The following is a 56,231-nucleotide window of genomic DNA, read 5'->3' on the forward strand; positions in this document are numbered from 1 at the left end:
ATCCGGATATAGCTGATCTGGACCACGTCGGACAGAACCAGCGCGCCGTCGAGCCAGCCCGGCGAGGTCAGCGGCCTTGCCTGTGTGCCGAAAATGTTCTTGGCCAGCTGCTGCAGCGCGATCGAAATGCCGAAGGTCGCCAGCAGCGTCTCCAGCGGGCGGTGGTAGAGGTGGCGGATGACCAGACGCTCCATCGTGACGCCGGCGCCGAAGGTAATGGCGAAGGCCAGCGGCAGCGCCACGACGATCGACAGCGTGTAGTCGGGCACGAATTGCTGCACGACGTAACCGGTGTAGGCCCCCATCATGATGAACTCGCCATGGGCCATGTTGATGACCCCCATGACACCGAAGGTGATCGCAAGGCCGATAGCCGCGAGGAAGTAGATCGACGCGAGCGACAGGGCGTCCAACGCCAGATCGGCGAAGCGCTCGGCGGCTACCCGCGTCTCGACGCTTGAAAGGGCGGCGTGGGCGGCATCGGTGATGGCCGGGTCGTCCTCGACATAGATCTCTGCGAATATATGGGACGCAACGGCGTCGGCACGCCCCTGATCGGTCAGGCGCGGCGGAACGGTGCCGGCAGTGGCAAGGGTGGCGTAGGCCCGGTCGCGGGCCGCGGTGGTGCCCAACTGCGCCAGCGGCACATCGCCCACACCCCCGTCGATGATATTGGCGGCCAGTGCGTCGCGGATCGCGGTGGAGGGGATCGCGGGCGGCGCGATGTTGGCGGCGACAAGACGGCTGTAGGCGTCATCCGCAGAAAGGTCGTCGCCGACGGTCAGGATGCGTGCGACGTTGCCATCTGGGGCGGCGGTACCGACGTAGGGCGTCGTGGCGAGGATCTGGTTGAGCACGGCGCGCGCCTCGATCGATGTGTCGTCCGACAGGCTCTCGATGGCAGCGATTCGATCCGCGGGCGCCGGGGCGAAGCTGGCCGACAGGAAATTTGCGAGCTGGATCTTTCGGGCCTTCAAGGCCGCATCGGGTTCGCCGTCGATCGAAGCGAGGAGCGGTTCCAGCTGTTCGGCATCGGGACGGCGGGCCAGCGAATCGATGGCGGACAGCCGGCGGGCGATGTCGGGATCGGACAGTTGGAACTGTACAAGAGCGGTGCCGATGACGCGGCGCACCCCACCATTGGGACGCAGTTCAGTGTAGCCGGACTTCGGCACTTCGGTCACGGTGCCGGTGTCAATGTCCGTCAGGGTCAGGTCGGCACCCTGCGCACGGCCATAGAAGAAGACGCTATCCGCTTCTCGCTGCCAGATGCCCTTGTCGGTCCAGGCTTCAAGGAAGGGCGTCACCTGTGGCAGACCGGAGTCGACCAAGGCATCAAGGGTCGTTCCGATGGTGCCGCGCGACGGTTTGGTGATGTCATCGGCATGGGCCTGAAGAACGGGTTGCAAGTCTTGGGCCTGCGCACCGGTGACGAGCCCGAGCGCGAGGCAGAATGCGGCCAGGATGCGCAGCATGACGGTCTTTCTGTCGGTAACATTCGGGATGGCGGGCGCGAAAATCTTCGCGCCCGCCTGCGTCAGATCAGTAGTTCGACGTCATCTGTACGCAGGTCTTGGTCTCGGTGTTATACATCCCGCACTTCAGGTCCTTCCAATCGGATTCAAGCACCGCGCTTTCCGGCAGGAAGTCGGTCCAGGCGTCGCCCGGCACCGGCTCTGTCTGGCTGATGATGTCGAACTGGCCATCGGCGCGGATCTCTCCGATCAGTACAGGCTTGGTCAGGTGGTGGTTCGGCAGCATCTCGGCTGTGGTGCCGGTCAGGTTCGGAAAGGTCTGCCCGATCATCGCGTCCGACACGGCATCGACATCGGTCGTGCCGGCCGCCTCGACCGCCTGCACCCACATGTTGAAGCCGATGTAATGGGCTTCCATCGGGTCGTTGGTCACGCGCTTGTCGTCACCGATGTAGGCGTGCCATTTCTCGATGAAATCGGCGTTTTCCGGCGTGTCGGCGGACATGAAGTAATTCCAGGCCGCAAGGTGCCCGACAAGGTTCGAAGTATCGAGACCCGACAGCTCCTCCTCGCCCACAGAAAAAGCGACGACGGGGATGTCGTCGGCGCTGACATTGGCGGCGGCGAGTTCCTTGTAGAAGCCGATGTTCGCATCGCCGTTGATCGTGCTGATGACGCCGACCTGCTTGCCGTCCTCGCCCAGTTTCACCACGTCACCGACGATGGTCGCCCAGTCGCTTTGTCCGAAGGGCGTGTAGTTGACGAAGATATCCTCCTCGGAAATGCCGTGATCCATCAGGTAGGCCTGCAGGATGTTGTTCGTCGTGCGCGGATAGACGTAGTCGGTGCCCAGCAGCGCAAATTTCTCGACGCCCAGTTCTTCGAGGAAGTAGTCGACCGCGGGAATCGCCTGCTGGTTCGGAGCGGCGCCGGTGTAGAAGACATTCTTGGACGATTCCTCGCCCTCGTACTGCACCGGATAGAACAGCAGGCCGTTCAGTTCCTCCAGTACCGGCAACACCGACTTGCGTGACACGCTCGTCCAGTTACCGAAGATCACGTCAACATTTTCCACCGTCAGCAATTCGCGCGCCTTTTCAGCGAACAGCGGCCAGTCGGAGGCAGGATCGACGACGATAGGCTCGATCTGGCAGCCGAGCAGGCCACCTTTGGCGTTCTGCTCTTCGATCAGCATCAGCATGACGTCCTTCAAGGTCGTCTCTGAAATGGCCATAGAGCCGGACAGCGAGTGGAGGATGCCGACCTTGATCGGATCGGCGCAGTCCTGCGCGCTGGCCATGGATGTGGCCGCAGTGATGGCAGCGGAGGCGAGCAGGCCCCGTGTGATGAATGTCTTCAAGATATCGTCCCCTGTTGTCTGCCGGCCGCCGCGGATCCGGGCGCGGGTCTGCGCCCGCCGAAACCCGGAACCTTTGAATAGACGCGCGTCAGCAGTTGATGTTTGACCCCTGTGCGTGGCCCGATCCTTAAGAGCTGACCCACGCATGACGTTGTAACCTCTCGGTACCTCCAAAGCGTTACGTAAGGTCAGAAGTCACACCTGTCACAATCAGCCCTGCAACACCGGTTCGGCAGCAGGTGTCGATTTTCAGGGCAATAGTCGCCTCTTCTGGCGCTTATTAAGGCAAACCGGAAAGAGAGAGGTTGCGCCTCGCTAGGCTGCGGGGGCGACCCGCGGTCAAGCAGCGCTGAAGAGATCGAGATCGCGCAGGGTCACACGGGGGTGCAGCAGGGGGCCGAAATCCGCCAAGGACGATTTGTGCGGGAAAAGCGCCAGCAGAAGCGCGGCCATGTCGGGAGGCAACCGGACCAGATGCGGCAGGCCGGGGTGCAAGGTCTCTATTTCGACACCGTTCGCGCTGATCCGCGCATGAGCGGCGAAGCCCAGCTGATAGGCGTGGACCGGCGCCACGGGTTGCAGGGCAATGACGCTGGTATGATCGACGAAATCACGTGCCGGGACGAAGGCGGTATCGTCACCGGTCAATCGACGCGTCCCGGGGGCGGCATGGGCCAGCCGAGCCGTCGGACCCAACACCAGATCGGTTGCCGGCCGGGCGAGACCGAAGGCTTCGGTCATGATCCGAACCATCGTCCCGATCTCGGCACGGGTTTGCGTACTCCGGGGGACGATCTGCATCGTGCCATGCCAAAGCAGGGTCTGCATGCCGTGACTTGACGTCAGAACCCGGTCACCGGGCCAAAGATCCTCGACCGCGCGCGGGCCGGTGTCAGTCTGCAGGATGGCACCCCGGCCGAACGCACCGAAGCAGTCTTCGAATGCCGGAATCGCAGGTGCGAGACGTGTGAAACTGTCCGCATGGCCGGAGGGTGTCAGGTGGGCAACCTCGTAACTTCGCATGAGAGGCATCATGCGCCGAGGTTGCCCATCCGGACAAGCGAACCGGCCCGAGGACTCCGGCTTCGTATCACGATCCGCCGCGAGGCCAGCGGCGGAAGTGGGGGTCTGATAGGTCATGTGCGTCACCTTGCGGTTATTCACATCATCTGCCGGCCCCACCGACAACATCTGAGGAGAACGTTGCTGTTGACTTGAATGTGGCAAGATAGGGGTAGGACTGTCAAAGTCTTTTGCACCGCCCCACACACGCGGCACCAATGACTGAAGCGCGGCCGGATTGTGCATGGACAGCCGACGATTCCGCCACATTCTCTGATGTTCAACGCGAATCGCCGCCCAGCGCCCCGGAGACTGCCATGACAACCGCCCCCGCCTTCACTATCGGGATTGAAGAAGAATACCTTTTGGTCGTTCCCGAAAGCGGAGCGCTGCGTACCGCGCCAGAAAAACTGCTGGAAGATCTGAAAGAGGCCCTCGGCGATCAGGTCAGCACCGAGTTTCTGGGCTGTCAGGTCGAGGTCGGAACAGGGGTCTGCGCCACCGTGGCGGATGCGCGGGCCGATCTGTCGCGACTTCGTGGCGCTGTCGCAAGGATCGCGCGTGGACACGGGCTGGCGCCGATCGCCGCATCCTGCCACCCGTGGGGGAATTGGTCCGATCAGGAGCGAACCGAAAAGCCGCGTTACGACAAGCTCGATACCGATCTGGGCGCCGTCGCGCGACGGATGCTGATCGGTGGCATGCACGTCCATGTCGGCATCGAGGATCGGGACACCCGGATCGCTGTCATGAACAGCCTTACGCCGTGGCTGCCAGTGCTGCTGGCGCTTTCAGCCTCCAGCCCGTTCTGGCAGGGCGAGGATACCGGCCTCGCATCCTGGCGGGTCAGCGTCTTCGACAGCATGCCGCGTACTGGGTTGCCGCCACGTCTGGCGGACTGGGCGGCCTTCGAAGCCACCACGGGGACACTCGTCGAACTTGGGATCATCGAGGACGCCTCGAAGATCTGGTGGGACCTGCGACCCTCTGCCGCCTTCCCGACGCTGGAGGCGCGGATTTGCGACGTTTCGCCCCGGATCGACGAGGCACTGATGCTCGCTGCCCTTGTCCAAGCCTTGGCGCGAATGATCTGGCGCGGCATGTCACGGGACGAACCGGTTCCCGACCCCTTGGTCCTGTCGGAAAACCGGTGGCGCGCTCAACGCTATGGCACCGCAGAAGGACTGATCGCCGGCGATCCGGCACGGATCGTTCCGATGAAGTTGGTTGTGGATGACATGCTGAACCGCCTCGCGCCGGATCTTGACCATTTTCAAAGCGCTTCGGACGCCGAAAAGGCGCGCGGCGTCGTGACCGGCGGGACCAGCGCTGCGCGGCAGCGTGGCATTCGGGACATGGCGTTGGAACAGGGGGCGTCGGATCGCGAAGCTCTTGTTCAGGTTGTCACGTCACTGATCGACGCGTTCGACAGCTGAGGCGGAGCACGCACAAAAAGCCCGCGCGGCCAGAGGGATGAACCGCGCGGGACAGGTGGACCGGAAAGGGAGGAAGCCGGTCTTTGAGGAAAAGAAACAGTTGCGTCGTTCAGCCGGCGAGGCTGATGCCGGCGGGCATGGCGGGAAGCGTGACTTTAACATGCCGCTCCTCGCGCTCCAGCCTGCGGGAAATCATGGCTTGCCGGCGCAATCCACGCTCCCACGGCATGGCGGGGGCGGCCTTCTCGGCCTCGGCGATCATTTTGCTCATCCAGCGTGTCTGCGTTTCCATTGAAGCGATCCTCTGTTGCGGTGTCCTTGGGCCTGCCCGCGGCGGCCGATACCGACAGACTCCCTTCTCTTGTTGGCTGGAATAGGGCCGCGTCGGAGAAATTTCGCATGATTTTTCACGGCAGTGTCGATGGATTGCGGCACTGTTGATGCCACACGAGAAACCACGTGTTTTAGATGATTTCAGCCGGTTTTGGCATCAATACGCAAGCGAGGCCGTTGATTGTTGCCAGAATCGTGGCAGGATCGCGGCGTGTCCGCTTCGCAATCATGCCAGAATTACAGTGCGATGGCCGCGATCAGCCTGCCGTAATCAGGATCCTTCGCATGCACGGAACGCCGGTAGGAAAAGAATCGCGCAGGATCGCTATAGGTGCAGTGACGCGTCCAGGCGGCGTGCCCCACCCCGGCGCGTGCCAGGCGGTGCAGGCCGTAGGCCGGAAGATCGAAATGCAGACGGTCGCCCTTGCCCTGGGCAAAGAACCGCGCCGAACTCGCATCGGTGTCAAGAAATCTGTCGCGGAACTCGGGTCCCACCTCGTAGGCGCGCTGGCTGATCGTGGGCCCGATAACAGCAGCGATGCGCGGCGCCTTTGCCCCGAGGGACACCATCGCTGCCACCGTATTTTCGATCACGCCACCCAGCGCCCCCTGCCAGCCTGCATGACAGGCGCCGATGACGGCGGCATCGTGATCGGCAAACAGGATCGGCTGACAGTCTGCAGTCAGGACCGACAACGCCAAGCCGGGTGTGGCGGTCACGAGGCCATCGGCCGCTGGTTTGGGGGCCAGCGGCTCCTTCGCGACGACCACGTCCGCAGAATGGACCTGCAGGACACCGGTCAGGTGGTCGGGTGCCACGGCCATTGCCGCCGCGACCCGGGCGCGGTTGATCGCCACGATGTCGGACTGGTCGCTGCTGCCGAAGCCGCAGTTCAGCCCCGCAAAAACGCCAGACGATGCCCCACCGATCCGGCTGAAGAACCCGTGCCTCAACGGCTGAAGGACCGGGGCCGTAATGATATCCAGTGTCATGCGTTCAGTCCCGGTGGGGGTGCGGCGCCGTGAGGATATATCCCCATTACCTTGAAGTGGTCGCCCATCAGGGCGGGGTCGGTCAAGCGCCGATGTGCTGCGACGTGCGCCTCCAGCGCCTCGCCCTGCAGGCCCGTGGCAAGCGTCTGCGCCCGCGGCGTAATTCCCAGGCGCTCCAGAAACACGCCCTGCGGCGTCAGGCGCGTGTGTCGCGCCGGCGCGACCGCGGCAGCCAATGCCGCGAAATCCACATGGGCCGTCAGATCGGCCTGTCCGGGCGCCGCCAGCGGATCTGTCACGGCATGTCCCTGCACCGCCTGAAACGTATCACCCAGCGAGGTCCAGTCGCCGTAGTCGATGACCAGTCCCGCCCCGCCGTGGGTCGCAATACGCGCCCCGATGGTTCCGGCGATCGCGGGCAGCGCGGGACAGGTCTCGACGATATCGCCGTCCCGCGTCTCGGACAAATGGTGCGCCAGGGCTGCGAGGGGCACCGGTGTCGTCAGCCCCAGCGTCAGGGCACCGTCTTTCAGGCCAACGACCCTTTCGCGCCACGCATCACCCGCACGCTGGAATTGACGGATCGGCAAGGCGTCAAAGAACTCGTTGGCAACCAGGAAAAGCGGCAATGCGGGCAATTGATCGACCCGGTCGAGCCAGACGGCCCCCGGCACCCGCGTTGCCTGCGCTGCACGCAGCGTCGCAGAGGCCTCGACCAGATGCACCCGTGCCGCCGCATGGAACCCCGGCACGGCCTTCGTCGCACGCAGGATATCGGCCATCAACGTCCCGCGCCCCGGCCCGGCCTCGGCCAGCACAAAGGACGCGGGCGCCCCCTGATCGAGCCAAGCCTGCGCAAGGCAAAGGCCGATCAGTTCGCCGAACATCTGGCTGATCTCTGGCGCCGTGATGAAATCGCCCGCCGCACCGAAGGGATCGCGTGTCGCGTAATAGCCGTGATCGGGGTCCAGCAGGCAGACCGACATGTAATCGGCCAGCGTCATCGGCCCGTCGTGGGAGATGCGCGCGCGCAGTGTGTCGGCCAGCGTCACCGGCGACGCGACAGCACGATCAGGCTGACCCCGAACAGGAACATCGGCAGCGACAGGCACTGGCCCATCGTCAGTCCCCACTGGCCGAAGTCCAGTGCCCAGCCCAACGGGTTACCGGTGCCACGGAACTGTGCATCGGGCTGACGCACGAATTCCAGCATGAACCTTGCCAAAGCATAGCCTGCACAGAACACGCCCGTCGTGAACCACGGAAACTTCAGTGCGCCACGCCGATAGACGAGGAACAGCAGAACCGCCCCGAGGATCAGCCCCTCCAATGCAGATTCGTACAGCTGGCTCGGATGGCGGGCGCAGATGCCCACGACGTCAGGACAGTCCTGAGCCGCCTCGGACGGAAAGACGACACCCCAAGGCAGGTCCGTGGGCCGCCCCCATAGTTCGTCATTGATGAAGTTCGCGATCCGCACCAGCAGGATCGCTGGCGTCGCCGCAAGGCAGGTCACATCGGCCATCGATCCGAAGGACACGCCGTTGCGCCGCGCGAACAGGTAGACAGCCAGCACCACGCCCAGGAAGCCGCCGTGAAATGACATGCCCCCTGTCCAGATCGCCGGAATCTCCAGCGGATGTGACAAGTAATAGCCGGGCTGGTAGAACAGGCAGTATCCCAACCTGCCGCCCGCGATGACACCGATGACGATGTAGGTCAGGTAGTCTTCCAGCCGCGCCGGCGCGATCGGCGGATCACCGCGCCACAGGTCGGGCCGCCGCAGCGCCCGCGCGATCATCGAGTAACCGATCGCGATCCCCACGATATAGGCGACAGCGTACCAGCGCAGCGCGAAACTCGCGCCGAAGAGCGTGACGGTGAAGATCTCGGGAGAGATGTCAGGAAAGGTCAAGGCAGCCAGCATGGCGCCATTCCTGTGTCGCGTCCGGGGTGAAGTCAACCACCCGCTTGCGGGACCGGCAGACCCCACCCATATAGACATCACAACGGGGCCCGCCCCCGCAACCGGATGGAGCTTACCCCATGCAACCCAAGACCAAGATCTTTGACGACCTCAGCGCCTTGATGACGAATGCCATGGGTGTGGCCCAAGGCGCCCGCGACGAGGCCGGGAACGCGATGAAATCCATGATGGACCGGTGGCTTGCCGACCGCGACTTCGTCACCCGTGAAGAATTCGACGCCGTCCGCACCATGGCGCAGAAGGCGCGCGAGGAAAACGCGGCCCTGTCCGCCCGCATAGCGGCGCTAGAAGGCAAGCAGGGCTGAAACCTCGCCCAACGTCACGACAGAGGCCCCGCGCGCAGCCGCCCCGGGGCCTTTTTTTTGCAGGGATGCGCTATCCGCAATCACGTGGCAAAATAACCTGCCGCCAGAGGCTTCGTCCTTCATCGAAGGATGGACGTCAGTTCCGGCCGAAGATCACTCCTGTCAGACTCAGTCCGCGATCGAAGTGGCCGGTTTGCAGAAAGGCCAGCACCTGCGCCATGACCAGCGGATTGTTCATCATGAAGGTATGTGTGACCGGCAGCACGATATGGTCCTGCATCCCCGCAAGCTTCGTGCTCGCCACACTGACCTTGCCGTCATCGCCGCCGTCGATCACCGCGGAATAAAGCGGGTTCAGGCTCCGAGAGCCTGCGATGATGCCGAGTTGGTAGTCCTCGGCCCCCGGCAGGGCATTGGGAAAACTGTCGGGATCGGTCCCGAGTTGCAGGCCCGCCGGCCCGTTGATCCAGCGAAACGGCTCCCACCCTCCGAACATGTCCACGAGGTCTGATCCCTCGTTCGGCGGCGCCAGCATCACGACCCGCCCCATCCGGTCCGGCCGTTGCTGCGCCAGCCATGCACGGGCAAGGATGCCGCCCATGGAGTGTGTGACGAAATTCACGCGCCGGTCGCCGCAGGCCGCCACGTCCTGACCGACATTCTCGGCCACCAGCTTCTGGATCGGCTCCTTGGTTGACGGGTAGCCCCGGTTGATCACCTTGTAGCCCGCATTTTCGAGGTAAAGCTGCATCGGCGTCAGGCTGATCTCGCTCCGTGCCAGCCCATGAAGCAGCACGATGCAGTCATCGGGCTTGGCCACGGCGGGCTCTCCTCTGGTGCAGGCAGCCATCAGGGACAGCAAGATCGGAGCGAGGCGTTTCATCGACTGACAGATAGCACCGATCCATGCGCCGCCCAGCCGCGGCGGGCACAGGCTTGCACAATTCGGCGGCACCGGGCAGCATCACGTCATGCCGCGCCCTCCCCGCCTCGCCGTCCGCGCCGTGGTCCTTCACGAGGACCTTTTGCTGCTGGTCAATGCCTATGCCGGGCGCACGGACCTGTGGTGCGCGCCCGGCGGTGGCGTCGCCCCGCACAGCAGCCTGCCGAACAACCTGAAGCGCGAACTTTTCGAGGAAACCGGTTTGCAGATCACCGTCGGTGTAGTCTGCCTCGTGAACGAGTTTCACGATCAAAAACGGGATTTCCATCAGGTCGACATCTACTTTCGCTGCACCGTCACGGATCCTGTTATCGCCCCCGGCTGGACGGACCCGGAGGGCATCGTGACCCATCACCGATGGGCCAGCCGCGCCGATCTGTCACGGCTTCAGGTCAAACCGGACTCCCTTGCCGCGGTCGCCTGGGGCGAGGGTGATGCGATCACCTACGATCCGCTGGAACCCATTCTGCGTTGACGCAGGCTCGACAGGCCGATCCCGGCCAGAACCATCACTGCCGCCAGCGAGATGCGGGGCGTCAGCGGCTCTGACAGCAGCAGGATGCCGCCCACGACGGCGAGGACCGGCACGCTCAGCTGTGCCACGGCCGCGGCGGTTACCGTCAGCCCCGGCAGCACGCGATACCATAGTGCGTAGCCCAGGCCAGAGGTCACGGCCCCCGCCAGCACCGCGGTCGCGACACCCGCCCCTGACAGCACGCCCGGATCGCCCTGCGTAAGGATGCCGGCGACCATCAGCGGCAGACACAGCAGGAAATTCGCGGTCGTGGCCGCGGTCGCGTCCCGCTCTGCCTGCCCTAGCAGCGTATAGGCGCCCCAACCGATCCCCGCGCAGACCATTGCAACGGCGCCAGCCGGGTCAACGCGGACCGGCCCCGCGGGCCACAGCAAGATCACGAGGCCGACAAGTGCCAGTCCCATGCCAACCCACCGACGGACAGGCACCGCCTGCCGCCGCCACACTGCCGTGGTAAACATCGCGCCCTGTACCGTTGCGAACAGGATCAGCGCCCCCAGCCCGGCGGGCAGGCTCAGGTAGGCTAAAGAAAATCCGATCATGTAGATCGCAAGGGTCCCTGCCCCTGCCCAGCGCCGTCTGCCTTGCAGCGCCACGCCCCTTCCCCGTCGCAGGATCAGCAGCGCCGCGGCCCCCGCCGCCACCCGGATCGCGCCAAAGGTCAGCGGGTCGATTCCGTAACGCGAGATGCCAAGGCGCGTCAGGATCGAGTTCCCTGCAAACGCACACATCACCACACTCACCAGCAGGAACAGCCGCATCATCGGATGACGACCCAACTGCATTGCCGCCTTCGCGCGGCGGCGGGACATTCGGCGATGCGGATCCTACCGGTGAATTGCATGCCTCCTTGATGGCGCGTCACACTGGATTTGCCCAGAGGACATTTACGCGAAATCGCGCTGCCTGCTCTTAAGACTATCTTAGCCCACTCGGTCCTAGTCTTCATAAAACATCGCTTCGGAAGGACCCCCAAATGCTGCATGACCGGGCCGCGCCGCTGCAGGCTCCCCTCGTCACGACACCGGTCGAGGATACTCGCGAACAGACCTTATTCTTCAACGCCATCATCGGACACCTGTCCGGCCTGCTGGAGGAGGTGATTGGCCTGAAGGAAGCCGAAGGTTTCATCAGCACCGTCGGCGGCGCTCTTGGAGAGGAGATGTCGCAGCGGTATCCCGCCGTTCCGGATGCCGCGACGCCCGATCACATCGCAAGGATTCTCGTGGATCTGAAGGCCCGCATCAAAGGCGACTTCAGCGTGATCTCGGCAGACGAGGAGGAGATCGTCCTCGTCGCGCGGCAATGCCCGTTCGGGGAACAAGCCGTCGGCAGGCCGTCGCTCTGCATGATGACGACCAATGTCTTCGGCCGCATCGTTGCGGACCGCAACGGATACGCTCATGTCAAAATCGACAGGTCCATTGCCCGCGGCGACCCGGGCTGCCGCGTGGTCGTTGCCTTGAAACTGCAGGATATGGCGCCCAGCGACGGGCTCGAATTCTTTACCGAGTAGCACGATGGATCTGGATCTTCTGCAGCCCATGCTTGCCTTCAGTTCCGAAGCTTGCATCGTGCTGGATCGCGACCTGACGGTGGTGGCCGGCAACGGTCTGGCCCGGGCTGATTTCAACCTGTCGGCGGGCGGGTCCCTCGGCGCCGGCTTTCAGCTGACGGCGCCGACGTTGCAGATGATCAATCGCTGCTTTGCCAGTACCGCACCGATCCGAATATCCTTCGCCCATGCCTCCGGCCGGAATGTGAATGTGATCGGCTGGCGCCTTGGCGCCCCCTACACCACGGAAAATCTGATCGCACTGAAGCTGGAGGCGTCTTTGCGCATCCGGTCCGAGTTCATCAAGATGACGGCGGCGCACCGGTCCGGCGTGCAGCGGGCCAAGCGGCTTCACATGCAGAAAAAACTGCTGGAAGACCGCAACAGGCATTTGGCCACTGTCGCGGAAATAGACGCCATGACGGGCCTTCTGAATGCGCAGGGCATACGTGCCCAGATTCGAGCGTCCATCGCCGCAGGCACACCGTTCGCGCTGCTTTACATCGACATGAATGGCCTGAAGGCGGTCAACGATACTTGGGGACACGCGGTCGGTGACGCTGCAATCTGTGCATTGGCGGATGCGATCCGCGTCAACGTGCGACAAGATGATGCCGCGGCCCGGCTGGGGGGCGATGAATTTGCAGTGCTGGTCCGAAACGTGAAAGCGCGGGCCGTCCTGTGCGACATATCGCACGGCATCCTGACGACTGTTGCGCAGCACCGCATCGCTGGCCCCAACGATGCAATCACGCTTGACGCCGCGATTGGCGGTGCGCGATGGCCGCAGGATGGCACCACTGCGATTCAGATCGAGAAGGCTGCCGATGCCGCAATGTACGTGGCAAAGACGATGAAGAAAGGGCCTGTCATCGCGGGCGACCCGCGCATTCATGCCGGGCGAGTACCGCAATCCAGACGCCTGCCATCCTGGCGGCGACCGGCTCCGGGTACGGGTCTCAATCGCTGATCAGAGCAGATTTTGCCGCGATAACCCTGCACGAAAAAGGGCCCGCAGTCATCACTGCGGGCCCTGTTCATGTTGTTGCCCGGCGCGGAGCGCCGGTGAACCGCTGATTGGCGTGATGTTCCGAATGCAGCTGGCAGACCCGGCTGCATCCGGTTCGATCCGGACGGGGCGCAAAGGCCCCGACGCGGGATCTTACATCATGCCGCCCATGCCGCCCATGCCGCCCATGTCGCCCATGCCGCCGCCGCCGTTGCCGCCGTCCTTGGACGGACGATCAGCAACCATGGCCTCGGTGGTGATCAGCAGACCAGCAACCGAAGCAGCGTCCTGCAGCGCGGTGCGCACGACCTTGGCCGGGTCGATGACGCCGAACTTGAACATGTCGCCATATTCTTCAGTCTGCGCATTGAAGCCGTAGTTCTTGTCATTGCTTTCGCGGATCTTGCCCGCAACGACAGAACCGTCCACACCGGAGTTCTCGGCGATCTGACGCAGCGGAGCCTCGAGTGCCTTGCGGATGATCGCGATGCCGACGTCTTGGTCAGAGTTCGCACCCTTCATGCCGTCCAGCGACTTCGCAGCCTGCACGAGAGCCACACCGCCACCGACGACGACACCTTCCTGCACGGCCGCACGGGTCGCGTTCAGGGCGTCATCGACACGGTCCTTACGCTCCTTCACTTCCACTTCGGACATGCCGCCGACGCGGATGACGGCGACGCCGCCCGCCAGCTTGGCCACACGCTCCTGCAGCTTCTCGCGGTCGTAGTCGGAGGTCGTCTCTTCGATCTGGCCGCGGATCTGGTTGACCCGTGCCTCGATCTCGGCCTTCTCGCCGGCACCGTCGATGATCGTCGTGGTGTCCTTCGTGATCGTGACGCGCTTGGCAGAACCCAGCATGTCGATGGTCACGTTTTCCAGCTTCATGCCCAGATCTTCGGAGATCACCTGACCACCGGTCAGGATCGCGATGTCCTGCAGCATGGCCTTGCGACGGTCGCCGAAGCCCGGCGCCTTGACGGCGGCGATCTTCAGGCCGCCACGCAGCTTGTTGACGACCAGCGTGGCCAGAGCCTCGCCTTCAACGTCCTCGGAGATGATCAGCAGCGGCTTCTGGCTCTGGATTACCGACTCCAGCAGCGGCACCATCGGCTGCAGCGAGGAGAGCTTCTTCTCGTGCAGCAGGATGATGACGTCGTCGAGCTCGGCGGTCATCTTCTCGGTGTTGGTGGTGAAGTAGGGGCTCAGGTAGCCGCGATCGAACTGCATGCCTTCGACGACATCGGTCTCGGTCTCGAGGCCTTTGTTCTCTTCGACGGTGATGACACCCTCGTTGCCGACCTTCTGCATCGCATCGGCAATCTGACGGCCGATTTCGGCTTCGCCGTTGGCCGAGATGGTGCCGACCTGCGCGACTTCGTCGCTGTCGGTCACGTCGCGGGCGGCGGCCTTGATGGCCTCGACCACTTTCAGCGTGGCCATGTCGATGCCGCGCTTCAGGTCCATCGGGTTCATGCCGGCGGCGACGGACTTCATGCCTTCGCGGACGATGGCCTGTGCCAGAACGGTCGCGGTCGTGGTGCCGTCACCGGCTTCGTCGTTGGTGCGGGAAGCGACTTCCTTCACCATTTGCGCGCCCATGTTCTCGAACTTGTCTTCCAGTTCGATTTCCTTGGCGACAGAGACACCGTCCTTGGTGATGCGCGGTGCGCCGAAGGACTTGTCGAGGACGACGTTACGACCCTTGGGGCCCAGCGTTACCTTCACGGCGTCGGCGAGGATGTTCACGCCCTTGAGCATGCGATTGCGGGCGTCGGTGCTGAATTTGACGTCTTTGGCTGCCATTTTCATGTGCTCCTTGAAATTTCAGTGGTTTGAGAAAGCCGTGGGCTGGTCGGCCCCCAGCGGCGTTACATGACGCCGAGGATGTCGCTTTCCTTCATGATCAGCAGGTCTTCACCGTCGAGCTTGACTTCGGTGCCGGACCACTTGCCGAACAGGATCTTGTCGCCGGCCTTCACGGCCATTTCGATCAGCTCGCCGTTGTCCTTGCGGGCGCCGGTGCCGACCGCAACGATTTCGCCTTCAGCGGGCTTTTCCTTGGCGGAGTCAGGAATGATCAGACCGCCCTTGGTCTTGTCTTCGCCTTCGATGCGACGGACCAGCACGCGGTCGTGCAGAGGTTTGAATGCCATCTTGTGAACCTTCCTACGTTTCGTTGTCATGCCGTTAGCACTCACCTTTGTCGAGTGCCAGCGGCGCTTACCTAAGGATCCGGCGACGCCCTGTCAATAAGATTGCGGGGTCTTCGGACGGCACCTTGGCGCGCCGGCGACCAATAGCCTATGGTGTTGGCGACCCTTCTAACATGGATGCGAGAATGCGCCTGATCCTTGCTGCCATCATGATGGTTCTGGCGTTGCCGGCGCAGGCACTTTGCACCGGCCCGGACATCCGGGCGCGCCTTTCGGACGCAGACCGGGCTGCCGTAGCCAGCGCCGTGGCGACCATGCCCTTCGCACAGGGGTTGTTCTACCGCGCCACGCGGGACGATACCGCTGTCACCGTGATCGGGACAATGCACATCTACGACCCGCGTCTCGACGCACTGGCCGACCGCGCGGCCCCCCATGTCGCCGCCAGCGACCTGTTGCTGGTCGAAGCCGGGCCGGAGGAGGAAGCGGCCCTGACCCATGCCATGGCCACCGACCGGTCGCTGATTTTCCTGCCCGATGGCCCTACCCTGCCAGAAAGGCTGGACGACACCACGTGGCAGGCTCTTGTGTCGGCGCTGAATGCACGCGGCGTCCCGGCGGTGATCGCATCGCAGATGCAGCCCTGGTATGTGGGCATGATGCTGGCGATCCCGCCCTGCGCAATGAGTGAGCTTTCAGCCGGAAAGAAGGGACTCGACGGCATGATCGTGGCGCAGGCACAGGCGGCAGATCTGCCCGTTCAGGCGCTGGAGCCTTGGCAGACCCTGTTCGATATACTGCGGGCTGATCCTTTGGATCAGCAGATCGACCAGTTACGCTTGGCTCTGTCGCCATCGGACCTGCAGGCCGAAATGTTTGCAAGCATGATGGACAGCTACTTTGCGGAACGGATCGGAGAACTGTGGGAGGTCTCTCGGGTGGCGGCTCACTTGCTGCCCGATGTGGACCGAGCCGCGGCGGACGCCCTTTTCACCGCGTCGGAACGGCAATTGCTGTTCGATCGCAATGCAGACTGGATCACCGTCATCGACGCGGCCGCGGAAGACCACGACCGGCTGACCGTCGCCGTTGGGGCCGCGCACCTGCAGGGCATCCATGGCCTTCTGAAGCTGCTGGCGCAGGACGGATGGATCGTCACCCGCCTGCCCTAAACCTCGCTCTCGCTCCAGTCCGCCAACCCCTGACGCCCCTTCGGCGTCAGGTCATAGATCCCACGGCTAACCCGCCGGAACCAGCCGTAGTGGTCCGCCGCCATGATCCGCGTGGCCTCTGGCACCTCGGCCCAGTCCTTGATCCGCGCGCCGGTCGACGGACCATGAACGGCCAGAAACCGCGCACAGGCAATGGCATCCTGCCTGTAGCCCGTCACCAGTCCATGCCGTGTCGCACCGCCTGCATTCGGATCGCCGCGAAGTCGTGTAAAGGCCTTCTGCAGCGCCTTTATCTTCTTCTGTGACTTGCGCGGGGTAAAAGGGGTCGGGTCGGCCAGAACCTCGACGAAGCCGTCGCGCAGTCTCACGGTCATCACCCCCAGCCGCAACCGCCGTGCCAGACCGATATTCGCCAGCAGCGCCTTCCGCTGCCCGCCCGCTGGCACCGCAAGATAGACCTGATCCGTAGCGGCCTGCCGCGCAATGCCCTGATGGAACAGCGCCAGCGAGAACCCGAGCTTCAGCTCGACCACCAGCGTCTCCTCCCCCTTGACCGCCACGATGTCCGCCGCCCCGACCTCGCCCTTGACGTCGAATCCCCGCGCCATCAGATGGGCTTTGATCGGCGGATAAAGATCCGCTTCGCGTTGACGCGTCATGTTTCCCCTGACTTGCGTGACAGCACCCTGCATCGTCCGTATAAGGCGGCCGAACCATTCCCGAGCATAGGCGAAATGACAATGACCACACTGATCTTCGGCCACAAGTCCCCCGACACCGATTCCACCGGCTCTCCCCTGATCTGGGAATGGTTCCTGAAGGATGCCGGCCTCGACGCAAAGGCAGTGCTGCTGGGCCAACCGAACACAGAGGCCGCCTTCGTCGCGAAGCGCTGGGGCTTCGAGCAGCCCGAGATCGTACGCGACGTGGAGGATGGCCAGTCCTGCGTCATCGTCGATACCAATAACCCTGCCGAATTGCCCGAGAACATCAATGGCGCCGATGTGCAGGCGATCATCGATCACCACCTGCTTGTCGGCGGGATCAAGACCAAGGGCCCGATCGATGTCACGATCCGGCCCCTGGCCTGTACCGCCACGATCATGCACCAGCTGATGGGCGACAAGGCCGCGAAGATGCCCGAAGGCATCAAGGGTCTGATGGTGTCCTGCATCCTGTCGGATACGCTCGCCTTCCGTTCGCCCACCACCACGCCGGTCGACAAGAAGCTGGCCGAAGACCTCGCCGCCGACCTCAAGATCGACATCAATGCCTACGCCGACGAAATGTTCGCTGCCAAGTCCGACGTCAGCGCTTTTTCCGACGCCGAACTCCTGCGCATGGATTCCAAGGAATACGAGATCGAGGGCACCAAGTTCCGCGTGTCCGTGCTGGAAACGACCTCACCCGCCGCGATCCTGGACCGCAAGGATGCGCTGGTCGCCGCCATGCCAGCCGTCGCGTCAGAGGACGGGGTCGACCAGGTGCTGCTCTTCGTCGTGGACATCATCCGCGAGGAAGCAACGATGCTGCTGCCCAACGACTTGACGAAGCAGGTGGCGAAAGCTTCCTTCGATGCGGACGTCACCGGTGACACGGTCGTCCTGCCCGGCGTGATGAGCCGCAAGAAGCAGATCATCCCGAACCTGAAGAAATAAGCATCCTCGCTTTTTTCAAAATACTCCCGCCGGAGGCTCCGACGCAGGCCTCCGGCGCCATACATCCCGCAAAGGCACCGCCATGACCCAGATCGTCCACAGTTTCCTCGACATCGCCGGCGACTACGATGCGGCCTTCGTCGACCTCTGGGGGTGCATGCACAACGGCCTCACCGCCTTTCCGGACGCGGTCAAGGCGATGCAGGATTACCGCCGCGCCGGCGGGCGCGTCGTGCTGGTTACCAACTCTCCACGGCCCTGGACATCCGTCCAGCCGCAGATCCAGCGTATGGGAGTGCCCGACGATTGCTGGGACGCCATCGCGACCTCCGGCGATTCGGCCCGGGCCGCCATGTTCGAGGGCGCCGTCGGCTCGGATGTCTGGTTCATCGGAGAGGATCACGACCAGAGCTTCTTCAAGCCGATGAACCTGCTATCGGATCCGGTCGACATCCGTCAGGTGCCTCTGGATCAGGCGCAGGGCATCGTCTGCTGCGGCCCCGCCGATCCCCAAGCCGACCCATCCGTCTATCGCCCGCAATTCCTCGCCGCCAAGCAGCGCGGCTTGAAGCTGCTGTGCGCCAACCCGGACATCGTTGTCGACCGTGGCGAAAGCCGTGAATGGTGTGCCGGTGCCCTTGCGCAGCTATACACGGACATGGGCGGCGAAAGCCTCTATTTCGGCAAACCGCATCCGCCGATCTACGATCTTGCCCGCCGCCGACTGGCGGCACTAGACGGTGGCGCCGATGCCAGCCGCATCATCTGCATCGGCGATGGCATCCATACGGACATCCTCGGCGCCCAGCAGGAAGATCTGGATTCGCTCTTCATCACCGGCGGCCTTGCGGCCAGCGAAACCGAAACCGTTGATGCTGATCCCGCCGGCCCCGCGCTTGCAGCCTATCTCGAGACGCACCGCGTCAGCCCTACTTTCGCTATCGGATTTCTTCGCTAGTTTCCGCATTACTTGACTTTACGCGCCAGCAACGCAATTAAGTTACAATTTAAACGCTAGATGCGATGGTTTGTAACGTGAAGGAAAGCGACATGCTGGACAACGCCCCCCGCGGCACCATCGTCATAGAAGATCTTGCCGTCGGCATGATGAGGTCCCTGCGAAAGGTCGTAACCGACGCCGACATCGAGATGTTCGCCGAAGTCAGTACCGACCGGAACCCTGTGCATCTGGATGACGATTACGCCCGCGACACGATCTTCGAAGGTCGGATTGCCCATGGCATGCTGACTGCGGGCCTGATCTCCGCGGTCATCGGCGAGCAGCTGCCGGGCCACGGGACCGTCTATCTAGGCCAGACGCTTCGGTTTCTGGCGCCCGTGCGCCCCGGCGACATGGTCACCGCAGAGGTCGAAGTCACCGCCATCGACTACGCCAAACGCAAGGTCACCATGGAAACGCGCTGCCTTGTCGACGGCAAGAAGGTCCTGACCGGAGAGGCCGTCGTTCTTGCGCCATCTGCCAAGTTCGACTGACGCCGCAAAGGCGCGACCGCCGCTTGCACCTGCAGCATCGCCGCGCTACGCAATCCCATGCGTATCATCCGTGACACCCTTTATCTTGACCCGGCGGACCGTGGCGCCGCCGCTGCCATCGGAAATTTCGACGGGGTGCACCTTGGTCATCGCGCTGTCATCGACGCCGCGCGGGCCGCCGCACTGCAACTGGACGCCCCGCTCGGCCTGATGACGTTCGAGCCTCATCCTCGCCAGTTCTTCGCCCCCGACGCTCCGCCCTTCCGCCTGATGAATGCCGAGGCGCGTGCTAACGAACTGGCCAAGCAAGGGGTGGAAAAGCTGTACGAGGTGCCCTTCAACGCCGCCCTCGTCGCCCTGACCCCAGAGGAGTTTGCACAGAAGATCATTCATGACCGCCTCGGTCTTGCCCATGTCGTCGTGGGTGCGGATTTCTGCTTTGGCAAGGATCGCGCCGGTGATGCCAGCGACCTGCAGCGCTTCGGGGCAACGATGGGCTTTGGCGTGACGGTTGCCCCGATGCTGAAGCTGGAGGCAGGGCGCGTCAGTTCGACCGCGATCCGTACCGCCCTGACCGAAGGGCGTCCGCGCGACGCCGCGGCCATGCTGGGCCACTGGCACCGCATTGTCGGTGAAGTGATCCGCGGCGACCAGCGTGGACGCGACCTGGGCTACCCGACCGCCAACATGTCCATTGCCGGTCTGCATCCGCCGAAATTCGGCGTCTATGCCGTGCGGGTGGACATCGGGGACGGGCCGCACAAGGGCCGCTATCACGGCGCGGCCAGCATCGGCGTGCGCCCGATGTTCAACGGTGACGTGCCCAACTGCGAGACCTTCCTCTTCGACTTCAAGGGCGACCTCTACGGTCAGCACATTAGCGTCGCACTCGTCGATTATCTGCGGCCCGAGATGACGTTCGACGGCCTGCCCGCGCTGATTGCCCAGATGGACGCCGACTGCACCCGCGCGCGAGAGATCCTGAACGATGTCTGACGCCCCGAAGCCGGGCGGCATCGACCGCAATGGACTGCGTCCGCGGTTCTGGAAGACCGTCCCGATGGCCAAGCTGACCCGGCCGGAATGGGAAGCACTGTGTGACGGCTGCGGCAAGTGCTGCCTGAACAAGCTTGAGGACGAGGACACCGGCGAGGTCGCCCTGACCCGCGTCGCCTGCCGCCTGCTGGACAATGAGACCTGCCTTTGCGCCAAGTATCCCATACGCCACAAGTTCGTACCGGAATGTATCGTGCTGACGCCGAAGACGATACAGGACAACATGTACTGGCTGCCACAGACCTGCGCCTATCGCCTTGTCGCCGAAGGGCGTGACCTTTATCCGTGGCACCCGCTGCTAACCGGCGACCCGGACAGCCCGCACGCCGCCGGCGTCACCATGCGCGGCCAGACCCTGTCAGAGGTCGAGGTCAACGACGACGACTGGGAAAACAACATCATCGAGGAGCCGACCTGAATGTTCTTTGCCTCCGACAACGCCGGTCCGGCGCATCCCCGCGTGATGGACGCGCTGGTCGCTGCAAATCAGGGCTATGCCAGCGGCTATGGTGCCGACGCTCCTATGATCGAAGTGCGGCAGATGATCCGCGACATCTTCGAGGCGCCAGAGGCGGCCGTGCATCTGGTCGCCACCGGAACCGCCGCGAACGCGCTCACCCTCGCGACGCTATCCAATCCGTGGGAAGCGATCTTTTGTACACCCATGGCGCATATCCACGAGGACGAGTGTAACGCACCGGAATTCTACACCGGCGGCGCGAAGTTGGCGCTGGTCGAGGCGATCGACGCCAAAATGACCGCCCCCACCCTGCTGGCGGCGATCGAGCGAGAGGAAACGCGCGGTGTGCACGGTCCACAGCGCGGCCCGGTGTCGATCACGCAGGCGACGGAAAAGGGTACAGTCTATACCACGGCAGAGCTGATGGCGCTGACTGACGTGGCTCGATCCTTTGGCCTGAAGACGCATCTGGACGGGGCGCGGTTCACCAACGCCCTCGTGTCGCTTGGCTGCACCCCGGCAGAGATGACGTGGAAGGCCGGCATCGACGCCGTCAGCTTCGGCGGCACCAAGAACGGCCTGATCGGGGTCGAGGCCTGCGTCTTTTTCGATCCCGCTGTGTCCAAGCAGTTCGAGCTACGGCGCAAGCGCGGTGCACACCTATTTTCCAAGCACCGCTACCTTTCGGCCCAGATGCATGCTTATCTGACGGACGATCTGTGGCTGAACATGGCCCGGCAGGCCAATGCCGCCTGCGCCCGGCTGGTCCAGGGGCTGGAACAGGTGGAAGAGGTCGAGATCCAGTTCCCACCCCAGTCCAACCTTCTGTTCTTTAGCGCGCCCCGGTCGATGCACCAGCGGGCGCTGCAGGCCGGTGCGGTCTACTACGTCACCGGCGGTGATCCGGACTCGGGCCCGGCCGACGAGCGCCTGACCGGACGTCTTGTCTGCGATTGGTCCTGCGATCACGGCGCCATTGACCGCTTCATCGCGCATCTGAGGCAATAAGCGCCGCAACGGCAGCGGTGTCGGTCATCGGCACCATATGCCCCGCGCCGGCGATCACATGGTCCTGCGCCTGCGGGACAGACGCACAGATCGCAGCATGTATCGCCGGAATGATTGGCGGCGAGGTCTCGCCGCGTATCAGACTTACGGGCACCGACACTTTTGACAGCCGCGCCTTGACGGCGTGGATATCGTCCTGGATCGCCGGCACACCGGCCATGATCAACGGCATCCGACGCGCGAATGCGGCACGGGTGTGCGCCGGTAAAGCCGCCCATGCGCCGCCGCCCCAGTCACCGTGAAACAGCCGCGCTGCCCGGTCCAGATCGCCTGCATCGTAGGCGGCGTAGATCGACGTAAACCGCGCGATATGATCGGCACGGGCGTCAGCATCAGTTGCCAGAGCGAAATACACCGGTTCGATCAGCGTCAGCCGCGCGACCCGGTCCGGGTGGTCCAGCGCCATGCGCAGCGCCACGGTCGCGCCGAATGAATGGCCGATGACATGCAGGGGCCGGTCACACAGGTCGATCGCCGCCGCCATGTTCTCGGTCTGGTAATCGCCCCGCTTGTCCCAGTCCTCCGACCTCCCGTGCCCTATCAGGTCCATCAGGACCGAATCGCCGGCCAAGGTCTGCGCCAGTGGCAGCAGCGCCTCTGACCGAGCAAGCGTACAATGCAGCAGCAGGTTCTGCACGTCGCCACCGGTGCGGATCACATTGACGTCGTGCCCGCCGCGCGCCTCGACCGGCATCAGACCCGACCGGCCAGATGCGCCTCTAGGTCGTCCAGACGGTCCTCGCCCCAGAACCGCTGGTCCGTGTCGGTGATGAAGAAGGGTGCACCGAAGACGCCAAGGCGCACGGCTTCCTCCGTATTACGATGATATTCCTCCGCGCCCGCCAGCAGTCCGCTGTCGGCCAGCTTCGGATCGAAATCGGCGGCTTGCAGGCAATCGCGAATCACGTCGTCGTCGGCGATGTCGCGATCCTGGGCCCAGCAGGCTGCGGTCAGATTCGCGACCAGCGCCGCCATGCGCCCGCCCCCCGCGGCCTGCGCCGCGATGATGGCATACGAACTGGGTGCGGGATTGGTCGGGAAATGCGCGGGCTTCACATTCAGAGGCAATCCCAACAGGACTGATCGGCGGTGCAGGTCCTGCAGGCGGTAGTCCTGCCTGCTCGGATGTCTTTCCGGCACCGGCTGGCCGCCGGTGCGGGAAAAGACGCTCATCAGGTCGACGGGGCGATAGGTGATCGTAGCATCGTGCGCATTCGCGATCTCGGCGGGCCGCACGCCGCACAGATAGGTGTAGGGGCTGATCGTGGCGAAGAAGTAATCGATGTGAGCCATTTCAGTCAGCCTTTCAGGTGTTGATGTTTTCGGGACCGTAGCGGTGTGCTAGGCGGTGTCAACGCGCGGGCTTCTCCGCGACAGCTCCACAAGGACCTCCCATGGCGAACATGCATGAACCCAAGCTGATTTCCGGCAACGCGAACAGGCCTTTGGCCGAGGCGGTCGCCGCCCGCATGTCGATGCACCGGGGCATGGATGTCGGCTTGGTCGATGCGCGGGTGGAACGGTTCAACGATGGCGAAATCTTTGTCGAGGTCTTCGAAAACGTGCGCGGCGAGGACATGTACATCATCCAGCCGACCAGCAATCCGACAAACGACAACCTGATGGAACTCCTTATCATCGCCGACGCCCTGCGCCGGTCGTCCGCGGATCGCATCACGGCCGTGATGCCTTACTTCGGCTATGCCCGTCAGGATCGCCGGTCAAAGGCCCGCACGCCCATCACCGCCAAGCTGGTGGCCAACATCCTTGTCGAGGCTGGGATAGAGCGCATTCTGACGCTCGACCTGCACGCCACACAGATCCAGGGGTTCTTCGACATTCCGGTCGACAACCTATATGCCAGCCCGCTTTGGGCGCTCGATGTCATGCACAACTTCAAGGGCAACATGGAAGAAGTCATGGTCGTGTCCCCCGACGTCGGCGGCGTAGCCCGCGCGCGGGACTTGGCCCAGCGGATCGGCGCGCCCTTGTCCATCGTGGACAAGCGCCGCGGCAAACCGGGCGAGGTGGCCGAAATGACCGTCATCGGCGACGTAAAGGACCGTGTCTGCCTGATCGTCGACGACCTCGTCGACACTGCTGGCACCCTGTGCAAGGCGGCAGAGGTCCTGATGGAGAACGGCGCCAAGGAAGTGCATTCCTACATCACGCATGGCGTCCTGTCCGGCCCCGCGGTGGAGCGTGTGGCCAAATCCGTAATGAAGAACCTCGTGATCACCGACACGATCCAGCCCAAGGCCGAGACCCTGACCTGCCCCAACATCCGTATCGTGAAAACGGCGCCGATTTTCGCGCAGGCAATCCTGAACACATGGAATGGCACATCGGTGTCGTCGCTGTTCAACCACAAGACGCTGCAGCCGATCTACGAAGGCGTCTACAGCCGCTAGACGTCCCAACCGTCGTCGTTCGCAACGGCGCCCAGCGCGATCCAAGCGACGCGTACCCGTGCGACACGGGTGTCGCCCCACGTGCGGAAGACGATATCGAACCCGTCACGGTCGATCCGTTCGGCCGTCACGTCGGCCCGCGAATTGGTGCCCCGGGCGATGTCCCACATCGACATGGAGGTTTGCACGACGGGGACGACTGCAAATCCTTCTGCAAATCGAACGCGACGACGGGCCTCCCGCGGGCCCTCGCCGGTCCACATCTCTCCGTCGTCCTCGAAATCGGAGAACAGGACAAGATCGCCTTGATCGATGCCAAGACTGTGCTGACTGAATTTGCGCATCTTGGCGGCCTTGCATCGAGCGAAATGATCGGACCAACTTGATCGAATTCCGGCGCGTGAGAAGAAAAAAGGCCCCGCACGGCGGGGCCTTCTGGCAACTGTTACGCAAAAACAGCGATCAGCCGAAGTTCGACTGCTTTGGATCAAGGCCGATATGGCCGCCGACCGCGACCATGTCGGCAATCAGCTTGGCTGCGTCATCGACAGGGCCCGGTTCGTTGTCGAAGGTCTCGCGTGCCTTTTTCAGCTCTGCGTGGGCGTCCTTCATCATCGTGTCGTAGACCTCCTGGGACATCTCTCCACGCGGCAAGGCGCTTTCCGCCAGCACCGACACCGACGTCGCGGTGATTTCGGCAAAGCCGCCGATCACAACGAATTCGTCGGTGCCCTTGCTGTGGACGACTCGCAGCACGCCGGGGCGCAGGGTGGTGATGGTGGGCGCATGTCCCGCCATCGCCGTCATGTCGCCGTCGGCACCGGGGATTTGCACCTCGGAGGCCTCGACCGAGGCCAGACGGCGCTCGGGCGAGACGAGATCGAATTGCAGATGATCTGCCATGATCGCTCCTTACGCCGCGTCTGCGGCCATTTTCTCGGCTTTGGCCACGACTTGATCGATCCCGCCGACCATGTAGAACGCACCTTCCGGCAGATGATCGTATTCACCGGCCACGACCGCCTTGAACGACGCGATGGTGTCGTCCAACGGCACCTGCACACCGGGCGAACCGGTGAAGACCTGTGCCACGTCGAAGGGCTGCGACAGGAAGCGCTCGATCTTGCGGGCGCGCGCCACGGTGATCTTGTCGTCCTCGGACAGCTCGTCCATCCCGAGGATCGCGATGATGTCCTGCAGTGACTTGTAACGTTGCAGGATCTGCTGCACGTCGTTGGCGACACGGTAGTGCTCCTCACCCACGATGCCCGGATCGAGCAGGCGCGAGGTGGAGTCCAGCGGGTCCACGGCCGGGTAGATGCCCTTCTCCGAGATCGCACGGTTAAGAACCGTCGTCGCGTCGAGGTGGGCGAAGGACGTGGCGGGCGCCGGGTCCGTCAGGTCGTCGGCGGGCACGTAGATGGCCTGCACGGACGTGATCGAACCGTTCTTGGTCGAGGTGATGCGTTCCTGCATCGCACCCATGTCGGTCGCCAGCGTCGGCTGGTAGCCCACGGCGGAGGGAATGCGGCCCAGAAGCGCCGACACCTCGGACCCCGCCTGCGTGAAGCGGAAGATGTTGTCCACGAAGAACAGCACGTCGGTGCCGGACTGGTCGCGGAACTGCTCGGCCATGGTCAGGCCGGACAGGGCGACGCGCATGCGGGCCCCCGGCGGCTCGTTCATCTGACCGTAAACGAGGGCCACTTTGGACTTCGTCAGGTCCTCGGCGTTGATGACGCCGGATTCGATGAATTCATAGTAAAGGTCGTTGCCCTCACGCGTCCGCTCGCCCACGCCGGCGAAGACGGAGTAGCCGGAGTGCACCTTGGCGATGTTGTTGATCAGTTCCTGAATCAGAACCGTCTTGCCCACGCCGGCACCGCCGAACAGGCCGATCTTGCCGCCCTTGGCATAGGGGGCCAGCAGGTCGATGACCTTGATGCCGGTGACCAGCACTTCGGACGCGGTGGACTGCGCCTCGAACGACGGGGCCGTATTGTGGATCGAACGGCGCTCGGTTTCGCCGATCGGTCCTTTTTCATCGACGGGGTCGCCGACCACGTTCATGATCCGGCCGAGCGTCGCGTCGCCGACGGGCACGGTGATCGTGTCGTCCATGTCGGTGACTTCCTGACCGCGAACCAGACCTTCGGTCGCGTCCATCGCGATGCAGCGAACGGTGTTTTCACCAAGGTGCTGGGCGACTTCCATCGTCAGCGTCTTGCCGTTGTTATCGGTGGTCAGGGCGTTCAGGATTTCGGGCAGGTGATCCCCGAACTGGACGTCCACGACGGCACCAATCACCTGCGTGATCTTGCCTTTTGCGTTTGCCATAAGTGTTTCTCCAGTCTTCTTAGAGCGCTTCCGCGCCCGAAATGATTTCGATCAGCTCGTTGGTGATCTTGGCCTGACGCGAACGGTTGTACTCGATGGTCAGGTCTTCGATCATGTCGCCGGCGTTGCGCGTCGCGTTGTCCATGGCGGACATCCGGGCACCCTGTTCCGACGCCGCATTTTCCAGCAGGGCTGCAAAGATCTGCGTGGCGACGCCGCGCGGCAGCAGGTCGGCAAGGATCGCCTCTTCACTGGGCTCGTAGTCGTAGAGCGTGTTGGCGGCGTCGTTGACGTTGGCATCCGCCATAGCCTCGAACTTCGCCGGGATGATCTGCTGCGCGGTCGGATGCTGGGCCACGACGTTTTCGAACCGGGCGAAGAAGATCGTCGCCACATCGAATTCGCCGCCATCGAAGCGGTTCAGCACGTCGCGTGCGACACGCTGCGCATCCGCATAGGACATCCGCTTGACGTCGGACAGGTCGATGTGACCGACGAAATGCTCGCCCAGCTCGCGCCGAAGGCTGTCGCGGCCCTTCTTGCCGACAGTCAGGATCTTGACCATCTTGCCTTCGGACTTCAGCTTCTGCGCCCGCTGGCGCGCCAGCTTGGCGATGTTGGCGTTGAAACCACCGCACAGGCCCCGCTCTGCCGTCATGACGATCAGCAGATGCGTTTGGTCCGATCCGGTGCCGGCCAGCAGCGTCGGCGCAGAGGGAGAGCCCTCCGCTGCCTGGCTCAGACCTGCCATGACCGCGTTGAACCGCTCCGTGTAGGGGCGCGCGGCCTCGGCGGCATCCTGTGCCCGCCGCAGTTTTGCGGCGGCCACCATCTGCATGGCCTTGGTGATCTTGCGGGTCGACTTGACCGACGCGATCCGGTTTTTCAGGTCCTTGAGACTAGGCAAAACCTAAACTCCTCTCTCGGGCAAAGGTTATGCGAAATCCTTGGCGAAGGCGTCGATGGCGGCCTTCAGCTTGGCTTCCGCATCGCCCTTGATCTTGGGGTCCTCGGTCGTGATCATGTCCAGCACGTCACGGCCCTGCGTCCGCATATGCTTCAGCAGGCCCGCCTCGAAACGACCGACTTGCTTGGTGTCGATCTTGTCGAGGTAGCCATGCGTGCCGGCGTAGATGACGGCCACGATCTCTGCGTTGGTCAGCGGCGAATACTGCGGCTGCTTCATCAGTTCCGTCAGACGGGCACCACGATTCAGCAGACGCTGCGTTGCGGCGTCGAGGTCGGACCCGAACTGCGCAAAGGCCGCCATCTCGCGGTACTGGGCGAGTTCCAATTTAACCGGACCGGCAACGGACTTCATCGCGTTGGTCTGCGCAGCGGAACCGACGCGGGACACGGACAGACCGGTGTTTACGGCAGGGCGGATGCCCTGAAAGAACAGTTCCGTTTCCAGGAAGATCTGGCCGTCGGTGATCGAGATCACGTTCGTCGGAATGAACGCGGACACGTCGCCACCCTGCGTTTCGATGATCGGCAGCGCGGTCAGCGAGCCAGAGCCGTTGTCCTCGTTCAGCTTGGCCGAACGCTCCAGCAAGCGGGAGTGGAGGTAGAACACGTCGCCCGGGTAGGCTTCACGGCCCGGCGGACGGCGCAGCAGCAGGGACATCTGGCGGTAGGAAACGGCCTGCTTGGACAGGTCATCGTAGATGATCAGGGCGTGTTTGCCGTTGTCGCGGAAGTATTCGGCCATTGCGGTGGCGGAATAGGGTGCGAGGTACTGCATCGGTGCGGGGTCCGATGCGGTCGCGGCGACGACGGTCGTGTATTCGATCGCGCCCGTCTCTTCCAGCTTCTTCACCAGCTGGGCCACGGTGGACCGCTTCTGGCCAATCGCGACGTAGATGCAATACAGCTTCTGGCTGTCGTCGGTCGCCGCGTCGTTGTAGGACTTCTGGTTCAGGATCGTGTCGAGCGCCACGGCGGTCTTGCCGGTCTGACGGTCCCCGATGATCAGCTCGCGCTGGCCTCGGCCGATCGGGATCATGGAGTCGATGGCCTTCAGGCCCGTCGGCATCGGCTCGTGCACGGATTTGCGCGGAATGATGCCCGGTGCTTTCACGTCGGCCACGCGACGCTCTGACGCGTCGATGGCGCCCTTGCCATCCAGCGGGTTGCCAAGGCCGTCCACGACGCGACCCAACAGGCCCAGACCGGCGGGCACGTCCACGATGGACTTGGTGCGCTTGACGGTGTCGCCTTCCTTGATGTCGCGGTCGGACCCGAAGATCACGACACCGACGTTGTCGGATTCGAGGTTCAGGGCCATCCCGCGGATGCCGCCGGGGAATTCGACCATCTCGCCCGCCTGCACGGCGTCGAGGCCGTATACACGGGCGATACCGTCACCGACGGACAGCACGCGGCCGACTTCGGCGACTTCGGCATCCTGACCGAAGTTCTTGATCTGGTCCTTCAGGATCGCAGAGATTTCAGACGCTTGGATCGCCATTATCCGACCTCTTTCATGTTGTTCTGGAGTGCATTGAGTTTGGACGCGATCGACGTGTCGATCATGCGGGAGCCGACCTTGACGATCAGACCACCCAGAATGGAGGCGTCCACGGTTTCCTTGATGCCGACGGTCTTGCCGAATTTTTCCGACAGGGTGTTGGCCAGTGCGTTACGCTGGTCGTCCGACAGGGCAGTCGCGGTCGTGACCTCGGCAGTCATCTCGCCGCGGTCCGTAGCCAGCATGTCGCGCAACGTTCCGACGATACCCGGCAGCACGAACAGCCGCCGCTTGTCCGCCAACAGGCCCAGCAGATTCGTCATCGTCTCCGACAGACCCATCTTGGTCGCGATCGCCTTCATGGCATCCGCCTGCTCGTCGCGGCCATAAAGCGGCGACGTGATCAGATCACGAAAATCCGAACTCTCTGACAATGCGGTGTCAAGCGCGTCGACATCCTGTTCCATCGCCTTGAGATTGTTGCCTTCCTTGGCGATGTCGAACACGGCCGACGCATAGCGCCCGGCGATACCCTGTGTGATCGAAGCTGGTTCGGACACGTCCACCCTTCCGATATAAGGCCCCCGTGACCCCAAGAGGGTCCGGAGGCGTTCACGTCTCCCCGATTGTTACCGAGGCATTAAAATCCGTGTCGATCTAGCAGAGGAGTTCCCGCCCCGCAACAAGCTATGGTGATTTTAGTTGACGGGCCGACACCGACTTTTCCACGGTTTCGGTACTGCGGCAACGCGCCGCAGCGGTCAGACCGGGACTGCGTCCGGCATGGGAGCGAGCACCGATGCGCGTGACCGGGCGCGCAGTCCGGGACCCGACGCGGCAGGCGATTGCTTGCAGGCTTCGACGATCAGCACGCCGCCGCCGGCCAGCATCGGGATATTGTGACCCGCCCGTTCCAGTACTCCCGCCATCCGTCGCCAGACCGGGTTGTGCGAAGGCGGCTGGTAGAGTGTCGCCCGGACCGTGCCGATATCGAAATCATGCGCCCGCAGTTGGCTTTCCAGTTGACTCGGTGAATACGGACGGCCGAAGCCGAAGGGTGTCCTGTCCGATCGCGACCAAAGCCCCGCGCGGTTCGGGACGATGAAGATCGCCCGCCCCCCCGGCCCCAGTACGCGGTGACACTCGTTCAGCACGCCTGTCGGATGATCCGTCGTCTCCAGCCCGTGCATGACGACCAGCTTGTCGACGAACCCGGTCGGCAGGGGCCAGAGCGTATCCTCGCACAGGACCGACACGTTCGGCTGTCCCGCGGGCCAGGGCATGACGCCCTGCGGTCCGGGCATCAGGCCAATGACGCGGCGGGCCCCCCCAAGGTAGGGGCGCAGCAATGGGACGGCGAAACCAAAGCCCGCGACCGTCTGGCCCTTTGCCTCCGGCCACATTCGCACCAGTTCATCCCGTATCACCTTCTGCGCCGCCCGTCCCAGCGCGCTGCGATAATAGAAGTTGCGCAGATGAAGAACGTCCAGATGCATTGCGGTGAACGAGGTCCCAAGGCCGGTACGCGTTACCCTAGCAAAGAAAAGCGAAGTTGCCATGCCCGTTGAACTGATCACCATTCCCTGCCTGTCCGACAATTATGCTTACCTGATCCATAACGACGCCAGTGGTCAGACGGCCCTCGTGGACGTCCCGGAAGCGGCACCAATTCAAGCCGAATTGGACCGGCGCGGCTGGACCCTGACGGACATCCTGCTGACGCACCACCATGACGATCACGTTCAGGGGCTGGATGCGCTGCGCAATGATGCCAGAGTCATCGGTGCCCGGGCCGACGCCCACCGGCTGCCCCGCCTTGATACCGAAGTGGCGGAGGGCGACACGATCACCGTCTGCGACCGTGCCGTCACAGTCATGGACGTCTCGGGGCATACCATCGGCCACATCGCTTTCTACATGCCCGATGAAAGCCTTCTGTTCACCGCCGACAGTCTGATGGCGATGGGCTGCGGTCGGCTCTTCGAGGGGACCCCGGCGCAGATGTGGGACAGTCTGCAGCGCCTGCGCGCCCTGCCCGGCGACACCACCGTCTGCTCCGGCCATGAATACACGATGACGAACGCCCGTTTCGCACTCTCTCTTGAACCGGGGAACAAAGCGATTATTTCTCGTCATGAGGCAACGAAGACGGCGCGTGAAAACGGCCGCGCCACCGTCCCGTCGCTCTTGTCGCTGGAATGCGAGACCAACCCGTTCCTGCGTGCGGACGATCCGGTTCTGGCAAAGGCCATCGCCATGGCCGATGCGCAACCTGCCGAAATTTTCACCGAAATCCGGGCCCGCAGGGACCGGTTCTGACAGCATTGCCCGGGCGCATGTCCAAAAGGCCCGCCTGACCGCCGCGTTCACGACACGTCAGTCTTTTTGTGAACAGGCTTGGCAAGAAAAAACTTGAAGGTCGGGCCGAAAAGCCAAACCTTGGAAGATAAGGCCACGGTCCGATCAGGCTGACCTGCCCACCGGACCCCCGAACAGCAAGGAGCACCCGAAGTGCCATCTTTTTCCACGACGCTCGAGCAGTCCATTCACGGTGCCCTGGCCCTCGCCAACGCCCGTCGCCACGAACTCGCCACGCTGGAACACCTGCTGCTGGCCCTGATCGACGAACCCGATGCGGCGCGTGTGATGCGGGCCTGCTCGGTCGATCTGGACGAGTTGCGCAAGGATCTCGAGGAATTTATTTCCGATGACCTTTCGACGCTGGAAACCGACGTCGACGGGTCAGAGGCCGTGCCGACCGCTGCCTTCCAGCGCGTCATCCAGCGCGCGGCGATCCACGTCCAGTCGTCGGGCCGGACCGAAGTGACCGGCGCGAATGTGCTGGTCGCGATCTTTGCGGAACGTGAAAGCAACGCGGCCTATTTCCTGCAGGAGCAGGACATGACCCGTTACGACGCAGTCAATTTCATCGCGCATGGCGTGGCGAAGGATCCGGCGTTCGGCGAAAGCCGCCCGGTCACAGGCTCGCCGCAACCGGACGAGGACGAAAGCGTGACCGACGGGGACAAGAAGGAATCCGCACTGGCAAAATACTGCGTGGACCTGAACGAGAAGGCGGGCAAGGGCGACCTCGATCCGCTGATCGGTCGTGCCCACGAGGTCGAGCGCTGCATTCAGGTGCTCTGTCGCCGCCGCAAGAACAACCCGCTGCTGGTGGGCGATCCGGGTGTCGGCAAGACGGCCATCGCCGAAGGCCTCGCCTACAAGATCGTCAGCAAGGAGGTGCCGGAGGTTCTGGCCCACGCCACGATCTACAGCCTCGACATGGGCGCGCTGCTGGCCGGCACCCGCTACCGCGGCGACTTCGAAGAGCGACTGAAGGCCGTCATGACCGAGATGGAGAACCACAAGGACGCGGTCCTCTTCATCGACGAGATCCACACGATCATCGGCGCCGGTGCGACGTCCGGCGGTGCGATGGATGCGTCCAACCTGTTGAAGCCTGCACTTCAAGGCGGCAAGCTGCGGTGCATGGGGTCGACGACCTACAAGGAGTTCCGCCAGCACTTCGAAAAGGACCGCGCGCTAAGCCGCCGGTTCCAGAAGATCGACGTGAACGAGCCTTCGGTCGATGACGCGGTCAAGATCCTCAAGGGCCTCAAGCCCTATTTCGAGGAGCATCACGGCGTAAAATACACCGCCGAAGCGATCCGCACGGCGGTCGAACTGTCCGCCCGCTACATCAACGACCGCAAGTTGCCCGATAAGGCCATCGACGTCATCGACGAGGCCGGTGCCAGCCAGCAATTGATCGCGGAATCCAAGCGCCGCAAGACCATCGGCGTGAAGGAGATCGAAAGCGTCGTCGCCAAGATCGCCCGCATTCCGCCGAAGAACGTCAGCAAGGACGATGCAGAGGTGCTCAAGGACCTCGAGGGCTCGCTCAAGCGCGTCGTCTTCGGTCAGGACAAGGCGATCGAAGCGCTGTCGTCGGCCATCAAGCTGGCCCGTGCCGGTCTGCGCGAGCCGGAAAAGCCGATCGGCAACTACCTGTTTGCGGGTCCGACCGGCGTCGGCAAGACCGAGGTGGCCAAGCAGCTGGCGGATACGCTGGGGGTGGAACTGATCCGCTTCGACATGTCCGAGTACATGGAAAAGCACGCTGTTTCCCGTCTGATCGGCGCGCCTCCGGGCTACGTCGGCTTCGACCAGGGCGGCATGCTGACCGACGGCGTCGACCAGAACCCGCACTGCGTGCTGCTGCTGGACGAGATGGAGAAGGCGCACCCGGATGTCTACAACATCCTGCTGCAGGTCATGGACCATGGGAAACTGACCGACCACAATGGCCGGACAACGGACTTCCGCAACGTGATCCTGATCATGACCAGCAACGCCGGTGCGGCCGAGATGGGCAAGAATGCGATGGGCTTCGGCCGTGAAACGCGCGAGGGCGAGGATACCGCCGCCATCGAGCGGATCTTCACGCCAGAGTTCCGCAACCGTCTGGACGCGATCATCAGCTTCGGCGCCCTGCCGAAAGAGGTGATCATGAAGGTTGTCGAGAAGTTCGTCCTGCAACTCGAAGCGCAGCTGATCGATCGGAACGTCCATATTGAGCTGTCGCCGGCGGCCGCAGACTGGCTGGCCGACAAGGGTTACGATGCCAAGATGGGCGCGCGCCCACTCGGTCGCGTGATCCAGGAGCACATCAAGAAGCCGCTGGCCGAGGAACTTCTGTTCGGCAAGCTGGTGAAGGGTGGTCTGGTAAAGGTCGGCGTGAAGGACAAGCAGCTTCACCTGACGTTCGAAGCGCCCGAACAGGGCCGGATCGCGGGCAAGAAGCCTCCCTTGCTGACTGCCGAGTGATCCGACACGTCGTTATAGCCTTCCTGTCCCTCGCAGCCACATCGGCTGCGGGGGATATTCTTTTGGAGGTCCCATTGGACTGCGACCTGACGCAGACCTGCTACATCCAGCAGGGCGTGGACCATGATCCCGGCCCGGGCGCGCAGGATTACCTATGCGACGGCCTAAGTTACAATGGCCACAAGGGCACCGACTTTGCCCTTCCATCCCTCGCAATGCAGGCTGCCGGCGTGAATGTGCGGGCCTCGGCCGCCGGCATCGTGCGCGGCGTGCGCAACGACATGATGGACGTCCTGCAGGGCGCGCCCGGCGCCCCAGACGTGTCTGACCGCGAGTGCGGCAATGGTCTTGTCATCAACCACCCCGACGGCTGGGAAACGCAGTATTGTCATATGAAGCAAGGCTCCGTTACCGTGCAGCCGGGACAGACAGTGGCCGCGGGCGATGTGCTGGGACAAGTCGGTCTCTCGGGGCAGACCCAATTTCCCCATGTTCACCTATCGGTCCGTCATGATGGCGTCGTGGTCGACCCCTTCGCGCCAGATGCCTTGACCACATGTGGGGCGGCACCCTCTCGCACCCTTTGGAACGCCCCCGTGCCCTTTCCGCCCGGTGGCCTGATCGCTGTTGGCTTCGGCGATGCGGTGCCTGATTACGACGTGATCAAGGCGGGGAATGCTGCGCACGATGACATGCCGACGACAGCGCCCGGCCTCGTGCTTTGGGGCTTTGCCTATGGGGCCCGCACCGGCGACACTTTGACCCTGACGATCCGCGACGAGCAGGAAGAGGTCTTTGCAGACACCCAGACGATAGATCGCGATCGGGCCCAACTGTTCCGCGCCGGTGGCAGACGCACGCCACCCGGCGGCTGGCCCGCCGGTGTCTACACTGGCACGGTGAAAATGCAGCGCGACGGCACCACGCTCGACGTGCAGACGACGCAGGTCGTTCTGAATTAGCGCTCCGTCAGCTTCAATTCGATTCGGCGGTTCTGGGCTCTGGCCTCTGCCGTATCGGCGGGGTTCAGCGGCTGGAACTCGGCGAAACCGTTGGCCGACATCCGGCTCGGTGCGATTCCGAGCGTTTCCATGTACTTCACCACCGACAGGGCGCGGGCCTGCGACAGCTCCCAGTTGTCGGCGTAGCGCCCGTTGCCGGACAGCGGCGTCGTGTCGGTGTGGCCGTCCACCCGAATGATCCAGTCGATATCCGGCGGGATCCGGTCGGCGATCTGCCGCAAGATCGTAGCAACCTTCGCGATCTCGGCGCGCCCCCGCTCCGACAGCGTCGCATCGCCCGGCCCGAACAACACCTCTGATGAAAAGACGAAGCGGTCACCGGCAATCTGGACGCCGTCCATGCCCTCGACCACGCCACGCAACTCGCCGAAGAAATCGGACCGGAACCGCTCGAGGTTCTGCGTTTCGGCCTGCAACCGCGCGGTCTCCGCTTCCAGCCGCTGCCGCTCCGCCTCCTCCAGCGCGCGACGACGGCGCTCCTCCGCCGCAACGCGGGCGAGCGCGGTGTTTAGCTGCGATCCGAGTTGTTCGATCTGGACCTGCGCATCGGCACTGTCATCGTTCGCGACGTTCAGCAAAGACTGCAGCGTGCCGACCTGCTGGCGTAGGGCCGCAACCTGCTCGTTCAGCAGCGCTGTCTGCCGCTGCGCCTCGGCGCTTTGCTTTTGCTCATCACTCAGTTCCGCCTGCGCCGTGACCAGCAGCGCCTCCTGTCGATCGGCCGCTGCCTGCGCCTCGGTTCCGGCGGACAGCGCCTCTGCCAGACGGGCTTGCAGATCGGCCCGGTCCTGCGCCGTATCCGAAGTCGTCGTCGACAGGCTCGCCACCTGCGCCCGCAAGGCATCCCGTGCCAGAAGTGCCTCGGCCAGACGATCTTCCAGCGAAGCGCTGCGTGCGGTCGCGTCGGCGGCTTCGGCCTTGGCCGCCTCCTGCGCCAGCACCATGGCCGCGAGACGCGATTGCAGCTCCGTTTCGGACGATGCCTCTTGCGACCGTGCCGCGTCCAACGCCGCCTGCGCATCCTTCAGGGCACTTTCGGACTCTCGTCCCGCCGCGACCGCCGCGGCGAGCCGCGTCGTCAGATCGTCCGTCTGCGCCGCGGCGTCGTCCAGCCGGGCACGCGCATCGGCAAGCTCCGCCGCGGTCTTGTCCTGCAGCGACAGCGCCGCCGCCAATCGCGCGTCCAGATCGGACCCTTGGCTCAGTGCTCCAGCCAGATCGGTCTCGGCCTGCTGCTGCGCCAGCAGGGCCGCTGACAGGTTCATTTGCAGGTCGTCCCGCGCCGCCTGAGCCGCGGCCAGCAGGGTCAAAGTCTCCTCCGCCTTGCGCCGCTGCTCCTCCAGCGACAGGGTCATCGCCGTCAGTTCCGTACTGGAATCGGCCAGCCGCTTTCGCAACGCCTCTGCCGCCGCGGCATCGGTCAACTGGGCCGCCTCTAGATCACTGATCTGCGTTGTCTGGTCAGTTGTCTTCGTCTGCAGTTGAGCAACCATCGCTTCCAGAGCTTCGCGCCGGGCCGCGGCCAGACGGGCCGCCTCGGCTTGCGAATCGACCTCGGTCCGTGCGCTCGCAAGCGCGAGGTTCAGCTGCTCCTGTTCGGTCATCAGGTCAGCATTGCTCTTTTCCAGACCGGCCACGCGATCAGACAAGTCTGTCCGTTGTGCCAGCAGACCGGCGACTTGCGCTTCGAACCCGGTGATCCGGTTCTCCGCGTCCTGCAAAGCAGCCGCCGTCTGATCCCGCTCGCCGATCAAGGATGCGATCTGGCTTGCTTGCGCATCGTTGTCCGCCGTCAGCGCGGCGTTGTCATCCCGCGCCAGCCCCAGCGCATCGGTCAGTGATGCCACCTGCCCCGCAAGGGCATCCAGTTCAGAAGCCTGCCCGGTGATCGTCTCTCTCAGCACGAACTGAATGACCATGAAGATCGTCAGAACGAACATCAACACCAGCAGCAGGCCGGTCATCGCATCGACGAAGCCGGGCCAGATATTGGCGTTCATGCGCTGGTTGCGACGGGATAGCGCCATGGGTCAGGCGTCCCGTCGGGACTGCTTGATCGCGCGTGTCAGTCCCGCCAAATCGGTGCGAAGATCGGCCAGGGTCTCCTGCCGGCCTGCCGCGATCTCCTCGAGCAGGCGCAGCATCTGGGTGTCGATGGACCGCAGCCGCATCCGGCTCTCGGCGTCCAGACCGTCGACGCCACCGTCCTGCATCTGCGCGATCAGGCGGTCCTGACCCTCGGCGATCCGGGTCAGTAGCGCCTCATTCGCCGTATTGCCGCGTTGGCTGTCCACCAGCCGGTCGATGGTACGCGCCAGTTGCGACAGATGTTCGTCCGCTTCGCCGCGCGTCTGCTCGGCCTGAGCGAACAAGCCACGCATTGTGTCAAGCTGCTCTCCCATGTGGTCGGCGAAGGCCGACAGCATCGCACTGTCCTCGCTTCCTCCCTCGTCACTGCCGGCGAACCCCAGACGCGTGATCGTCGACAGCCACTCCTCCAGCTCGCGGTAGAACCGGTTCTGGCCATGTCCCGCGAACAGTTCCAGCAGCCCCACGACCAGTGACCCGGCCAGACCCAGCAGCGAGGACGAAAAGGCAGTGCCCATGCCACCCAGCTGGCTCTCCAAGCCCTGTTGCAAGCGGCCGAAGACATCGGCGCCGCTTTCACCCTCGGCCGGGTTCAGGCTGCGGATCGTCTCGACGAGGGCCGGCACGGTCGTCGCAAGACCATAGAATGTCCCCAGAAGGCCAAGGAAAATCAAAGTATTTCCCAGATAGCGCGTGATCTCGCGGTCCTCGTCGATCCGCTGCGCCACACTGTCCTGAATCGAGGTGGCGGCAGTCGAGGAAATCTGCATCCGCTGCCCGCGCGACCGCAGCAGCGTGGCGAGCGGTGCCAGTAGCGACGGCGCTATGGTGATCTGGTGGCCGGCGCGATTGGCGGCAAATCCCTCGATCCACTCCACCGATTTCATCAGCTGCCAGACCTGTGCAAAGGTCGATGCGACACCCATGACGAAGACCGCGAGGATCAGCCCGTTCAGATAGGGGTTCGACATGAAGATGGCACGGATCTGTGCGAAGCCCACGTAAAGCCCCGCAGCCACCAGCGCGAGGGCGATCAGCATCGAGGTGATCTGCCGCACCGGCTGCGAGAATTGCGGCGACTGTGGTTTGCTGAGGTCCGTCACGGGCGACCGCATCCTGTCCTGTCTTCCTTGTTTTGCCGCAGCCTAGTGGCCCCGGACGCCAAACGGAAATGATTAATCAGTCGTTGCCAATCGTTTGACCCGCGCGACCAGCCAGCGCATGTCAGGATCGACGATGCCCATCTGCTCAAGGTGGTCCGCCGTGCGATAGAGGTATTCCGGGTTGGGCCCCCGCCCGCCCGTGCTGCGGGCGATCATCGTGGCCTGCGTCTCCAGATCAAGCTGCACGTATTGCGCGTGCGCCGGGTCGATGACGTAGGCCACCGCGTCCTGCGGCCCGTCTTCGGTCTGCAAGGTCACCGTGCGTTCCAGATAGGCGGAAGAGATAAGTTCTCGTGCACGCAGCATCTCCAATACCGCCTCCGCCTCGGCTTCGTCAGCGCGAAAGGCCATGCCGGTGCATTGTCCCCCGGGCACCGCGTCCAGCGCCAGCACGAGACCCGGCTGGTCCGGGGTGCCGCGATGATGGATCGACAGCATGCAGAAACTGCGGTGGTAGTCGTGCAGCACGGCACGCCGCGCCTCAGCCGGGGTGAACCCCGGATTCCACAGCAGCGATCCGTAACCGAAAACCCACAAGCTCATGTGACTGGTCCTTTTTCCGAGGGACCTATAGACGCGAAGGCGACCGATTGCGAGGGGGCCGACATGAAGCTGTTGTTGATCATCGTGCTGAGCGCCGCCGCGCTCTATGCGGGGGCCTGGTTCGTCGCGTCACGCGGGCTGAACCATGGCCTGCAGACCGGCATCGCCGCGGCAGAGGCGCGGGGATGGCAGATCGATACCGCCAGCCTGACGACGGGCGGTTTCCCGTCTCGTTTCGATGTGCATGCGACCGACCTGACGGTGGCGTCTGCCGACGGGAGCATTGTCTGGCAGGCGCCTTGGCTGGAAACCGCCGCGCTGTCCTATCGCCCGAATAAGGTGATTGCCGTTCTGCCACCTCAGCAGACGCTGCAGGTGGGCCGACAGCTGATGACGCTGAAGGCAGAGGGCCTGCGCGCCAGCTTTTCGGTCGCGGCCAGCCGCCTGCTCGATTTCGACCGGCTGACAGCAGAGGCGCAGTCGCTTTCTCTCGCCTCCGACACGGGCTGGTCCGTAGCTGGCGGCGCCACGGTGCTGGGACTGCGACCACATGGGCCCGCGGCCAATACCTACGAAGGTTACCTCAAGATAGCCGACCTCCGGCCCGGCCTGTCATTGCCATCGGCGCCCGCCGCACCGGCGCAGGTCACGGCCGACGCCACCGTCACCCTTGACCGCCCGCTGGATCGCATGGCGCTGCTGCCGGAACGGCCCGCCATTACGGCGCTCGCCCTCGACACGATGACCGTCGACTGGGGCGGTCTGACGCTTTCGGCCAGCGGTGACCTTGCCGTCGATCCTGCCGGCGTGCCGACGGGCACGATCACCGTCGTGGCGACAGGCTGGCGGGACCGGATCGGCCTGCTGGCAGAGGCCGGTCTGGTCCCGGCCGGCCTGCTTCAGACCCTGACGAGCATGGCAGGCATGATGGCGGGGGCGGACGGTGCCTTGACCCTGCCCCTGACCCTTGCCAACGGCAATATGGCGCTGGGACCGGTCCCGCTGGGTCCGGCCCCGCGCATCGCGCTACCCTAGGCGGCGCGGCGCGCCTCGATCGCCAGCCAGATCTTCTCTGCGATGTTGACCCCGTCGAAACGCTCCAGTTCTTGGATCCCGGTCGGAGAGGTAAGGTTGATCTCTGTCAGCCAGTCGCCGATCACGTCGATTCCGACAAAAATCTGGCCCTTTTCACGCAACAGCGGCCCAATCCGCGTGCAAATCTCATGGTCGCGGTCGGTCATGGCGACCTTCTCCGGCCGCCCGCCAACGTGCATGTTCGACCGCGTTTCGCCGTCCGCGGGTACCCGGTTGATCGCCCCGACCGCCTCGCCGTCGACGAGGATGATGCGCTTGTCGCCTTTCGAGACCGCCGGGAGAAATTTTTGCATGATCAGCGGCTCGCGGTTGATGCCGGAGAACAGTTCGTGCAGGGACGCGAGGTTGCTGTCCGACTGACCCAGTTTGAACACACCCGCCCCGCCGTTGCCGTAGAGCGGCTTCAGGATCACGTCCCCATGCTTGGCCCGGAAGTCTCGCAGGGTTGCAAGGTCACGGGCGATCATCGTTGGCGGCGTCAGGTCCTGAAACTGCAGCACGAGCAGCTTCTCCGGGTAGTTGCGCACCCAGAACGGATCGTTCACCACCAGCGTCGTGTCGGACACCATGTCGAGCAGATGGGTCGTCGTGATGTAGCCCATGTCGAACGGCGGATCCTGCCGCAGCCAGACTACATCGAAATCGGCAAGATCGACCTCCGTCTCCTCGCCCAGCGTGAAGTGATTTCCCTTCTCCCGCCGCACGGTCAGCGGCCAGCCCCGCGCCGTCACACGCCCTTCGCGAAATGCCAGCTTGTCTGGCGTGTAGTAGAACAGGCTATGCCCGCGGGACTGCGCCTCCTCGGCGATGCGGAACGTGCTGTCGGCATCGATGTTGATCGGACCGATGGGGTCCATCTGGATCGCAACGTTGAGGGACATGGTGCGCTGACCTTTCAGATCGGATGTCGCACCGATATGCCGCAGCCCCGCCGCCGGCGCAATGGCGCGTCACCAGCCGCCAAAGGCGTTCGCGATCACCCGAACCTGCCCAGCTGCATCCACCGTGGCCACGTCGAACCGCATCGGTGTCAGCGATCCGCGCGGTTCGGTACCCACGAATTCGGTTGCGGCGGCACAGATCCTGTCCATCTGGCGCCGGGTCACCCGCTGCGCCGCCTGGGCATGGGTCCGGCTCTTCTTCACCTCGACGAAGATGACGTCGATCCCGTCCCGCAGGATCAGGTCGATCTCGCCACCACGTCCCCGCCACCGGCGCGCGGCTTCCGTGCAGCCCCGCGCGACATAGGACCGGGCGACGATATCCTCTGCCGCCAGCCCGGCGTAGTGGTTCGTCCGCTGCCGAACACCGTCCTGCATGGTTCAGTCATCCTTTCGTTCCAGCCCCAGCGCGGTCTGGTAGACCTGCCGCCGCGGCAGCCCCAGCGCACCGGCCACCGCCGTCGCTGCATCCTTGATCCGCATCGTCGCCATCGCGTCGCGCAGCGCGGTTTCGACATCCCCGTCGGACACGGTCTGTGCTCCGACGCGACCGATCAGCACGACGATTTCGCCCTTCACGGCCTGTCCGTCGAAGTCATCGGCCAGCGACCCCAGCGTGCCCCGCGTCACCTCCTCGAACTTCTTGGTCAGTTCCCGGCATACGACCGCTTCCCGATCCGCCCCCAGAACCTCGCAGGCCGAAGCTAACAATCCGTGAACGCGTTTCGGCGATTCGTAGAGGACCAGAGTGAACGGCAGGTCCCGCAACTCCGCCAGTTGCGTTGCCCGCTGTGCCGCCGCCGCCGACAGGAAGCCGACGAAGGCGAACCTGTCCGTCGGCAAGCCCCCGACCGCCAGCGCCGTCAGTACCGCAGAGGCGCCGGGCGCCGCGGTGACCGGCAGCCCCGCGTCGCGGACCGCCAGTGCCAGTTCGTAGCCCGGGTCCGCGATCAGCGGCGTGCCGGCTTCCGACACGCAGGCCACCGCCTTGCCCGCCTTGATCTCGGCCACCAGCCGCGCGATCTGTCCCGTGCCGCTGTGATCGTGGAAGGCCACAACCGGGCGCTTGCCCAGCGGCACACCGTGGATCTCCATCAGTTTGCGCGCCGTGCGCGTGTCTTCTGCCGCGATCACGTCGCAGCTGGCCAGAATGTCCAGCGCGCGCAGCGTGATGTCGCGGGCGGATCCGATCGGTGTCGCAACCAGATACAATCCCGCCGACAATGGTCTGATCTCGTGATTCATGCCTAGACCCTCTGGCGCCCTGCCTTATGATGCCACAAGCCCCGAACCATGGGGGGGAACGGGCGAAAGGACAACGCCCCGCGTCTCCATGACCCCGACAAGCCAGAGGATGTCGCCAATGACTGCCATGTTGCCCCGGACCCCTATCGACCGCCTGCGGCGGCTTGCCACGCGGACCACGGCCGCCTGCGCGGCCCTTTGGATGGCCGCCTGTGCGCCGCTGTCCATGACCGACGGAACCAACACCGGCGTTCCGATCGACCCCAACGCGCCCGTGCAGGTGGCGCTTCTGGTGCCCGCTGGCTCGGGTGACAGCAACGACGCCCTGCTGGCGCGCAACCTCGAGAACGCGGCAAGGATGGCGATCGCCGACCTGAACGGCGTTCAGATCGACCTGCGCGTCTACAACTCCGGTGCCAGCCCGGAATTGGCAGCGCAGGTCGCGACCCAGGCGGCGGACGACGGCGCCAAGATCATCCTTGGTCCCCTTTACGGCGGTACTGTGAACTCGGTCGGCAACGCCGTAGCCGCGCGCAACATCAACGTCCTTGCCCTGTCCAACAACCCGACGGTCGCGGGGGGCAACGTCTTCGTCCTCGGGCCGACGTTCAACAACACGGCTGACCGCCTCGTATCCTATGCCCGCCGGTCGGGGGTCGAGCGATTCGGCGTCGTCCACGCCAATGACATCGGTGGCCAACTGGGGCGGGACGCCATCGTGGCCGCCGTGCAGGCGAACGGGGCGCAGGTTGCCGGCATCGGCAGCTACCCCCTGTCGCAGCAAGGCATTACCGATGCGACGCCGCAGATCGCCGCCACGCTGAAGCAGGCCGGCGCGCAGGCCGTGTTCCTCACCGCCAGCGCCAACGCGGACCTGCCGATCATCGCGACCGCGCTGCCGTCAGCCGGGATCAGTCCGGCCGACACCCGCTACATCGGGCTGACGAACTGGTCGGTGCTGCCGCAAGCGCTGTCACTGCCTGGCGTGCAGGGCGGCCTCTTTGCCGTGCCCGACCGCGGCACGGTTGCCAACTTCGAGGCGCGCTACAACGCTGCCTACGGCAGCATGCCCCTGCCCCCCGCGGGTCTGGCCTATGACGGGATCGCGGCGATCGGCGCGCTTGTCGCCACTGGCAACCGGAATGCGCTGACCAAGGCCGCGCTGACGACATCGCAGGGCTTTCAGGGCACTAACGGCATCTTCCGTCTGCTGCCGAACGGTCTGAATGAACGTGGCCTCGCGGTCGCGACGATTCGCAACAATCAGGTCGTGATCCTCGAGAATGCCCCGCGCAGCTTTGACCGTGCAGGCAGCTAGACCCGCATCGCTGATCGTCGATCCGGCGCCGGAGGATTTGATCCTGCCGGCGCCGCTGATTTTCGACGCCGCCGCCGTTTTCGCGTCCATCGACGAGGTGATGAAGGCGGCGCCCGACGATCGCACCTTGCGGGCCGCCACCGTGGGAATACTCAAGCGCGCCCAGACCGAAGGCCGCGACGCGATCCGCGACGCCTTCCTTGCGCAGCCATTCCGGGCCAATCCGACGACCCGGTCCTACAGCTGGCTGACCGACCAGATCCTGATCACCGTCCTCGACGTGGCCCGCATGCGCCTGCACCGCCTGCCCAATCCGACGATCAGCGAACGCCTGTCCGTCATCGCCGTCGGCGGCTATGGCCGTGGAGAGATGGCGCCCTTCTCTGACGTCGACCTGCTGTTCCTCACACCCTACAAGATCACCCCATGGGCCGAGAGCGTCATCGAATCGACGCTCTACATGCTCTGGGACCTCAAGATGAAGGTCGGCCACGCCAGTCGCACAGTAAAGGACTGCCTGCGCCTTGCCGCCGAGGACTACACGATCCGCACGTCACTGGTGGAATACCGCTACCTGACCGGCGATGCCGCCCTCGCGGACGAACTGGGCAAGCGGCTCTGGACCGAACTCTTCAAATCCTCCGCCCCTGACTTCATCGAGGCCAAGCTGGAGGAACGCGCCCAGCGCCACCGCAAGCAGGGCGGTCAACGCTACATGGTCGAACCCAACGTGAAAGAGGGCAAGGGGGGCTTGCGCGACCTGCAATCGCTCTACTGGATCGGCAAATACATCCATGGCGTCCGCGACGCATCCGAACTGGTGCGATACAAGGTTTTCTCGCAGGAGGAATACGAGACCTTCCGCGCGGCACACGAATTCCTCTGGGCCGTGCGCTGCCACCTGCACCTGATCGCAAACCGCGCGCAGGACCAGTTGACCTTCGACATGCAGGTGGCCGTGTCGGATGCCATGGGCTACGCCGACGGCGGCGGACGCCGCGGGGTCGAGCATTTCATGCAGGCCTACTTCCGTCACGCCACCATGGTCGGCGACCTGACGCGCATCTTCCTCGTGGCGCAAGAGAAGAGCCATACCAAGGCTGCCCCGATGCTGGAACGCCTGCTGAAACGCAAGCCGAAGACCCAGCCGCCCTATGCGATCAAGCAGAACCGGCTGACGGTGTCGGGACCGAAGACCTTTCTGTCCGATCCGCTGAACCTGCTGCGGATTTTCGACGAATCGATGCGGACTGGCACCCTGATGCACCCGGATGCAATGCGCCTGATCGCCGCCAATCTGCATTTGATCGACACTCGCGTACAGAACGACCCGGAAGCGAACCGCCTGTTACTGAACCTCATGCTGAAACACGGCAATCCAGAGCGCGGCCTGCGCCGGATGAACGAGCTGGGCGTGCTGGGCGCCTTCATCCCTGATTTTGCCCCCATCGTCGCGATGATGCAATTCAACATGTATCACCATTACACGGTGGACGAGCATATCATCCAGTGCATCAGCCACCTCGCCCAGATCGAGCGTGGCGAACTGGGTGACAGCCTGCCGCTGGTTTCCGGCATCCTGTCGAAAGGCGTCAATCGCAAGATCATCTATGTCGCGCTGCTGCTGCACGATATCGGCAAGGGCCGGCCAGAGGACCACTCGATCCTCGGCGCCCAGATCGCACGCCGCCTCTGCCCGCGGTTCGGACTGACGAAGAAGGAATGCGAGACGGTGGAGTGGCTGATCCGCTATCATCTGCTGATGTCCGACACCGCGCAAAAGCGCGACATCTCGGAACCGCGCACGATCCGCGGTTTCGCCAAGGCCGTGAAGTCCGTCGAACGTCTGGACTTGCTGACCATCCTGACCGTCTGCGACATTCGCGGCGTCGGTCCCGGCACGTGGAACAACTGGAAGGCCGTGCTGCTCCGCAACCTCTATGCCGCGACCCGCGATGCGCTTGATAACGGACTGGAGGACGTGAATCGCGAAACCCGTGAGAACGTTGCCAAGCGCAGCCTGCGCGATGCGCTTGGCGATTGGGACGGCGCCGACCTCAAGCGCGAAATGGCACGGCATTATGGCCCTTACTGGCAAGGCCTGCCGCCCGCGACTCACGTGATCTTTGCCAATCTGCTGCGCGACATTCCGGACTCTGAAATCCGCATCGACCTGATGCCGGACCCCGACCGCGACGCCACCCGCGCCTGTTTCGCCATGGTCGACCATCCGGGCCTGTTCAGCCGCATGACCGGTGCGCTGGCGCTCGTCGGGGCCAATATCGTCGATGCGCGCACCTATACGTCAAAGGACGGCTATGCCACGGCGGTCTTCTGGATCCAGGACGCCGACGGCCACCCGTTCGAGGAATCGCGCCTGCCCCGCCTGCGCAACATGATCCACCGCACCCTGATGGGAGAGGTCGTACCGCGCGACGCGCTGGCCGACCGCGACAAGCTGCCCAAGCGCGAACGCGCCTTCCGCGTGCCCACCACGATCACCTTCGACAACGAGGGATCGGAAATCTACACGATCATCGAGGTCGACACCCGCGACCGCCCGGGCCTGCTTTTCGACCTCACGCGCACCCTGGCGGGGGCGCATGTCTATATCGCCAGCGCAGTGATCGCGACCTACGGCGAACAGGCTGTCGACACCTTCTACGTCAAGGATCTGACCGGCCTGAAATTCCATAGCGAATCCAAACGCCACAGCCTTGAACGCCGCCTGCGCGAGGCCATTGACCGTGGCACGGAACGGGCGCACACGTAGCGCCGCAATCCGAGGGGCCCTTTCATGAAACCGATCCGCCTGATGTCCGGCTTCTTCACCGTCGGCATCTGGACCCTGCTGAGCCGTGTCATGGGCTTCGCCCGCGACATCATGATCGCGGGCTACCTCGGCACCGGCCCGATCGCCGAGGCCTTCCTGGTCGCCTTCTCGCTGCCCAACCTGTTCCGCCGCTTCTTCGCCGAAGGCGCCTTCAACATGGCCTTCATTCCCATGTTTTCAAAAAAGGTCGAAGGCGGTGAAGGGGCGGAGGAATTCGCACAGGACGCCTTTGTCGGCATGGCGGTGATCCTGACCTTCTTTACGATCCTTGGCATCATCTTCATGCCGCTGCTGGTCACGGCCATGGCCTCTGGCTTCCGCGGCGACGAACGCTTCGACCTCGCCGTCGAATACGGTCGCTACGCCTTTCCCTACATCCTGTTCATCTCGCTTGCCGCGTTGCTGTCCGGCGTGCTGAATGCCACGGGCCGCTTCATGGCCGCCGCCGCCGCCCCGGTTTTGCTGAACATCGTCTTCATCTTCGCCATCGTCACCGCCGCCGCCCTGGGTCGCCCGATGAGCGACACGCTTGGCGTCGGCCTGGATCAGGCCCTCGGCCTGCGTGTCGGCGATTCGCTGGCGCTTTCGGTGCCTTTCGCCGGCTTCGTGCAGATGGCCGTCGTCTGGTGGGCTGCCGCCCGTGCGGGCTACCCCCTGCGGTTCAAACGCCCGCGGCTCACACCCGAACTGAAACGCCTCGCCGTCATCGCCGCCCCCGCCGCCCTTGCCGGTGGCGTGGTCCAGATCAACCTGCTGGTGGGCCGTCAGGTCGCCAGCTTCTTCGAAGGCGCCGTCGCCTGGCTGAACTACGCCGACCGCCTTTACCAGTTGCCCTTGGGCGTGGTCGGTATCGCCATCGGCGTCGTGCTGCTGCCGGATCTCTCGCGCCGCCTGCGCGGCGGCGATACGGCGGGCGGCCGCGATGCCTTCAACCGGGCCTCGGAACTCAGCCTCGCCCTGACGATCCCCGCCGCCGTGGCCCTGATCGTGATCCCGATGCCGCTCACCTCGGTGCTGTTTCAGCGCGGCGCCTTCACGGTGGACGATACCGCCGCCACGGCCCTTACCGTTGCGGTCTACGGACTGGGGCTGCCTGCCTTCGTCTTGCAAAAGACCTTGCAGCCGCTGTTCTTCGCCCGCGAAGATACCCGCCGCCCTTTCAATTATGCCGTCATTGCGATGGTCCTGAACCTCGTGCTGGCCGTGGGCCTTGCCCCTGTCATCGGCTTCATCGCCGCCGCCCTCGGCACGACCATGACCGGCTGGGCGATGGTCGTCCTGCTTTGGCGCGGTAGCCGTGACATGGGCGAGGCAGCAACACTCGACGACCGTTTCAAGGCCCGACTCTGGCGTATCCTGATCGCCTCGGGCGGCATGGGCGTGGTGCTCTGGGTGGTCGAAGTCATCCTCGGCCCCTGGTTCGGCAGCCCTGGCCTGCGCTACGTTGCCCTGTCGGCCCTCGTCGCATCGGGTATCGTCAGCTACTTTGCGATCGGCCAGATGGTCGGCGCGTTCAAGCTGCACGAATTCCGCCGCGCCCTGCGCCGCTGACACACCTTCATCTGACCGGACAACCGCCTGCCGATGGCTCCGGCTCGTCACCGGACCGCCCCGACCCCTCCAATTTCACATTGCGCCCGGGGCAGGCGTCCCGCCCCTACCGCTGACGCAAACGCATTAGCAGCGCGCTCCACCCGCCAGGGGCCAGCACGACTGAGGCCACGAACCCCACGGCAAAGCCTGCCAATTCCGCGATCCAGATCGGGCTCGACCCGAACAGCAGACCGAAGACCAGTTGCAGCGCCAGCAGGAAGCCGATCAGCCGGAAGGCCGCCACCTGGTTCTGTCCCGCGGCCCCCAGCCGCAGCCAGAGGATGTAGGTAAAAGCCCCGATCAGCCCGTAGACCGCAGGCCAGACACCGAACAGCGGCGTCGTCCCGCCGACGAAGACGCCAAAAGCCAGCGCCCCGGCCAGCGTCCCCAGCACCAGCACGGCGACCGTCGCCGCGGGCGCAAAGACGTCGCCCACGAATTTGCCCAGAGCCAGCAGAAGTGCCGCGCCGAACAGGGCGTCGGTAAAGCTGCCGTGCACGAAGGCATAGGTCACGAAACGCCGCAGCAGGTTGATACTGCGGTCCGTGCCGGACCAGACGTAGTCCAGCACCGCGGGCGAAAAGGCATAGTCCTGCTGCGCCGCCAGCCGCCAACCGATCGCCCCCGGTCCACCGACGAGACCGCTCGCGCCAGCACTCAGGGTCAGCTCGATCGCCATGACAGCGACGACCAGCACGAGGATGACTGGCGGAATCGCGTTGAATGGGCTCTCGAAGGGCCTGTGGTCGTCGCTCATGGGGCGTCTCGCCTCTGGGGTTGTTGATGTTGTCGGGTCGCTCTGGCATGGGTAGGCCAGAGTGCACCCTGTGACCACCCCGGATAATCCCATGACCCAGACAACCTTCACCCCCCGCGTGTTTTCCGGCATCAAGCCCTCCGGCGGGCTGACGCTGGGCAACTACCTGGGGGCCATCAAGCGGTTCGTCGGTATGCAAGGCCAGATGGAAACGATCTATTGCGTCGTCGACCTGCATGCGATCACCGTCTGGCAGGATCCGAAAGAGCTCGCCCATGCCACGCGCGAGGTCGCCGCAGGCTATCTTGCAGCCGGCCTCGATCCCACGCAGTCGATCCTGTTCAACCAGTCCCGGGTCAGCCAGCACGCAGAACTCGCATGGATCTTCAATTGCGTCGCACGTGTCGGCTGGATGAACCGGATGACCCAGTTCAAGGACAAGGCTGGCGCGAACGCTGAAAAGGTCTCGCTCGGCCTCTATGCCTATCCGTCGCTGATGGCTGCCGACATCCTGCTGTATCACGCGACCCACGTGCCCGTGGGCGAGGATCAGAAACAGCATGTAGAGCTGACGCGCGACATCGCGAACAAGTTCAACCACGACTACAAGATCGATTTCTTTCCAGAGACCATTCCGGTGATCGACGGCCCCGCGACCCGCGTGATGAACCTGCGGGACGGAACGAAGAAGATGTCGAAATCGGGCGAGTCGGACATGGAGCGGATCAATATGCGCGACGATGCCGATACCATCGCGAAGAAGTTCAAGAAGTCGAAGTCCGATCAGGACGTCCTGCCCGAAACGGTCGAAGGCCTCAAGGACCGGCCGGAGGCCCGAAACCTCGTGGATATCTACGCCGCCCTGTCCGACACCACGCCGGACGCGGTGATCGCGGACTACGCCGGGGCCGGCTGGGGCCGGTTCAAGCCGGCACTGGCCGATCTGGCGGTGGCGAAACTGGCACCGATCTCGGACGAGATGACACGCCTGATGGACGACCCCGCCGAGATCGACCGCATCCTTGCCGACGGCGCCGACCGCGCCCGTGCCATTGCCGCACCGATCCTTGCGCAGACCTACGAGATCGTCGGCCTGCTGCGCTGACCCTGCCGCCGGGGCCGATTCTTCGAGAAAAATTGTATAGCCGCGCAAGGCGCGGCAGCCTCCGGCAGAGGTATTTCAAACCAGAAGAAGGACGGACCTGCGCGACAGTGCAGAGGCATGGTTTGAAAATGCCCTCTGTTGCGGCGCGCGCGAGGGCTTAGATTGCGGGCAAAGGAGTCTTCGCCATGCCAGACCTCGCCCCCTCCGCCACCCGAATCGGTCACGTCCACCGGAAGGTCGCCGACCTCGACCGCGCCATTGCCTTCTACGGTGATGTCCTGGGCTTCTCGATGACCCAGCGCTATGGGGCACAGGCGGCGTTCCTGTCGGCGGGCGGCTATCACCATCACATCGGGCTCAATACCTGGGAAAGCGCCGGTGCGACGCCGCCGCCGCCGGGCCACACGGGCCTTTATCATACCGCCTTTCTTTATCCGGATCGCGCATCGCTTGCGGATGTCCTGCGCCGCGTGCTGGCAGCCGGCATCGCCATCGACGGCGCAGCGGATCACGGCGTGTCAGAGGCGATCTATCTCCGCGACCCCGACCTGAACGGTGTCGAGCTCTACGTGGACCGACCTGCGGCCGACTGGCCCCGCGATGCGCAGGGCCGGCTTGCCATGGTCAACCGCCGCTTCGATCTGCAGGCGCTGCTGGACGCACACCCCGCGGCGCAATCGATTTAGACCCACGGTGTCACAAAACTGATTCCGCGCGCGTGCAGGATCGCCCTGCAGTTCCCCGGCTGCAGTAGGCATGGATCGCCGCCTGTCCCAGTGCGATCCCGGCGGCGCGTCCCGTGGCGGACGCGCCGCCTTTACCCCCTGCCCCGCTTTGCCTAGGGTGCCGCGAGACCCATCCTGAAAGGCAGCGTCATGGCGACCGGCACCCAGATCCGCACCTATTTCGAAGGCCGTTGGCACGAGGGCGACCTGCCCGTTATGCGGGCTGCGGATCATGGATCATGGCTCGGCACCACCGTCTTTGACGGCGCACGCTATGCCCACGGCGTCGTGCCGGACCTTGCCGCCCATTGCGCCCGCGTCAACCGGTCCGCCAGCGCGCTGATGATCACGCCCACCGTGAATACGGACGACATGGTGCAGATCGTCCGCGACGGTCTGGCGGCCTACAGCCCCGATACCGCCGTCTACATCCGCCCGATGTACTGGGCGCTGGAAGGCGGAGATTTGGGCATCGTCCCGAAGGAAGGCGCCACCGGTTTCGCCATCAGCCTCGAGGCGATCCCGATGGCCCCGGCGACCGCCAGTACCACGCTTACGACCACCCGCTTTCGCCGGCCCGTGATGGAAGACAACGTCGTCAATGCCAAGGCCGGCTGCCTCTATCCCAACAACGCGCGGATGCTGGCCGAGGCGCGGTCCAAGGGCTTCGGCAACGCACTGGTCGCGGACGCGATGGGCAATGTGGCCGAAACCGCGAGCGCCAATGTCTTCATGGTGCGTGACGGCGTCGTCTTCACCCCGATCCCGAACGGTACATTTCTGGCCGGCATCACCCGCGCCCGTCACCTGACGAACCTGCGCGCCAACGGTTACGACGTGCAAGAGACCGTTCTGTCGTTCGACGACTTCCGCACCGCGGACGAGGTGTTCCTGTCCGGCAACATGATGAAGGTGACGGCCGTAAGCGCCTTCGAGGACCGGCATTACAACAACGGCCCCGTCACGCAGGCCGTGCGCGACATGTACTGGGACTGGGCCGCGTCGGAAACGCTCTGACCGTTGCCAGTCGCCCCGCGATCCGACAGGATGCGGACGAACCGGAGGGGTCAAGATGCGCAAGTTCCTTGTCGTGCTGGATGACAGCCGCGAATGTCTGAATGCCATGCGCTATGCCGCGATGCGTGCGTCGAAGACCGGCGGCGGCGTCACCGTGCTGTCGATCATCCCGCCCGACGAATTCAACCACTGGATCGGCGTCGGCGAGATATTCCGCGAGGAGGCCCGCGAACGGATCGAGGTGCATTTCGAGGTCTTCGCCAAGTGGATGCGTGATCGACAAAACGTGAACCCGGACCTCGTCATACGCGAAGGCGAGCCGATGCCGGAGATCATGGCGCAGATTGCCGAGGATTCCGAGATCGGAGTGCTGGTGCTGGGCGCCAGCGCCGATAACAAGGGTCCGGGTCCGCTGATCTCGGCCCTGACGCGACAGGCCGGCACGCTCCCGATCCCCGTCACCATCGTCCCCGGCGATCTGTCCAAGGAAAAGCTGGAAGCGATCACCTGAACCAGTTTAGAACGGTTCCAAACCTTGACGAAAGCGTCGCGAAGGCGCATATCTGATACCTGACAAAAAAGGACGGTTTCATGTTCATCCAGACCGAATCGACGCCGAACCCCGCGACGCTGAAATTCCTGCCGGGCCAAACCGTGCTGGACATGGGCACCGCCGACTTCCCTACGCCTGACTCCGCCGGGTCCAGCCCGCTGGCAAAGCGGCTTTTTGCCGTTGACGGGGTCGAGGGCGTGTTCTTCGGCATGGACTTCGTTACCGTGACCAAGGCCGATGCCGTCGACTGGGACCACATCAAGCCCGCCCTGCTGGGCGCGATCATGGAACACTACCAGTCCGGCCAGGCCGTGATGGGCGACGATCACAAGCCGGTCTCCGGCCACGCCACCCATGACGGAGAGGACGGCGCCATCGTCGAGCAGATCAAGGAACTGCTCGATACCCGCGTGCGGCCCGCCGTGGCGCAGGACGGCGGCGACATCACCTTCCACGGGTTCGAACGCGGCGTCGTCTACCTGCACATGCAGGGCGCCTGCGCCGGCTGCCCCTCCTCGACCCTGACGCTGAAGATGGGGATCGAGAACCTTCTGCGCCACTACATCCCCGAAGTGACAGAGGTGCGGCCCGTTGCCGCCTGAGCCGACCATTCTGGCCTTCGACACGGCGGCGGCGCATTGCGCCGCCGCCTTGCTGATCGGCGACCGCATCGTCACACGCACGGACGACATGGCGCGCGGTCAGGCGGAACATCTGATGCCGATGCTGGAAGAGGTGCTTGCAAAAGACGGCCTGACCTGGGCCGACCTGGACCTGATCGGCGTCGGCACCGGCCCCGGCAATTTCACCGGCATCCGGATGTCCGTCGCCGCGGCCCGCGGTCTGGCCCTCGGACTGGGCAAGCCTGCCGTGGGTGTCGGCACGCTCGAGGCGCAGGCCTTCGGCACGCAGGGTCCGGTCCTGTCCACTCTGCGTGCGCCGCGCGACATGGTCTATGTTCAGCGCCTGACCGACGGCTGGCCCGATGCACCGCCGCAATTCACCGATCTGACGGGTGCTCTTGCGCTCGCTGGCCGCGAAGAGGTGGCGGTGATTGGTGACATGGCGCAGGTGCTGCACGACGCGCATGGGCTGACCATCGGCACCCCGGTCGTCAGCGTGGTCGAGGGGATTGCCCTTCTGACCGCCGATCCGATCTACCGGATGGACCACCCCGACCGCCCGGCGCCGCTTTATCTGCGGCCCGCCGATGCGGCCCCGGCCCGTGACGCGCCGCCCCGCATCGTGCCGTGACTCCCACCGATCTGGCCGCGACGCATCGGCTTGCCTTTACCCTGGACCGCCCCTGGTCGGCCGTCGAATTCGCGGACCTGCTGGCGCAGCGCAGTGTGATCCTCTGCGGCACGCCCGAAAGCTTCGTCCTCGGCCGCGTGGCCTTCGACGAGGCAGAGGTCCTGACCCTCGCCACCCGGCCCGATCAGCGCCGCCGGGGCCTTGCCCGCGCCGCCCTTGACGACTTTCACGACCGCGCCGCCCGCGCCGGCGCCCTTTCCGTGTTTCTGGAGGTCGCAGCCGACAATGCTGCCGCCATCGCGCTCTACCGGGCCTGCGACTTTTCCACCGTCGGACGTCGTCGCGCATACTATGCCCGCGAGGATGGCCCCGCCGCGGACGCATTGGTCATGCGCCGCAGCCTTGCGGCGACCTGACCAGTGGTCCCCGCGCCGGCACAACCATGCCGTATCCGACCGCGCCCGATTTTTGACCGTTCGGCCAAACTTGCGGCGGTTTCCCCAAAGAAACGGTTGACCGCAACCGCACGCCGTTGCCTTATCCCTCCATGTCACATCACGGGTGGGGATAACCGCCCGGTCTGAAACCAACGACACGCGGGAGACTTCCATGACCCTTTTCACCAAATGCCTTGGCGCCACGGCTGCCCTTGCCCTGACCGCGGGGGCCGCGCTGGCCGATCCGGCGATCATCTTCGACCTTGGCGGCAAGTTCGACAAATCCTTTAACGAATCCGCCTTCAACGGCGCCACGAAATGGGCCGAGGAAACCGGCGGCAAGTTCGCGGAAGTCGAGTTGCAGTCCGACGCCCAGCGCGAGCAGGCGCTGCGTCGCTTTGCCGAATCCGGCATGAACCCGATCGTCATGGCTGGCTTCTCCTTCGCCACACCGCTGCAGGATCTGGCCGGGGACTATCCTGACACCAAGTTCGTGATCATCGACGCCGTGGTGGACGCGCCGAACGTGCAATCCATCGTCTTCAACGAGGAGCAGGGCTCCTACCTCGTCGGCATGCTGGCCGCGATGGCGTCCAAGACCGGCACGGTGTCCTTCGTCGGCGGCATGGACATCCCGCTGATCCGCAAGTTCGCCTGCGGCTACGCCGAAGGCGCCAAGGCCGCGAACCCGGACATCAAGGTCATCGCCAACATGACCGGCACCACGCCCGCCGCATGGAACGATCCCGTCAAGGGCACCGAACTGACGCTGGCGCAGAAATCGCAGGGTTCCGACGTGGTATTCCAGGCTGCCGGCGGTACAGGTGTCGGCGTCCTGCAGGCCGCGGCTGACAACGACATGCTGGGCATCGGCGTCGACGCCAACCAGAACTACATGCACCCCGGTCAGGTCCTGACCTCGATGCTCAAGCGCGTGGACAACGCCGTCTACGACGCCTTCAAGGCCGGCACGGACGTCAAGCCGGGGATCGAATCCCTCGGCGTTGCACAGGACGGTGTCGGTTACGCCATGGACGACAACAACAAGGATCTGGTCACCGCCGACATGCAGGCCAAGGTCGAGGAAGCCAAGGCCGGTATCGCCGACGGCTCGATCACCGTGCACGATTACATGTCCGACGAATCCTGCCCCGCGCTGACGTTCTAAGCGCCGCAGATCGACCACACGAACCGGGGCCGCGCCGATGCTTTCGCGCGGCCCCGATCCATCGGGGGACACGCCATGACCGACAGCACCACGACCGCCGCCCCCGCCATCGAATTGCGGGGCATATCAAAGTCCTTCGGCCCCGTGCAGGCCAACAAGGACATCAGCATCCGCGTCATGCCCGGCACGATCCACGGCATCATCGGCGAAAACGGTGCCGGCAAGTCCACGCTGATGAGCATCCTCTACGGCTTCTACAAGGCCGATGCGGGAGAGATCCACATCGCGGGCAAACAGGTCGACATTCCCGACAGCCAAGCCGCGATCGCCGCCGGGATCGGTATGGTCTTCCAGCATTTCAAGCTGGTCGAGACCTTCACCGTCCTTGAAAATATCGTGTTGGGGGCAGAGGATTCCGGCCTGCTGCGCCCCTCCCTTGCCCGCGCCCGACGCGAGCTCCGGGCGCTGGCCGAGGAATACGAACTGAACGTCGATGCGGACGCCCTCGTGCAGGACATCGGCGTCGGCATGCAGCAGCGGGTGGAAATCCTGAAGGCGCTCTATCGCAAGGCCGACATCCTGATCCTCGACGAGCCCACCGGGGTGCTGACCCCCGCCGAGGCGGACCATCTGTTCCGCATCCTCGAAAACCTGCGGCGCGAGGGCAAGACGATCATCCTGATCACCCACAAGCTGCGCGAGATCATGGAAATCACCGACACCGTCAGCGTGATGCGCCGCGGCGAAATGACGGCCACCGTCAAGACGGCAGAGACGAGCCCGTCCGAGTTGGCCGAACTAATGGTCGGTCGCAAGGTGCTGCTGCGCGTAGACAAGACTCCCGCGCAGCCGGGACGTGTGATCCTTGACGTGCAGATGCTGAATGTCACCGACACAAAGGGCGTCCATCGGCTGAAGGACGTCAGCTTTCAGGTCCGCGCGGGAGAGATCCTCGGCATCGCAGGCGTGTCCGGCAACGGCCAGTCCGAACTGCTGGAGGTGCTGGGCGGTTACCAGACCGCCAGCGGCACCGTTTTGATGAACGGCGACCCCATCGACCTGACCGGCACGAAATCCGACGGGCAAAGCCGCCGGGCGCGCGGCATTTCCCATGTGCCCGAGGACCGTCAGGCCGAGGGGCTGATCATGGACTACGCCGCGTGGGAAAACGTGGCCTTCGGTTATCACCACGACGCGAAATACCAGTCCGGCATCCTGATGAACAACGCCGCGATGCTGGCCGATACCGAAGAGAAGATGCAGCGTTTC

At 64.2% G+C, this 56,231-nt stretch carries 57 protein-coding genes (2 of these 57 running past the window's edge); 29 read left to right on the top strand and 28 right to left on the bottom strand.

Annotated elements, in window-relative coordinates:
* The 3 genes from urtB to BUA54_RS06820 form a co-directional block, all read right to left on the bottom strand.
* On the bottom strand, positions 1-1,475 hold the 5' portion of the coding sequence (urtB, locus tag BUA54_RS06810; RefSeq protein WP_072856476.1) for an urea ABC transporter permease subunit UrtB. The gene continues 460 nt to the left of window position 1, outside the view; only the first 1,475 of its 1,935 coding nucleotides appear in the window; its start codon is at positions 1,473-1,475; the stop codon falls past the left edge of the window.
* Between the two features lie 67 nt (positions 1,476-1,542).
* Entirely contained in the window at positions 1,543-2,775 is a 1,233-nt protein-coding gene (urtA, locus tag BUA54_RS06815) for an urea ABC transporter substrate-binding protein (RefSeq protein WP_072856672.1), read from the bottom strand.
* A 399-nt stretch (positions 2,776-3,174) separates the two neighbouring features.
* Positions 3,175-3,858, bottom strand: coding sequence for a Hint domain-containing protein (locus BUA54_RS06820; RefSeq protein ID WP_178352717.1), 684 nt, complete (start codon positions 3,856-3,858; stop codon positions 3,175-3,177).
* Between the two features lie 356 nt (positions 3,859-4,214).
* Here BUA54_RS06820 and BUA54_RS06825 point away from each other — a divergent pair, with 356 nt between their 5' ends.
* Positions 4,215-5,333 carry a carboxylate-amine ligase gene (locus BUA54_RS06825; protein ID WP_072856477.1) on the top strand — a complete coding sequence of 373 codons (1,119 nt, stop codon included), beginning with the start codon at positions 4,215-4,217 and terminating at the stop codon, positions 5,331-5,333.
* 109 nt (positions 5,334-5,442) lie between these two features.
* On the opposite strand, the gene BUA54_RS06830 is transcribed toward BUA54_RS06825, so the two are convergent.
* The 4 genes from BUA54_RS06830 to lgt form a co-directional block, all read right to left on the bottom strand.
* On the bottom strand, positions 5,443-5,625 hold the full coding sequence (locus tag BUA54_RS06830) for a hypothetical protein (protein WP_072856478.1): 183 nt from the start codon (positions 5,623-5,625) through the stop codon (positions 5,443-5,445).
* A 278-nt stretch (positions 5,626-5,903) separates the two neighbouring features.
* Complete coding sequence (gene pgeF / locus BUA54_RS06835; RefSeq protein WP_072856479.1) at positions 5,904-6,659, bottom strand: peptidoglycan editing factor PgeF; 756 nt, start codon at positions 6,657-6,659, stop codon at positions 5,904-5,906.
* Positions 6,656-7,663 (bottom strand): class I SAM-dependent methyltransferase, encoded by a 1,008-nt coding sequence (locus tag BUA54_RS06840; RefSeq protein ID WP_072856674.1) that lies wholly within the window; start codon positions 7,661-7,663, stop codon positions 6,656-6,658. Before BUA54_RS06840 ends, pgeF begins: the two co-directional genes overlap by 4 nt.
* A 44-nt stretch (positions 7,664-7,707) precedes the next feature.
* Positions 7,708-8,586 carry a prolipoprotein diacylglyceryl transferase gene (gene lgt / locus BUA54_RS06845; RefSeq protein ID WP_072856480.1) on the bottom strand — a complete coding sequence of 293 codons (879 nt, stop codon included), beginning with the start codon at positions 8,584-8,586 and terminating at the stop codon, positions 7,708-7,710.
* A gap of 119 nt (positions 8,587-8,705) precedes the next feature.
* Here lgt and BUA54_RS06850 point away from each other — a divergent pair, with 119 nt between their 5' ends.
* A complete protein-coding gene (locus tag BUA54_RS06850; RefSeq protein WP_072856481.1) occupies positions 8,706-8,951 on the top strand; it encodes an accessory factor UbiK family protein in 246 nt (81 codons plus the stop codon).
* A gap of 136 nt (positions 8,952-9,087) precedes the next feature.
* Here the strand turns inward: BUA54_RS06850 and BUA54_RS06855 are convergent, their stop codons facing one another.
* Positions 9,088-9,834 (bottom strand): alpha/beta fold hydrolase, encoded by a 747-nt coding sequence (locus tag BUA54_RS06855; RefSeq protein ID WP_072856482.1) that lies wholly within the window; start codon positions 9,832-9,834, stop codon positions 9,088-9,090.
* A gap of 88 nt (positions 9,835-9,922) precedes the next feature.
* Between BUA54_RS06855 and BUA54_RS06860 the strand changes: the two genes are divergently transcribed.
* Complete coding sequence (locus tag BUA54_RS06860; RefSeq protein WP_072856483.1) at positions 9,923-10,369, top strand: NUDIX domain-containing protein; 447 nt, start codon at positions 9,923-9,925, stop codon at positions 10,367-10,369.
* Here BUA54_RS06860 and BUA54_RS06865 read toward each other — a convergent pair.
* The gene (locus tag BUA54_RS06865) at positions 10,339-11,241 is read right to left on the bottom strand and encodes a DMT family transporter (RefSeq protein ID WP_245810588.1); all 903 of its coding nucleotides are present in this window, start codon (positions 11,239-11,241) and stop codon (positions 10,339-10,341) included. The two genes, BUA54_RS06860 and BUA54_RS06865, sit on opposite strands and share 31 nt — an antisense overlap.
* 164 nt (positions 11,242-11,405) lie before the next feature.
* On the opposite strand from BUA54_RS06865, the gene BUA54_RS06870 reads away from it, so the two are divergent.
* Positions 11,406-11,945, top strand: a complete 540-nt coding sequence (locus BUA54_RS06870) for a methanogen output domain 1-containing protein (RefSeq protein ID WP_072856484.1) — start codon at positions 11,406-11,408, stop codon at positions 11,943-11,945.
* A gap of 4 nt (positions 11,946-11,949) precedes the next feature.
* A complete protein-coding gene (locus tag BUA54_RS06875) occupies positions 11,950-12,954 on the top strand; it encodes a GGDEF domain-containing protein (protein WP_072856485.1) in 1,005 nt (334 codons plus the stop codon).
* 192 nt (positions 12,955-13,146) lie between these two features.
* Here the strand turns inward: BUA54_RS06875 and groL are convergent, their stop codons facing one another.
* On the bottom strand, positions 13,147-14,799 hold the full coding sequence (gene groL, locus BUA54_RS06880) for a chaperonin GroEL (RefSeq protein ID WP_072856486.1): 1,653 nt from the start codon (positions 14,797-14,799) through the stop codon (positions 13,147-13,149).
* Positions 14,800-14,864: 65 nt separating this feature from the next.
* A complete protein-coding gene (gene groES / locus BUA54_RS06885; RefSeq protein WP_072856487.1) occupies positions 14,865-15,149 on the bottom strand; it encodes a co-chaperone GroES in 285 nt (94 codons plus the stop codon).
* Between the two features lie 185 nt (positions 15,150-15,334).
* On the opposite strand from groES, the gene BUA54_RS06890 reads away from it, so the two are divergent.
* On the top strand, positions 15,335-16,321 hold the full coding sequence (locus BUA54_RS06890) for a TraB/GumN family protein (protein WP_178352718.1): 987 nt from the start codon (positions 15,335-15,337) through the stop codon (positions 16,319-16,321).
* Here BUA54_RS06890 and BUA54_RS06895 read toward each other — a convergent pair.
* Positions 16,318-16,980, bottom strand: coding sequence for a DUF2161 domain-containing phosphodiesterase (locus BUA54_RS06895; RefSeq protein WP_072856489.1), 663 nt, complete (start codon positions 16,978-16,980; stop codon positions 16,318-16,320). The genes BUA54_RS06890 and BUA54_RS06895 overlap by 4 nt on opposite strands.
* Positions 16,981-17,061: 81 nt before the next feature.
* Here BUA54_RS06895 and BUA54_RS06900 point away from each other — a divergent pair, with 81 nt between their 5' ends.
* From BUA54_RS06900 to BUA54_RS06925, 6 genes are all read left to right on the top strand, one after another.
* Positions 17,062-17,979, top strand: coding sequence for a manganese-dependent inorganic pyrophosphatase (locus tag BUA54_RS06900; RefSeq protein WP_072856490.1), 918 nt, complete (start codon positions 17,062-17,064; stop codon positions 17,977-17,979).
* Between the two features lie 82 nt (positions 17,980-18,061).
* On the top strand, positions 18,062-18,937 hold the full coding sequence (locus tag BUA54_RS06905) for a TIGR01459 family HAD-type hydrolase (protein WP_072856491.1): 876 nt from the start codon (positions 18,062-18,064) through the stop codon (positions 18,935-18,937).
* Positions 18,938-19,029: 92 nt separating this feature from the next.
* Positions 19,030-19,473 (top strand): MaoC family dehydratase, encoded by a 444-nt coding sequence (locus tag BUA54_RS06910; protein ID WP_072856492.1) that lies wholly within the window; start codon positions 19,030-19,032, stop codon positions 19,471-19,473.
* A gap of 57 nt (positions 19,474-19,530) precedes the next feature.
* Positions 19,531-20,469, top strand: coding sequence for a bifunctional riboflavin kinase/FAD synthetase (locus tag BUA54_RS06915; RefSeq protein ID WP_072856493.1), 939 nt, complete (start codon positions 19,531-19,533; stop codon positions 20,467-20,469).
* Positions 20,462-20,947 carry a YcgN family cysteine cluster protein gene (locus BUA54_RS06920; RefSeq protein WP_072856494.1) on the top strand — a complete coding sequence of 162 codons (486 nt, stop codon included), beginning with the start codon at positions 20,462-20,464 and terminating at the stop codon, positions 20,945-20,947. The genes BUA54_RS06915 and BUA54_RS06920 overlap by 8 nt, the downstream gene beginning before the upstream one ends.
* Positions 20,948-21,997, top strand: coding sequence for a threonine aldolase family protein (locus tag BUA54_RS06925; protein WP_072856495.1), 1,050 nt, complete (start codon positions 20,948-20,950; stop codon positions 21,995-21,997).
* On the opposite strand, the gene BUA54_RS06930 is transcribed toward BUA54_RS06925, so the two are convergent.
* Both BUA54_RS06930 and BUA54_RS06935 read right to left on the bottom strand, forming a co-directional pair.
* Positions 21,975-22,751 carry an alpha/beta fold hydrolase gene (locus BUA54_RS06930; protein ID WP_072856496.1) on the bottom strand — a complete coding sequence of 259 codons (777 nt, stop codon included), beginning with the start codon at positions 22,749-22,751 and terminating at the stop codon, positions 21,975-21,977. The two genes, BUA54_RS06925 and BUA54_RS06930, sit on opposite strands and share 23 nt — an antisense overlap.
* Positions 22,751-23,350, bottom strand: a complete 600-nt coding sequence (locus tag BUA54_RS06935; protein ID WP_072856497.1) for a 2-hydroxychromene-2-carboxylate isomerase — start codon at positions 23,348-23,350, stop codon at positions 22,751-22,753. The genes BUA54_RS06930 and BUA54_RS06935 overlap by 1 nt, the downstream gene beginning before the upstream one ends.
* A gap of 101 nt (positions 23,351-23,451) precedes the next feature.
* Between BUA54_RS06935 and BUA54_RS06940 the strand changes: the two genes are divergently transcribed.
* Positions 23,452-24,468: a ribose-phosphate pyrophosphokinase gene (locus BUA54_RS06940; protein WP_072856498.1), complete on the top strand. Its 1,017-nt coding sequence runs from the start codon at positions 23,452-23,454 to the stop codon at positions 24,466-24,468.
* Here the strand turns inward: BUA54_RS06940 and BUA54_RS06945 are convergent.
* The 7 genes from BUA54_RS06945 to BUA54_RS06975 form a co-directional block, all read right to left on the bottom strand.
* Complete coding sequence (locus BUA54_RS06945) at positions 24,465-24,812, bottom strand: H-type lectin domain-containing protein (protein ID WP_072856499.1); 348 nt, start codon at positions 24,810-24,812, stop codon at positions 24,465-24,467. The two genes, BUA54_RS06940 and BUA54_RS06945, sit on opposite strands and share 4 nt — an antisense overlap.
* A 118-nt stretch (positions 24,813-24,930) precedes the next feature.
* A complete protein-coding gene (locus tag BUA54_RS06950) occupies positions 24,931-25,371 on the bottom strand; it encodes a F0F1 ATP synthase subunit epsilon (RefSeq protein WP_072856500.1) in 441 nt (146 codons plus the stop codon).
* Positions 25,372-25,380: 9 nt separating this feature from the next.
* Entirely contained in the window at positions 25,381-26,805 is a 1,425-nt protein-coding gene (gene atpD / locus BUA54_RS06955) for a F0F1 ATP synthase subunit beta (RefSeq protein WP_072856501.1), read from the bottom strand.
* A gap of 19 nt (positions 26,806-26,824) precedes the next feature.
* On the bottom strand, positions 26,825-27,712 hold the full coding sequence (locus tag BUA54_RS06960) for a F0F1 ATP synthase subunit gamma (RefSeq protein ID WP_072856502.1): 888 nt from the start codon (positions 27,710-27,712) through the stop codon (positions 26,825-26,827).
* A gap of 27 nt (positions 27,713-27,739) precedes the next feature.
* Positions 27,740-29,275 carry a F0F1 ATP synthase subunit alpha gene (gene atpA, locus BUA54_RS06965; protein WP_072856503.1) on the bottom strand — a complete coding sequence of 512 codons (1,536 nt, stop codon included), beginning with the start codon at positions 29,273-29,275 and terminating at the stop codon, positions 27,740-27,742.
* Positions 29,275-29,841 (bottom strand): F0F1 ATP synthase subunit delta, encoded by a 567-nt coding sequence (locus BUA54_RS06970; RefSeq protein ID WP_072856504.1) that lies wholly within the window; start codon positions 29,839-29,841, stop codon positions 29,275-29,277. The genes atpA and BUA54_RS06970 overlap by 1 nt, the downstream gene beginning before the upstream one ends.
* 195 nt (positions 29,842-30,036) lie before the next feature.
* Positions 30,037-30,771, bottom strand: coding sequence for a class I SAM-dependent methyltransferase (locus BUA54_RS06975; RefSeq protein WP_072856505.1), 735 nt, complete (start codon positions 30,769-30,771; stop codon positions 30,037-30,039).
* Between the two features lie 61 nt (positions 30,772-30,832).
* Between BUA54_RS06975 and gloB the strand changes: the two genes are divergently transcribed.
* From gloB to BUA54_RS06990, 3 genes are all read left to right on the top strand, one after another.
* Positions 30,833-31,594 (top strand): hydroxyacylglutathione hydrolase, encoded by a 762-nt coding sequence (gene gloB, locus BUA54_RS06980; RefSeq protein ID WP_072856506.1) that lies wholly within the window; start codon positions 30,833-30,835, stop codon positions 31,592-31,594.
* Between the two features lie 192 nt (positions 31,595-31,786).
* The gene (clpA, locus tag BUA54_RS06985) at positions 31,787-34,105 is read left to right on the top strand and encodes an ATP-dependent Clp protease ATP-binding subunit ClpA (protein WP_072856507.1); all 2,319 of its coding nucleotides are present in this window, start codon (positions 31,787-31,789) and stop codon (positions 34,103-34,105) included.
* Positions 34,106-34,167: 62 nt separating this feature from the next.
* Positions 34,168-35,067 (top strand): M23 family metallopeptidase, encoded by a 900-nt coding sequence (locus BUA54_RS06990; RefSeq protein WP_245810589.1) that lies wholly within the window; start codon positions 34,168-34,170, stop codon positions 35,065-35,067.
* On the opposite strand, the gene BUA54_RS06995 is transcribed toward BUA54_RS06990, so the two are convergent.
* From BUA54_RS06995 to BUA54_RS07005, 3 genes are all read right to left on the bottom strand, one after another.
* On the bottom strand, positions 35,064-37,154 hold the full coding sequence (locus BUA54_RS06995; protein ID WP_072856508.1) for a peptidoglycan -binding protein: 2,091 nt from the start codon (positions 37,152-37,154) through the stop codon (positions 35,064-35,066). The two genes, BUA54_RS06990 and BUA54_RS06995, sit on opposite strands and share 4 nt — an antisense overlap.
* A 3-nt stretch (positions 37,155-37,157) precedes the next feature.
* Positions 37,158-38,255 (bottom strand): biopolymer transporter ExbB, encoded by a 1,098-nt coding sequence (locus BUA54_RS07000; RefSeq protein WP_072856677.1) that lies wholly within the window; start codon positions 38,253-38,255, stop codon positions 37,158-37,160.
* Positions 38,256-38,390: 135 nt separating this feature from the next.
* On the bottom strand, positions 38,391-38,921 hold the full coding sequence (locus BUA54_RS07005; RefSeq protein ID WP_178352719.1) for a gamma-glutamylcyclotransferase: 531 nt from the start codon (positions 38,919-38,921) through the stop codon (positions 38,391-38,393).
* Positions 38,922-38,984: 63 nt separating this feature from the next.
* Here BUA54_RS07005 and BUA54_RS07010 point away from each other — a divergent pair, with 63 nt between their 5' ends.
* Entirely contained in the window at positions 38,985-39,956 is a 972-nt protein-coding gene (locus BUA54_RS07010) for a DUF2125 domain-containing protein (RefSeq protein WP_072856509.1), read from the top strand.
* On the opposite strand, the gene gshB is transcribed toward BUA54_RS07010, so the two are convergent.
* The 3 genes from gshB to rsmI all read right to left on the bottom strand — a co-directional run bounded on the left by gshB (position 39,953) and on the right by rsmI (position 42,202).
* Positions 39,953-40,897, bottom strand: a complete 945-nt coding sequence (gshB, locus tag BUA54_RS07015; RefSeq protein ID WP_072856510.1) for a glutathione synthase — start codon at positions 40,895-40,897, stop codon at positions 39,953-39,955. The genes BUA54_RS07010 and gshB overlap by 4 nt on opposite strands.
* 69 nt (positions 40,898-40,966) lie before the next feature.
* Complete coding sequence (locus BUA54_RS07020) at positions 40,967-41,335, bottom strand: YraN family protein (protein WP_072856511.1); 369 nt, start codon at positions 41,333-41,335, stop codon at positions 40,967-40,969.
* A 3-nt stretch (positions 41,336-41,338) separates the two neighbouring features.
* Positions 41,339-42,202, bottom strand: coding sequence for a 16S rRNA (cytidine(1402)-2'-O)-methyltransferase (gene rsmI / locus BUA54_RS07025; protein WP_072856512.1), 864 nt, complete (start codon positions 42,200-42,202; stop codon positions 41,339-41,341).
* A 118-nt stretch (positions 42,203-42,320) separates the two neighbouring features.
* Here rsmI and BUA54_RS07030 point away from each other — a divergent pair, with 118 nt between their 5' ends.
* From BUA54_RS07030 to murJ, 3 genes are read left to right on the top strand one after another with little or no spacing between them, the layout of a single operon-like run.
* Positions 42,321-43,520 (top strand): penicillin-binding protein activator, encoded by a 1,200-nt coding sequence (locus BUA54_RS07030; protein ID WP_245810590.1) that lies wholly within the window; start codon positions 42,321-42,323, stop codon positions 43,518-43,520.
* Complete coding sequence (locus tag BUA54_RS07035; RefSeq protein ID WP_072856513.1) at positions 43,486-46,293, top strand: [protein-PII] uridylyltransferase; 2,808 nt, start codon at positions 43,486-43,488, stop codon at positions 46,291-46,293. Before BUA54_RS07030 ends, BUA54_RS07035 begins: the two co-directional genes overlap by 35 nt.
* A 24-nt stretch (positions 46,294-46,317) precedes the next feature.
* Positions 46,318-47,904, top strand: a complete 1,587-nt coding sequence (gene murJ / locus BUA54_RS07040; RefSeq protein WP_072856514.1) for a murein biosynthesis integral membrane protein MurJ — start codon at positions 46,318-46,320, stop codon at positions 47,902-47,904.
* 106 nt (positions 47,905-48,010) lie between these two features.
* On the opposite strand, the gene BUA54_RS07045 is transcribed toward murJ, so the two are convergent.
* Positions 48,011-48,703, bottom strand: coding sequence for a rhomboid family intramembrane serine protease (locus BUA54_RS07045; RefSeq protein ID WP_072856515.1), 693 nt, complete (start codon positions 48,701-48,703; stop codon positions 48,011-48,013).
* 91 nt (positions 48,704-48,794) lie between these two features.
* Between BUA54_RS07045 and trpS the strand changes: the two genes are divergently transcribed.
* The 9 genes from trpS to BUA54_RS07090 form a co-directional block, all read left to right on the top strand.
* Complete coding sequence (gene trpS, locus BUA54_RS07050; RefSeq protein WP_072856516.1) at positions 48,795-49,808, top strand: tryptophan--tRNA ligase; 1,014 nt, start codon at positions 48,795-48,797, stop codon at positions 49,806-49,808.
* Positions 49,809-49,993: 185 nt separating this feature from the next.
* Complete coding sequence (locus BUA54_RS07055) at positions 49,994-50,494, top strand: VOC family protein (RefSeq protein WP_072856517.1); 501 nt, start codon at positions 49,994-49,996, stop codon at positions 50,492-50,494.
* A gap of 189 nt (positions 50,495-50,683) precedes the next feature.
* Positions 50,684-51,550, top strand: coding sequence for a branched-chain amino acid aminotransferase (locus tag BUA54_RS07060; protein WP_072856518.1), 867 nt, complete (start codon positions 50,684-50,686; stop codon positions 51,548-51,550).
* A 55-nt stretch (positions 51,551-51,605) separates the two neighbouring features.
* Entirely contained in the window at positions 51,606-52,061 is a 456-nt protein-coding gene (locus tag BUA54_RS07065) for a universal stress protein (RefSeq protein ID WP_072856519.1), read from the top strand.
* Between the two features lie 80 nt (positions 52,062-52,141).
* Positions 52,142-52,705, top strand: a complete 564-nt coding sequence (locus tag BUA54_RS07070; protein ID WP_072856520.1) for a NifU family protein — start codon at positions 52,142-52,144, stop codon at positions 52,703-52,705.
* On the top strand, positions 52,695-53,357 hold the full coding sequence (gene tsaB / locus BUA54_RS07075) for a tRNA (adenosine(37)-N6)-threonylcarbamoyltransferase complex dimerization subunit type 1 TsaB (RefSeq protein WP_072856521.1): 663 nt from the start codon (positions 52,695-52,697) through the stop codon (positions 53,355-53,357). The genes BUA54_RS07070 and tsaB overlap by 11 nt, the downstream gene beginning before the upstream one ends.
* Positions 53,354-53,773 (top strand): GNAT family N-acetyltransferase, encoded by a 420-nt coding sequence (locus BUA54_RS07080; RefSeq protein WP_072856522.1) that lies wholly within the window; start codon positions 53,354-53,356, stop codon positions 53,771-53,773. Before tsaB ends, BUA54_RS07080 begins: the two co-directional genes overlap by 4 nt.
* A gap of 193 nt (positions 53,774-53,966) precedes the next feature.
* Positions 53,967-54,962 carry a BMP family lipoprotein gene (locus BUA54_RS07085; protein ID WP_072856523.1) on the top strand — a complete coding sequence of 332 codons (996 nt, stop codon included), beginning with the start codon at positions 53,967-53,969 and terminating at the stop codon, positions 54,960-54,962.
* A gap of 75 nt (positions 54,963-55,037) precedes the next feature.
* Positions 55,038-56,231, top strand: partial view of an ABC transporter ATP-binding protein gene (locus BUA54_RS07090; RefSeq protein WP_072856524.1) — the 5' portion only. Its footprint extends 414 nt past the window's final position; 1,194 of the gene's 1,608 nt are visible here — the first part of the coding sequence; the start codon lies at positions 55,038-55,040; its stop codon lies beyond the right edge, outside the window.

This window comes from Loktanella atrilutea (assembly GCF_900128995.1).
Lineage (GTDB): Bacteria > Pseudomonadota > Alphaproteobacteria > Rhodobacterales > Rhodobacteraceae > Loktanella > Loktanella atrilutea.

Coding starts and splice junctions, on each gene's coding strand:
- urtA (WP_072856672.1), bottom strand. CDS start 2,775: ATGGCCAGCGCGCAGGACTGCGCCGATCCGATCAAGGTCGGCATCCTC.
- BUA54_RS06820 (WP_178352717.1), bottom strand. CDS start 3,858: ATGCGAAGTTACGAGGTTGCCCACCTGACACCCTCCGGCCATGCGGAC.
- BUA54_RS06825 (WP_072856477.1), top strand. CDS start 4,215: ATGACAACCGCCCCCGCCTTCACTATCGGGATTGAAGAAGAATACCTT.
- BUA54_RS06830 (WP_072856478.1), bottom strand. CDS start 5,625: ATGGAAACGCAGACACGCTGGATGAGCAAAATGATCGCCGAGGCCGAG.
- pgeF (WP_072856479.1), bottom strand. CDS start 6,659: ATGACACTGGATATCATTACGGCCCCGGTCCTTCAGCCGTTGAGGCAC.
- BUA54_RS06840 (WP_072856674.1), bottom strand. CDS start 7,663: ATGACGCTGGCCGATTACATGTCGGTCTGCCTGCTGGACCCCGATCAC.
- lgt (WP_072856480.1), bottom strand. CDS start 8,586: ATGCTGGCTGCCTTGACCTTTCCTGACATCTCTCCCGAGATCTTCACC.
- BUA54_RS06850 (WP_072856481.1), top strand. CDS start 8,706: ATGCAACCCAAGACCAAGATCTTTGACGACCTCAGCGCCTTGATGACG.
- BUA54_RS06855 (WP_072856482.1), bottom strand. CDS start 9,834: ATGAAACGCCTCGCTCCGATCTTGCTGTCCCTGATGGCTGCCTGCACC.
- BUA54_RS06860 (WP_072856483.1), top strand. CDS start 9,923: ATGCCGCGCCCTCCCCGCCTCGCCGTCCGCGCCGTGGTCCTTCACGAG.
- BUA54_RS06865 (WP_245810588.1), bottom strand. CDS start 11,241: ATGTCCCGCCGCCGCGCGAAGGCGGCAATGCAGTTGGGTCGTCATCCG.
- BUA54_RS06870 (WP_072856484.1), top strand. CDS start 11,406: ATGCTGCATGACCGGGCCGCGCCGCTGCAGGCTCCCCTCGTCACGACA.
- BUA54_RS06875 (WP_072856485.1), top strand. CDS start 11,950: ATGGATCTGGATCTTCTGCAGCCCATGCTTGCCTTCAGTTCCGAAGCT.
- groL (WP_072856486.1), bottom strand. CDS start 14,799: ATGGCAGCCAAAGACGTCAAATTCAGCACCGACGCCCGCAATCGCATG.
- groES (WP_072856487.1), bottom strand. CDS start 15,149: ATGGCATTCAAACCTCTGCACGACCGCGTGCTGGTCCGTCGCATCGAA.
- BUA54_RS06890 (WP_178352718.1), top strand. CDS start 15,335: ATGCGCCTGATCCTTGCTGCCATCATGATGGTTCTGGCGTTGCCGGCG.
- BUA54_RS06895 (WP_072856489.1), bottom strand. CDS start 16,980: ATGACGCGTCAACGCGAAGCGGATCTTTATCCGCCGATCAAAGCCCAT.
- BUA54_RS06900 (WP_072856490.1), top strand. CDS start 17,062: ATGACCACACTGATCTTCGGCCACAAGTCCCCCGACACCGATTCCACC.
- BUA54_RS06905 (WP_072856491.1), top strand. CDS start 18,062: ATGACCCAGATCGTCCACAGTTTCCTCGACATCGCCGGCGACTACGAT.
- BUA54_RS06910 (WP_072856492.1), top strand. CDS start 19,030: ATGCTGGACAACGCCCCCCGCGGCACCATCGTCATAGAAGATCTTGCC.
- BUA54_RS06915 (WP_072856493.1), top strand. CDS start 19,531: ATGCGTATCATCCGTGACACCCTTTATCTTGACCCGGCGGACCGTGGC.
- BUA54_RS06920 (WP_072856494.1), top strand. CDS start 20,462: ATGTCTGACGCCCCGAAGCCGGGCGGCATCGACCGCAATGGACTGCGT.
- BUA54_RS06925 (WP_072856495.1), top strand. CDS start 20,948: ATGTTCTTTGCCTCCGACAACGCCGGTCCGGCGCATCCCCGCGTGATG.
- BUA54_RS06930 (WP_072856496.1), bottom strand. CDS start 22,751: ATGCCGGTCGAGGCGCGCGGCGGGCACGACGTCAATGTGATCCGCACC.
- BUA54_RS06935 (WP_072856497.1), bottom strand. CDS start 23,350: ATGGCTCACATCGATTACTTCTTCGCCACGATCAGCCCCTACACCTAT.
- BUA54_RS06940 (WP_072856498.1), top strand. CDS start 23,452: ATGGCGAACATGCATGAACCCAAGCTGATTTCCGGCAACGCGAACAGG.
- BUA54_RS06945 (WP_072856499.1), bottom strand. CDS start 24,812: ATGCGCAAATTCAGTCAGCACAGTCTTGGCATCGATCAAGGCGATCTT.
- BUA54_RS06950 (WP_072856500.1), bottom strand. CDS start 25,371: ATGGCAGATCATCTGCAATTCGATCTCGTCTCGCCCGAGCGCCGTCTG.
- atpD (WP_072856501.1), bottom strand. CDS start 26,805: ATGGCAAACGCAAAAGGCAAGATCACGCAGGTGATTGGTGCCGTCGTG.
- atpA (WP_072856503.1), bottom strand. CDS start 29,275: ATGGCGATCCAAGCGTCTGAAATCTCTGCGATCCTGAAGGACCAGATC.
- BUA54_RS06975 (WP_072856505.1), bottom strand. CDS start 30,771: ATGCATCTGGACGTTCTTCATCTGCGCAACTTCTATTATCGCAGCGCG.
- gloB (WP_072856506.1), top strand. CDS start 30,833: ATGCCCGTTGAACTGATCACCATTCCCTGCCTGTCCGACAATTATGCT.
- BUA54_RS06995 (WP_072856508.1), bottom strand. CDS start 37,154: ATGGCGCTATCCCGTCGCAACCAGCGCATGAACGCCAATATCTGGCCC.
- BUA54_RS07000 (WP_072856677.1), bottom strand. CDS start 38,255: ATGCTGATCGCCCTCGCGCTGGTGGCTGCGGGGCTTTACGTGGGCTTC.
- BUA54_RS07005 (WP_178352719.1), bottom strand. CDS start 38,921: ATGAGCTTGTGGGTTTTCGGTTACGGATCGCTGCTGTGGAATCCGGGG.
- BUA54_RS07010 (WP_072856509.1), top strand. CDS start 38,985: ATGAAGCTGTTGTTGATCATCGTGCTGAGCGCCGCCGCGCTCTATGCG.
- gshB (WP_072856510.1), bottom strand. CDS start 40,897: ATGTCCCTCAACGTTGCGATCCAGATGGACCCCATCGGTCCGATCAAC.
- BUA54_RS07020 (WP_072856511.1), bottom strand. CDS start 41,335: ATGCAGGACGGTGTTCGGCAGCGGACGAACCACTACGCCGGGCTGGCG.
- rsmI (WP_072856512.1), bottom strand. CDS start 42,202: ATGAATCACGAGATCAGACCATTGTCGGCGGGATTGTATCTGGTTGCG.
- BUA54_RS07030 (WP_245810590.1), top strand. CDS start 42,321: ATGACTGCCATGTTGCCCCGGACCCCTATCGACCGCCTGCGGCGGCTT.
- BUA54_RS07035 (WP_072856513.1), top strand. CDS start 43,486: ATGCCCCGCGCAGCTTTGACCGTGCAGGCAGCTAGACCCGCATCGCTG.
- murJ (WP_072856514.1), top strand. CDS start 46,318: ATGAAACCGATCCGCCTGATGTCCGGCTTCTTCACCGTCGGCATCTGG.
- BUA54_RS07045 (WP_072856515.1), bottom strand. CDS start 48,703: ATGAGCGACGACCACAGGCCCTTCGAGAGCCCATTCAACGCGATTCCG.
- trpS (WP_072856516.1), top strand. CDS start 48,795: ATGACCCAGACAACCTTCACCCCCCGCGTGTTTTCCGGCATCAAGCCC.
- BUA54_RS07055 (WP_072856517.1), top strand. CDS start 49,994: ATGCCAGACCTCGCCCCCTCCGCCACCCGAATCGGTCACGTCCACCGG.
- BUA54_RS07060 (WP_072856518.1), top strand. CDS start 50,684: ATGGCGACCGGCACCCAGATCCGCACCTATTTCGAAGGCCGTTGGCAC.
- BUA54_RS07065 (WP_072856519.1), top strand. CDS start 51,606: ATGCGCAAGTTCCTTGTCGTGCTGGATGACAGCCGCGAATGTCTGAAT.
- BUA54_RS07070 (WP_072856520.1), top strand. CDS start 52,142: ATGTTCATCCAGACCGAATCGACGCCGAACCCCGCGACGCTGAAATTC.
- BUA54_RS07085 (WP_072856523.1), top strand. CDS start 53,967: ATGACCCTTTTCACCAAATGCCTTGGCGCCACGGCTGCCCTTGCCCTG.